At 53.6% G+C, this 50,840-nt stretch carries 41 protein-coding genes, 1 rRNA gene and 1 riboswitch; of the genes, 29 read left to right on the plus strand and 13 right to left on the minus strand.

The annotated features are described in order from the left end of the window. The first annotated feature begins 184 nt into the window (after positions 1-184). From rrf to tsaD, 5 genes are all read left to right on the plus strand, one after another. Positions 185-300 (plus strand): 5S ribosomal RNA (gene rrf / locus BLT01_RS11780). A 292-nt stretch (positions 301-592) separates the two neighbouring features. After that, entirely contained in the window at positions 593-1,045 is a 453-nt protein-coding gene (gene tsaE / locus BLT01_RS11785) for a tRNA (adenosine(37)-N6)-threonylcarbamoyltransferase complex ATPase subunit type 1 TsaE (RefSeq protein WP_092097995.1), read from the plus strand. Continuing rightward, the gene (tsaB, locus tag BLT01_RS11790) at positions 1,042-1,752 is read left to right on the plus strand and encodes a tRNA (adenosine(37)-N6)-threonylcarbamoyltransferase complex dimerization subunit type 1 TsaB (protein ID WP_092097998.1); all 711 of its coding nucleotides are present in this window, start codon (positions 1,042-1,044) and stop codon (positions 1,750-1,752) included. Before tsaE ends, tsaB begins: the two co-directional genes overlap by 4 nt. Continuing rightward, positions 1,749-2,222: a ribosomal protein S18-alanine N-acetyltransferase gene (gene rimI / locus BLT01_RS11795; protein WP_092098001.1), complete on the plus strand. Its 474-nt coding sequence runs from the start codon at positions 1,749-1,751 to the stop codon at positions 2,220-2,222. The genes tsaB and rimI overlap by 4 nt, the downstream gene beginning before the upstream one ends. Next, positions 2,215-3,237, plus strand: a complete 1,023-nt coding sequence (gene tsaD, locus BLT01_RS11800) for a tRNA (adenosine(37)-N6)-threonylcarbamoyltransferase complex transferase subunit TsaD (protein WP_092098085.1) — start codon at positions 2,215-2,217, stop codon at positions 3,235-3,237. Before rimI ends, tsaD begins: the two co-directional genes overlap by 8 nt. 330 nt (positions 3,238-3,567) lie before the next feature. Here the strand turns inward: tsaD and BLT01_RS11805 are convergent, their stop codons facing one another. After that, a complete protein-coding gene (locus BLT01_RS11805) occupies positions 3,568-5,505 on the minus strand; it encodes an ABC-F family ATP-binding cassette domain-containing protein (RefSeq protein WP_092098003.1) in 1,938 nt (645 codons plus the stop codon). Between the two features lie 131 nt (positions 5,506-5,636). On the opposite strand from BLT01_RS11805, the gene BLT01_RS11810 reads away from it, so the two are divergent. The 3 genes from BLT01_RS11810 (at position 5,637) to tatC (ending at position 7,376) form a co-directional block, all read left to right on the plus strand. Beyond that, entirely contained in the window at positions 5,637-6,293 is a 657-nt protein-coding gene (locus BLT01_RS11810; protein WP_092098005.1) for a redox-sensing transcriptional repressor Rex, read from the plus strand. A gap of 61 nt (positions 6,294-6,354) precedes the next feature. Continuing rightward, positions 6,355-6,546, plus strand: a complete 192-nt coding sequence (gene tatA / locus BLT01_RS11815) for a twin-arginine translocase TatA/TatE family subunit (RefSeq protein WP_092098007.1) — start codon at positions 6,355-6,357, stop codon at positions 6,544-6,546. Positions 6,547-6,572: 26 nt separating this feature from the next. Next, positions 6,573-7,376: a twin-arginine translocase subunit TatC gene (gene tatC / locus BLT01_RS11820; RefSeq protein WP_092098009.1), complete on the plus strand. Its 804-nt coding sequence runs from the start codon at positions 6,573-6,575 to the stop codon at positions 7,374-7,376. Positions 7,377-7,497: 121 nt separating this feature from the next. Here the strand turns inward: tatC and BLT01_RS11825 are convergent, their stop codons facing one another. Beyond that, entirely contained in the window at positions 7,498-8,223 is a 726-nt protein-coding gene (locus BLT01_RS11825; RefSeq protein ID WP_092098011.1) for a CPBP family intramembrane glutamic endopeptidase, read from the minus strand. A 199-nt stretch (positions 8,224-8,422) separates the two neighbouring features. On the opposite strand from BLT01_RS11825, the gene groES reads away from it, so the two are divergent. Then, positions 8,423-8,707, plus strand: coding sequence for a co-chaperone GroES (groES, locus tag BLT01_RS11830; RefSeq protein ID WP_092098013.1), 285 nt, complete (start codon positions 8,423-8,425; stop codon positions 8,705-8,707). A gap of 58 nt (positions 8,708-8,765) precedes the next feature. After that, positions 8,766-10,397, plus strand: a complete 1,632-nt coding sequence (gene groL / locus BLT01_RS11835; RefSeq protein ID WP_092098015.1) for a chaperonin GroEL — start codon at positions 8,766-8,768, stop codon at positions 10,395-10,397. 338 nt (positions 10,398-10,735) lie between these two features. On the opposite strand, the gene BLT01_RS11840 is transcribed toward groL, so the two are convergent. Next, complete coding sequence (locus BLT01_RS11840) at positions 10,736-11,491, minus strand: SurA N-terminal domain-containing protein (RefSeq protein ID WP_092098017.1); 756 nt, start codon at positions 11,489-11,491, stop codon at positions 10,736-10,738. 365 nt (positions 11,492-11,856) lie between these two features. On the opposite strand from BLT01_RS11840, the gene BLT01_RS11845 reads away from it, so the two are divergent. The 3 genes from BLT01_RS11845 (at position 11,857) to BLT01_RS11855 (ending at position 18,652) form a co-directional block, all read left to right on the plus strand. Continuing rightward, complete coding sequence (locus BLT01_RS11845) at positions 11,857-16,032, plus strand: tetratricopeptide repeat protein (RefSeq protein WP_092098019.1); 4,176 nt, start codon at positions 11,857-11,859, stop codon at positions 16,030-16,032. Between the two features lie 387 nt (positions 16,033-16,419). Further along, positions 16,420-17,970, plus strand: a complete 1,551-nt coding sequence (locus BLT01_RS11850) for a 4-hydroxyphenylacetate 3-hydroxylase family protein (protein ID WP_092098022.1) — start codon at positions 16,420-16,422, stop codon at positions 17,968-17,970. Between the two features lie 196 nt (positions 17,971-18,166). Then, the gene (locus BLT01_RS11855; RefSeq protein ID WP_092098024.1) at positions 18,167-18,652 is read left to right on the plus strand and encodes a peptide-methionine (S)-S-oxide reductase; all 486 of its coding nucleotides are present in this window, start codon (positions 18,167-18,169) and stop codon (positions 18,650-18,652) included. Between the two features lie 29 nt (positions 18,653-18,681). Here the strand turns inward: BLT01_RS11855 and BLT01_RS11860 are convergent, their stop codons facing one another. Together BLT01_RS11860 and hpaB are read right to left on the minus strand one after the other, a co-directional pair. Beyond that, complete coding sequence (locus BLT01_RS11860; RefSeq protein ID WP_092098027.1) at positions 18,682-19,173, minus strand: hypothetical protein; 492 nt, start codon at positions 19,171-19,173, stop codon at positions 18,682-18,684. Then, the gene (gene hpaB, locus BLT01_RS11865; protein ID WP_092098030.1) at positions 19,170-20,621 is read right to left on the minus strand and encodes a 4-hydroxyphenylacetate 3-monooxygenase, oxygenase component; all 1,452 of its coding nucleotides are present in this window, start codon (positions 20,619-20,621) and stop codon (positions 19,170-19,172) included. The genes BLT01_RS11860 and hpaB overlap by 4 nt, the downstream gene beginning before the upstream one ends. Before the next feature lie 270 nt (positions 20,622-20,891). On the opposite strand from hpaB, the gene BLT01_RS11870 reads away from it, so the two are divergent. Continuing rightward, the gene (locus BLT01_RS11870; protein ID WP_092098032.1) at positions 20,892-21,944 is read left to right on the plus strand and encodes a YkvI family membrane protein; all 1,053 of its coding nucleotides are present in this window, start codon (positions 20,892-20,894) and stop codon (positions 21,942-21,944) included. Positions 21,945-22,196: 252 nt separating this feature from the next. Here the strand turns inward: BLT01_RS11870 and BLT01_RS11875 are convergent, their stop codons facing one another. Further along, positions 22,197-22,913 carry a 3-ketoacyl-ACP reductase gene (locus tag BLT01_RS11875; protein WP_092098034.1) on the minus strand — a complete coding sequence of 239 codons (717 nt, stop codon included), beginning with the start codon at positions 22,911-22,913 and terminating at the stop codon, positions 22,197-22,199. A gap of 500 nt (positions 22,914-23,413) precedes the next feature. Between BLT01_RS11875 and ahpC the strand changes: the two genes are divergently transcribed. From ahpC to BLT01_RS11895, 4 genes are all read left to right on the plus strand, one after another. Beyond that, on the plus strand, positions 23,414-23,983 hold the full coding sequence (gene ahpC / locus BLT01_RS11880; protein ID WP_092098037.1) for an alkyl hydroperoxide reductase subunit C: 570 nt from the start codon (positions 23,414-23,416) through the stop codon (positions 23,981-23,983). Between the two features lie 11 nt (positions 23,984-23,994). Further along, positions 23,995-25,545 carry an alkyl hydroperoxide reductase subunit F gene (ahpF, locus tag BLT01_RS11885; protein WP_092098039.1) on the plus strand — a complete coding sequence of 517 codons (1,551 nt, stop codon included), beginning with the start codon at positions 23,995-23,997 and terminating at the stop codon, positions 25,543-25,545. A 207-nt stretch (positions 25,546-25,752) separates the two neighbouring features. Beyond that, positions 25,753-28,152: a DUF2339 domain-containing protein gene (locus BLT01_RS11890; RefSeq protein WP_092098042.1), complete on the plus strand. Its 2,400-nt coding sequence runs from the start codon at positions 25,753-25,755 to the stop codon at positions 28,150-28,152. Between the two features lie 327 nt (positions 28,153-28,479). Then, positions 28,480-29,181, plus strand: a complete 702-nt coding sequence (locus BLT01_RS11895; RefSeq protein WP_092098045.1) for an SDR family oxidoreductase — start codon at positions 28,480-28,482, stop codon at positions 29,179-29,181. 194 nt (positions 29,182-29,375) lie between these two features. Here the strand turns inward: BLT01_RS11895 and BLT01_RS11900 are convergent, their stop codons facing one another. Continuing rightward, a complete protein-coding gene (locus BLT01_RS11900; protein ID WP_092098047.1) occupies positions 29,376-30,674 on the minus strand; it encodes an MFS transporter in 1,299 nt (432 codons plus the stop codon). A 205-nt stretch (positions 30,675-30,879) separates the two neighbouring features. On the opposite strand from BLT01_RS11900, the gene BLT01_RS11905 reads away from it, so the two are divergent. The 9 genes from BLT01_RS11905 (at position 30,880) to gltS (BLT01_RS11940) (ending at position 40,746) form a co-directional block, all read left to right on the plus strand. Continuing rightward, positions 30,880-31,395, plus strand: a complete 516-nt coding sequence (locus tag BLT01_RS11905; RefSeq protein WP_092098050.1) for a hypothetical protein — start codon at positions 30,880-30,882, stop codon at positions 31,393-31,395. 15 nt (positions 31,396-31,410) lie between these two features. Continuing rightward, positions 31,411-32,400 carry an MBL fold metallo-hydrolase gene (locus BLT01_RS11910; RefSeq protein WP_092098052.1) on the plus strand — a complete coding sequence of 330 codons (990 nt, stop codon included), beginning with the start codon at positions 31,411-31,413 and terminating at the stop codon, positions 32,398-32,400. A 299-nt stretch (positions 32,401-32,699) separates the two neighbouring features. Further along, positions 32,700-34,355 carry a catalase gene (locus BLT01_RS11915; RefSeq protein ID WP_176765139.1) on the plus strand — a complete coding sequence of 552 codons (1,656 nt, stop codon included), beginning with the start codon at positions 32,700-32,702 and terminating at the stop codon, positions 34,353-34,355. A 119-nt stretch (positions 34,356-34,474) separates the two neighbouring features. Then, the gene (locus BLT01_RS11920) at positions 34,475-35,062 is read left to right on the plus strand and encodes a class I SAM-dependent methyltransferase (protein ID WP_176765140.1); all 588 of its coding nucleotides are present in this window, start codon (positions 34,475-34,477) and stop codon (positions 35,060-35,062) included. Between the two features lie 70 nt (positions 35,063-35,132). Beyond that, positions 35,133-35,238: riboswitch (SAM riboswitch) on the plus strand. 161 nt (positions 35,239-35,399) lie between these two features. Continuing rightward, on the plus strand, positions 35,400-36,776 hold the full coding sequence (locus tag BLT01_RS11925) for an LLM class flavin-dependent oxidoreductase (protein ID WP_092098059.1): 1,377 nt from the start codon (positions 35,400-35,402) through the stop codon (positions 36,774-36,776). Positions 36,777-36,802: 26 nt separating this feature from the next. Beyond that, a complete protein-coding gene (locus BLT01_RS11930) occupies positions 36,803-38,305 on the plus strand; it encodes a sodium:solute symporter family protein (protein ID WP_092098062.1) in 1,503 nt (500 codons plus the stop codon). Between the two features lie 12 nt (positions 38,306-38,317). Further along, on the plus strand, positions 38,318-38,452 hold the full coding sequence (locus BLT01_RS15520; protein ID WP_260470070.1) for a hypothetical protein: 135 nt from the start codon (positions 38,318-38,320) through the stop codon (positions 38,450-38,452). Position 38,453: 1 nt separating this feature from the next. Next, complete coding sequence (locus BLT01_RS11935; RefSeq protein WP_092098065.1) at positions 38,454-39,122, plus strand: carboxymuconolactone decarboxylase family protein; 669 nt, start codon at positions 38,454-38,456, stop codon at positions 39,120-39,122. A 436-nt stretch (positions 39,123-39,558) separates the two neighbouring features. Then, positions 39,559-40,746 (plus strand): sodium/glutamate symporter, encoded by a 1,188-nt coding sequence (gene gltS / locus BLT01_RS11940; protein ID WP_092098067.1) that lies wholly within the window; start codon positions 39,559-39,561, stop codon positions 40,744-40,746. 66 nt (positions 40,747-40,812) lie between these two features. On the opposite strand, the gene BLT01_RS11945 is transcribed toward gltS (BLT01_RS11940), so the two are convergent. Continuing rightward, complete coding sequence (locus BLT01_RS11945; protein WP_092098069.1) at positions 40,813-41,715, minus strand: LysR family transcriptional regulator; 903 nt, start codon at positions 41,713-41,715, stop codon at positions 40,813-40,815. 118 nt (positions 41,716-41,833) lie between these two features. Between BLT01_RS11945 and hutG the strand changes: the two genes are divergently transcribed. Both hutG and gltS (BLT01_RS11955) read left to right on the plus strand, forming a co-directional pair. Continuing rightward, a complete protein-coding gene (gene hutG / locus BLT01_RS11950) occupies positions 41,834-42,772 on the plus strand; it encodes a formimidoylglutamase (RefSeq protein WP_092098071.1) in 939 nt (312 codons plus the stop codon). A gap of 2 nt (positions 42,773-42,774) precedes the next feature. After that, positions 42,775-43,959 (plus strand): sodium/glutamate symporter, encoded by a 1,185-nt coding sequence (gene gltS, locus BLT01_RS11955; RefSeq protein ID WP_092098074.1) that lies wholly within the window; start codon positions 42,775-42,777, stop codon positions 43,957-43,959. 183 nt (positions 43,960-44,142) lie between these two features. Here gltS (BLT01_RS11955) and BLT01_RS11960 read toward each other — a convergent pair whose 3' ends face one another. The 5 genes from BLT01_RS11960 to BLT01_RS11980 all read right to left on the minus strand — a co-directional run bounded on the left by BLT01_RS11960 (position 44,143) and on the right by BLT01_RS11980 (position 50,559). Further along, positions 44,143-46,071 carry a GTP-binding protein gene (locus tag BLT01_RS11960; RefSeq protein WP_092098076.1) on the minus strand — a complete coding sequence of 643 codons (1,929 nt, stop codon included), beginning with the start codon at positions 46,069-46,071 and terminating at the stop codon, positions 44,143-44,145. Between the two features lie 52 nt (positions 46,072-46,123). Beyond that, positions 46,124-47,203, minus strand: a complete 1,080-nt coding sequence (locus BLT01_RS11965; protein WP_092098078.1) for a DUF871 domain-containing protein — start codon at positions 47,201-47,203, stop codon at positions 46,124-46,126. Positions 47,204-47,299: 96 nt separating this feature from the next. Then, complete coding sequence (locus tag BLT01_RS11970) at positions 47,300-48,664, minus strand: PTS transporter subunit EIIC (protein ID WP_092098080.1); 1,365 nt, start codon at positions 48,662-48,664, stop codon at positions 47,300-47,302. A 15-nt stretch (positions 48,665-48,679) separates the two neighbouring features. Next, entirely contained in the window at positions 48,680-49,567 is an 888-nt protein-coding gene (gene murQ, locus BLT01_RS11975) for an N-acetylmuramic acid 6-phosphate etherase (protein WP_092098087.1), read from the minus strand. 143 nt (positions 49,568-49,710) lie between these two features. Then, positions 49,711-50,559: a MurR/RpiR family transcriptional regulator gene (locus tag BLT01_RS11980; protein ID WP_092098082.1), complete on the minus strand. Its 849-nt coding sequence runs from the start codon at positions 50,557-50,559 to the stop codon at positions 49,711-49,713. Positions 50,560-50,840 lie beyond the last annotated feature (281 nt).

Here is a 50,840-nt window from a genome sequence, read left to right on the forward strand (position 1 = left end):
AGTGCCGAAGCGGCCTGAACAGCTGCGACAGGCATAAGACGAACGGCGACGCGGGTCCTGACCCGCATAGCTGGACGGCTTATGACCCGAGCAGTTGGCCGCTGAGGCCGGACCATGGCACGTGAAAAGATTTCGGTACTATACAATGTCTCGTTTATCCGGTTTTGAGCGAACAAGCTCAAGGTCCAGTGATGAAGGCGAAGAGGTCACACCCGTTCCCATCCCGAACACGGAAGTTAAGCTCTTCAGCGCCGATGGTAGTCGGGGGCTTCCCCCTGCAAGAGTAGGACGTCGCTGGGCACAAAGCCGTCTCCTGATGGAGGCGGTTTTTTTGTGCGGAAAAATGGGGCATATTCTATTCCGCCGAGTGTTAAGAAAGGACGCCTGAGTGTTAAGAAAAGCCCCTTGAGTGTTAAGCAAACCCGCACGAGTGTTAAGACGCAGCGCCCCAACCATAATCCCTCTCTCCCGCCGGAAAATCCTCCGCTGCTCGATGTTCCTGCTCCGCTGTTTTTGCAAAACACTACAATTTACCGGCTTTATCCTTTAAACTTGGGAAAGCAAAGGCTACAGAAGATGGAGTGACCAGATCATGAATCATACAATCGATGTCCAGTCACAGGCAGAGACCGCCAGGCTGGCCGAGAAATTGGCTTCTTTGCTTGAAGGCGGAGAGGTGATTACGCTGGAAGGGGACCTCGGGGCGGGGAAGACGACCTTTACCCAAGCGCTGGCAAAAGGGCTTGGCATCAAACGGACTGTCAGCAGCCCGACGTTCACCATCCTGAAGCAGTACGAAGGCCGGCTGCCGCTGAACCATTTCGATGTGTACCGGCTGGCGGACAGCGGGGAGGACCTTGGCTGGGATGAACTTTTTTACGGGAACGCGGTCAGCGTCGTGGAATGGGCACAGTATATCGAAGAAGAACTGCCCGAGGAGCGGCTGGACATTCAAATCCGGCGACTTGATGAGGAAGGCCGGCGGTTTTCGTTTGTCCCGCACGGCCTCCGTTATGAATCGGTGATGAAGGAGCTTATGCGATGATCTGGCTTGGATTGGATACGGCGAATGCGCCCTTGTCGGTTGCCCTCGTCAGGGACGGGGAGCTGCTTGCGGAATTGAATTCGGCCATGGGGCTGAACCATTCGGAAGGTGCGATGCCTGCCGTGGAGCAACTGCTGAAGAGAGCCGGCCTCCGCCCGGCTGATATCGATGCCATTGCGGTTTCTGAAGGGCCCGGTTCTTATACGGGTGTCCGGATTGGCGTGACAATCGCAAAGACCCTTGCATGGACGCTGGACAAGCCGCTTGTCGGTGTATCGAGCTTGCGTGTGCTCGCCTCGAACATTTTCACTTATGGTGTCACGATCTGTCCCCTGATTGATGCAAGGAGGGGCAATGTATATGCCGGGCTTTACCGGAGAAGACATGAAGACGGCACGCTCGACTGCCTTCTGGAAGACCGTCACATGGCGTTGTCCGATCTTCTCGGCCAACTAAAGAAAGAAGGCAATCCGGTCGTCTTCGTAGGTGAAGGTGCCAGAAAAAATGAAGAGGCTTTGAAACAAGCGCTCGGGGAGCTCGGCAGGCGCGCGCACTTTACCCAAGACATCCCGAGGGCTTCCCTGCTCATCACTGAAGCCCAGAAGGCGGAGCCTGAAGCCGTTCATGCCTTTGCTCCCGAATACCGCCGAATCACCGAGGCCGAGGCCAACTGGCAGAAGGCGAACAGGGAGGCCGGGGAGAAATGAGCGGCAGCACCTCACCGGTCATCGGTTTCCGGCAAATGCAGATCATGGATGTGCCGGCGGTCTACCGGGTGGAGACGGATGCGTTCAGCTCGCCATGGACCATGGAAGCATTCGAGCAGGAAATGTTGCAGAATGAGTATGCGTATTACCTGCTTGCCCTGGACGGTGAGGAGATTGTCGGGTATTGCGGCGCCTGGCTGATCCTCGATGAATGCCATATCACCAACGTCGCTGTGCTGACGGCTTACCGGGGACACGGGATCGGCGAGGCTCTGATGCGGGAAGTGATGAGGCGCACAGCCGGCAAAGGCGCACGCGTGATGACGCTTGAAGTGCGGGTATCCAATGATCCGGCACTCGGGCTCTACCGCAAACTGGGCTTTAAAGAGGGCGGCATCCGCCGCAGGTATTATACGGACAATGGCGAAGATGCCCTTGTCATGTGGACGGAGCTGAATGAAGATGAATGATATCCATATTCTCGGCATCGAGACGAGTTGTGACGAGACGGCGGCATCGGTCGTGAAAAACGGCCGCGAGATCCTTTCGAATGTCGTCGCATCGCAAATCGAGAGCCAGAAACGGTTCGGCGGCGTCGTGCCGGAAGTGGCGTCCCGTCTCCATGTCGAGCAGATTACACTCGTGATTGAAGAAGCGATGGAGCAGGCGGGCCTCCGGCCGGAAGATCTGGATGCGGTTGCCGTGACGGAAGGGCCGGGGCTTGTCGGAGCGCTTCTGATCGGTGTCAATGCCGCAAAGGCGTTTGCGTTTGCACATGGGCTGCCGCTTATCGGGGTCCATCATATCGCCGGCCATGTGTATGCCAACCGGCTGGACGGCGGGATGGAGTTTCCCCTTGTGGCCCTGATCATTTCCGGCGGGCATACAGAACTGGTTTATATGGAGCGTGATGGCCAATTCGAGCTGATCGGCGAAACGCGGGATGACGCAGCGGGAGAGGCGTACGACAAAGTCGCCCGCGTGCTTGGCCTGCCTTATCCGGGCGGCCCGCATATCGACCGGCTTGCGCATGAAGCGGAAGTTGCCGTCGAGTTCCCGCGTGCGCGTCTTGAGGAAGGTTCGTATGACTTCAGCTTCAGCGGGCTCAAGTCGGCGGTCATCAACCACGTCCACAATGCCCGGCAGAAGGGGCAGGAGGTCGGCACCGCAAGTGTGGCTGCCGGCTTCCAGGAAAGCGTCATCGACGTCGTCGTCGAGAAGACGGTCCGCGCAGCCAAAGAAAAAGGCGTTCGCCAGGTTATTGCGGCTGGCGGCGTATCGGCCAACAAGGGGCTTCGCGCAGCACTGGGGGAGGCATTGGAGAAACAAGGGATCCGTTTTTCCGTCCCGCCGCTTCATTTGTGCACGGATAATGCCGCGATGATTGCGGCTGCCGGCACCTCGATGTTCGAGGCCGGCATCCGGAGCGACATGTCGTTGAACGGCCGGCCGGGGATGGAATTGCTGTCCTGGTCGGCGGAATAAATCAAGAGAAATGGAGAGTCCGGTCTGCCGGACTCTCCTTCTTTTCGCCAGAAAGCGTCAGGTTCTGTCAAGAGGGAACATTTGTACTTATGCACATTTGTTGATAACTTGTTGATAAGTGTGTGATTTCCCTGTTAGTTATCCGCTGTTATTCACAGTTCGGTGTGTAAAACTCCGAAAAAAGCTGTGGACGAAGTGGGTAACTCTGTGAATATCCCGATATACCGGCATTTTCGCTGTTTATAAATCTGTGGAAATTCCAAGAGATCTGTTGGAAATAATAACTGCCGCAGAAAAGGATCTGCGGCAGTGCCTACGGATAGGCTGAGTTTATGCTTCGTCCAGTTCCATCTGCAGTTCCAGCCAGCGTTCCATGCACGCTTCATGCATGACAGATGCCCTGTCGAGCTGTTCCTGGATTTCCTGAAGCTTCACATGGTCGTCTGCATGTTCAGGTTGGTTCAGCTCTTCTTCCAGGCGCTTGGTCTCCGCTTCAAGCGCCGCCATTTCTTCCTCGGCCTCGGCAAGTGCACGGCGGATGCGGCGTTCTTCGCGCTGCGCTTCCCGGTCCAGCGGAGCATTGGCCTTTTTGGCCGGAGCGGCAGGGCGGACCGCCTGCTGTTCGTTGGCGATTTCCGCCAGCAGCTCTTCCTGTTCCCGCTTTTTCTCGACATAGTAATCGTAATCTCCGAGGAACTCTTCTGCGCCTTCGGGAGACAGCTCGATCACCTTTGTCGCGATCCGGTTGATGAAATACCGGTCGTGGGAGACGAAGAGGAGCGTACCCGGATAGTCGAGCAGCGCGTTCTCGAGAACTTCCTTGCTGTCAAGATCCAGGTGGTTCGTCGGCTCGTCGAGGACGAGCGTGTTGGATTTCTCGAGCACCAGCTTTGCGAGCGCCAGGCGCGCCTTCTCACCGCCTGAAAGCGTGCTGACAGGCTTTGTCACGTCGTCTCCGGTAAAGAGGAAGCGGCCGAGCAGGGTGCGGATATCCTTTTCGTTCATGGTCGGCCAGTCGTTCCAGATTTCCTCGAGGACAGTGCCGTTCCCGGTGAGCTCCGCCTGTTCCTGGTCGTAGAAGCCGAATTCGACATTCGTGCCGAGGCCGATCGTTCCGGCAAGCTTCGGGAGCCGGCCGGTCAGCGTTTTCAGCAATGTGGATTTGCCGACGCCGTTCGGGCCGATAAAGGCGATGCGGTCTTCCCGGTAGACCCGGAAATCAAGCTGCCTGGAGACGGGTTCCTCCCGGTAGCCGATCGCGAGGTCACGGACGGCCATGACATCATTGCCGCTTTTCCTGCCGATATGGAAAGTGAACGCAGCTGACTTTTCGTCACCCTCAGGTGCGTCCATCCAGTCGGTTTTCTCAAGCACTTTCCTCCGGCTCTGCGCCATCTTCGTCGTGGACGCCCGGGCGATGTTTTTCTGGATGAACGCCTCGAGTTTCGCTTTTTCGTCCATCTGCTTCTCATACATCTTCCGGTCGCGCTCATAGTTTTTGGCTTTCTGCTCGAGGTAGGCGCTGTAATTGCCGATGTACTTCGCCACTTTCCGCCGGGAGACCTCGTAGACGATCGTCACGACCTGGTCGAGGAAATAGCGGTCGTGGGAGACGATGAGAATCGCCCCTTCATAGCCCTGCAGATATTTCTCGAGCCAGCTGAGCGTTTCGATGTCCAGGTGGTTGGTCGGCTCATCGAGGATGAGGAGGCCGGGCTTCGACAGCAGGAGCCGGGCGAGCGCGAGCCGTGTCCGCTGGCCGCCGGAAAGGGTCCGGATCGGTTTGTTGTAGTCTTCCGTATAAAACCGCATGCCGTGAAGGACGGAGCGGGTCTCGGATTCGTACTGGTAGCCGCCGGTTTCAGCGAAGCGGTGCTGCAGCGCGTCGTAGGCATCCATCACTTTCTTGTACTCGGTTTCGTCGCCGTAGACGGACGGGTCGGCCATTTTCTGCTCGAGCGAGCGGAGTTCCCTTTCCATGGCGAAAAGCGGTTCGAACACGGTCATCATTTCTTCCCAGATCGTGCGCTCCGAATCAAGCCCGCTATGCTGGTCAAGATAGCCGATCCGCACGTCTTTCGGGATGATGATGTCGCCCTCGTCGCGGCCCATCTCGCCGGTGATGATCTTAAGCAGCGTCGATTTGCCGGCGCCGTTTCGGCCGACGAGCGCCACACGGTCTCTGTGCTGCACTTCCAATTTAACGCCGGAGAGGATTTCCTCCCCGGCGAATGATTTCGTCACGTTGTTCACTTGAAGGACGATCATAGTCTACACCCCTATTCTTCTACAGTTTACTGGATAGGGGGCAGCCCGCGCAACGGCGCGACTTTACAGGAATCACGGGCTCAGGTAAGATGGTAACGGCTCACGCACGGACGGTTTTGATGGAGGCTATCATGAAAGATGAAATTCAACGGGTCCCGCAGGCGACCTCAAAGCGTCTGCCGCTGTACTACCGATTTATCCAGAAGCTTGCCAACGAAGGGAAGGAGCGCGTCTCTTCCCAGGAACTGAGCGAGGCGATGAAGATCGACTCCGCCACGATCCGGAGGGATTTCTCCTATTTCGGAGCGCTCGGGAAGAAGGGCTACGGCTACGATGTCCGCCGGCTGCTGGAATTCTTCCGGAAGACGCTCGATCAGGATGAGGCGGTCAATATCGCGCTTGTAGGCGTCGGAAGCCTCGGCAATGCATTTCTGAAATATAATTTCGAGAAAAACCATAACACCCGGATTGTGGTGGCATTCGATCCCAATGCGGACGAGGAAGGGACGATGTCAAACGGCATCCCGATCTTCCTGCCCGAGCGGCTGGAGGAAAAGCTGCCGGGCTTCGGCGTCCAGATGGCTGTCCTTACCGTCCCGGCACGCGCCGCACAGGACATGACCGACCGCCTGGCAGCGCTCGGCGTCAAAGGCATCCTGAACTTCGCCCCGGTACGCCTGAACGTTCCCGACGGAATCCGTGTCCACTCGATCGATCTGTCTGTCGAGATGCAGGCGCTTATCTACGCCATCCGGAACGACGAAAAGAATTCACAAACATCCGTTTGATTAATTGGAGTTTGGTGTCATTTTGGTGTAGAATTGAACTATTAACAAGGGAGGTGCCGTCATGTCACCAGGTCCATTGAGTCTGATCATCATCGCCATCGTCGCACTCATCATCTTCGGGCCGAAAAAGCTTCCTGAGTTCGGCAAAGCGATCGGTTCGTCGCTCCGTGAATTCAAGAATGCCACGAAAGGCCTTGTGGACGACGACGACGACAGCACGAAGAAAGCTGCCGACCAGAAAGACGCCAAGTGATGGCGCCCCGTTAGGACGTTATCGTTATGAATGAAAAGCAACTTTCGATTATTGAGCATATAGAAGAATTGAGAAAACGGCTGATGATCATCGTCGTTTTCTTCTTGTTTGCGGTGGTGGCAGGATTTTTCCTGGCTCCTCCGGTCATCCAGTTCCTGCAGAGCAGCGATGAGGCGGAACAGTTCACGCTGAATGCTTTCAACGTGGCCGACCCGATGATCATTTATCTGAAGGTGATCGTCTTCGTCGGGTTCGTTCTCGTCTCGCCGGTGATCCTGTATCAGCTCTGGGCGTTTATCGCGCCGGGGCTGTCGCCGACGGAGCGGCGGGTGACCCTCAGCTACATCCCGTACGCCTTTCTCCTGTTTCTTGCCGGGATCAGCTTTTCGTACTTTATCCTGTTCCCGTACGTCATTTCATTTATGACAAGTCTGTCGGATACTTTGGCGATCCAGCAGACGATCGGAATCAACGAATACTTTAATTTCCTGTTCCAGATCACGGTGCCGTTCGGGATCGTCTTCCAACTGCCGGTCGTGCTTTTGTTCCTGTCACGGCTCGGCATCCTGAATCCGGAGGTTCTCGTGAAGTTCAGGAAGTACAGTTATTTTGTTCTCTTTGTACTCGCGGCCTTTATCACGCCGCCCGACCTGTTCTCGCACCTGTTCACAACGGTGCCGCTCATCATCCTGTACGAGATCAGCGTCAGCATTTCCCGTGTCGGCTACCGGAAGTTCCTGAAGGCCGAGGAAAAGCGCCTGGAGGAAGAAAGGGAAGCGGAGCGGGAACGCATCCTCAAAGAACAGCAAGAACGCCTCAATGCGGACTGACCGCATGAGGCGTTTTTTGTGTGAGGGGAGGCCAAGCGGTACGCCGGACCCGATCCTCCGGTCATTTCGAGGACTCCCAAAATAAAAGCCGCATTCCCCGCGCGGGAATGCGGCTTTGCACTCACTGCATATTTGCTATGCGCTCCATCTGGTCGATAAACTCCTGGATCTTGTCGATGTTCAGCTGGACCGCCATGACGAATCCATTCAGAAGCATATGCGCGATGATCGATGTGATCAGACGCTTTGTCACATGGTAAAGGAATGCGAAGATGAATCCGGATGCGGCATACAGAAGAATGTGCGTAAAGTCCAAATGCACCGCCGCAAATACCAGCGAGCTTACCGCAGCCGCAACAAAGAAGTTCGTCCGGTCGACGAGTCCGCCAAATATGATCCGGCGGAAGATGAATTCCTCCAGAATCGGGGCGAACAGCACGACTGCGACAATGGCGACGGGTGCCATGTCGGCAACCGACACGAGGGCCGCCGTGTTGTCGGAGCCGGGCTCGATGCCGAGCGCCTGCTCGATCATCCCGGCGGCACCCTGGCCGAACAGCACCATGAAGAATCCCGCAATCCCGAGGACGATGGCCACCCACAGAGGGGACCGCTTGCCTTTGGGCGTCTTGAAATAGTGCTTGTCCCTGCCGGAGAGGAGCAGTGCCGCAATGGTCGTGATGCCAAATGCGATGAACATCCACCAGCCGGAAGCGGCAAGATAGGCCTCCTGAGGGGTACGGCCGTCAGATACGAACGGAATCACGAGCGGCAATCCGACTACGGCGGACAGCTGGGCGATGATGTAGATGATGAAAATCCATAAGGAAGTATGTGATTTTTTCACGTGGAGAATCCTTTCCTGAAGCTTATCCTTCTCTCCCGATTGTAGAGGGTATGAAGGGAAAGTTCAAAGCGGAAACTTTTAGACTTTCCGCTTGCAAAATGGAAGGGGATTCATTATGATAAGAATTGTGTTAGCACTCCCCAACATTGAGTGCTAACAAACGACAAATAACGACATCAGATTGAGGAGGGTGTTTCACGTGTTGAAACCACTGGGCGATCGAATCATCATCGAATTGATCGAAGCTGAAGAAACGACTTCGAGCGGAATCGTACTTCCTGACTCCGCGAAGGAAAAGCCTCAGGAAGGCAAGGTCATCGCAGTCGGCACCGGCCGTTACCTCGACAACGGCACGAAAGTCGGGCTTGAAGTTAAAGAAGGCGACCGGATCATCTTCTCAAAATATGCCGGCACTGAAGTGAAATACGAAGGGGAAGAGTACCTCATTCTCCGTGAAAACGACGTATTGGCCATCCTCGGCTGAGCCGGGCTTGGATGAAACTCTTTAATAAACGAGAATTATTTCAGGAGGGACTTATCTGATGGCAAAAGAAATCAAGTTCAACGAAGATGCACGCAGCCTGATGCTCAAGGGCGTCGACAAACTGGCTGACGCAGTTAAAGTCACACTCGGGCCTAAAGGCCGCAACGTAGTACTCGAAAAAAAATTCGGCTCGCCGCTGATCACAAACGACGGCGTGACGATCGCAAAAGAGATCGAACTCGAAGATCCGTATGAAAACATGGGCGCGAAGCTCGTTTCCGAAGTGGCTTCGAAAACGAACGACATCGCAGGTGACGGTACGACGACGGCTACGGTCCTCGCTCAGGCGATGATCCGCGAAGGCCTCAAAAACGTCACGGCGGGCGCGAACCCGGTCGGCATCCGCAAGGGGATCGAAAAAGCGGTTGAGACGGCGGTTGCAGAACTCAAGAACATCTCGACTGAAATCGAAGGCAAGGATTCGATCGCACAAGTTGCAGCGATCTCTTCCGGCGACGATGAAGTCGGCGAACTGATTGCTGAAGCGATGGAGCGTGTCGGCAACGACGGCGTCATCACAATCGAAGAATCCAAAGGCTTCACGACCGAACTCGATGTCGTGGAAGGAATGCAGTTCGACCGCGGATACGCATCCCCTTACATGATCTCCGACTCCGACAAGATGGAAGCGGTTCTCGAGAACCCGTACATCCTGATCACGGACAAGAAAATCTCGAACATCCAGGAAATCCTGCCTGTGCTCGAGCAGGTTGTCCAGCAGGGCAAGCCTCTTCTTCTCATCTCCGAAGACGTGGAAGGCGAAGCGCTTGCGACACTCGTCGTCAACAAGCTCCGCGGCACGTTCAACGCAGTTGCAGTCAAGGCGCCTGGCTTCGGCGACCGCCGCAAGGCAATGCTCGAAGACATCGCGATCCTTACCGGCGGCCAGGTGATCACGGAAGACCTCGGCCTCGACCTGAAGTCGGCTGACGTGACCCAGCTCGGCCGCGCAGCGAAAGTCGTCGTCACAAAAGACAACACGACCATCGTTGAAGGCGCAGGAGAGGCTGCGAACATCGAAGCGCGCGTCAACCAGATCCGTGCGCAACTGGAAGAAACCACTTCCGAGTTCGACAAGGAAAAACTCCAGGAGCGCCTTGCGAAGCTCGCAGGCGGCGTAGCGGTCATCAAGGTCGGTGCTGCAACAGAAACCGAACTGAAAGAACGCAAACTCCGCATCGAAGACGCCCTGAACGCGACACGCGCAGCGGTCGAAGAAGGCATCGTCTCCGGCGGCGGTACGGCACTCGTCAACGTCTACAACAAAGTGGGCGAGCTCCAGGAAGGCGTTGAAGGCGACGTGGCAACAGGCGTCAAGATCGTTCTCCGCGCACTTGAAGAGCCGGTACGCCAGATCGCAACGAACGCAGGCCTCGAAGGCTCCATCGTCGTTGACCGCCTGAAGCGTGAAGAAGTCGGCATCGGCTTCAACGCTGCAGACGGCACATGGGTCAACATGACCGAAGCCGGCATCGTCGACCCGACGAAGGTGACGCGTTCCGCACTCCAGAACGCTGCATCCGTCGCAGCCCTCTTCCTCACAACGGAAGCAGTCGTCGCAGACATCCCGGAACCTGCAGCAGCAGGCGGCGGTATGCCTGACATGGGCGGCATGGGCGGCATGATGTAATAACCATTTTTAAAAACAAAGCGCCAACTCCGGTTTTACAGGAGTTGGCGCTTTTTGCAACTCGTGATATTCACAACAGAGGGTGAGGACCTGATAGATATGTTAATGAAAGCATTGGAAGAGGGGCAAAGCATGAATTCAAATGTTTATATAGAAAGTCTATAAAATTTCATTACGGATGCGTGCTTAGGACCTTTCGGTAGCAGGACATCTATGAATGGTTTCCATGGCGTTGATCTTTGGAATCCCGGGCTAGCTGGTCCGTCTGTCCGGCCACAACTATGCTAGTAATATGAAAAGAGGCCAACCAGGAGGTTGACCTCTTTTTGTATGATCTTTTATATCTTAATATCGATCTTCGCATTTTCCTTCAGCTTATCAACCTGCTGGACAAGTTGTTGCTGCTGTTTTTGCTGTTGAAGGGATTGTTCGATTTGCGGTTTCATTTCTTCTAGCTTTGGTACTTCTTGATTCGCAGCCTTGCCTTGCTCCGCGAATTGATCATAGGTTTGTTTGATTTCTTCATCGGTGATGTCACCTGCCGGCAATTCTTTCTCAACGTACTGTTGAAGTTGAATGTCTTCGGCTATTTGAGCCTTAAGTGATTTCATGTTCATGCCGGATTGTTCAAGGGCCGCTTCAAATTCTTTTTCTGTCTTGAATTGGGCTTTCACTTCGTCCAGCCGCTTGTTGATATCGTCCTTTGATGCCTCATAGCCTTTTTTATCCGCCTCTTGCAGGAGAAGTGTTTGTCCGACCAAGCTTTCGATCGTTTGGTTTTTTATTTGCTCTGCCGCTTCTTTAGAAGTGGGGTCTTGTCCCATTTGCTGCATCTGTCCCTGGGAAGCTGCCAAAGCGCTATTGTATTGGTTTCCTAGAATGTTTTGATCGTTCACTGTGGCAACGGTTTTCTTTTCATCGACCTGCTGTGCTTCCAATTTCTTTTGCATGTCTTCCATTTGTTCCTGCTGCGCGGTTTCATCTGTTTTCGTTTGATCTTCATTTTTAGCTTGATCGTTTTCTTCATTTCCTCCGCATGCCGCCAGAACTACAGCCAAAAAGCTGGTCATTAATATAGTGGTGAATTTTCTCATGAATAACGATCCCCTTCCATTAGAGAAGTTTCTCATCTAGTCGCATTATAAAGTAACGCTTACGAAAAAAAAGGCTTTTAGGCGATTCTTAATTCAATTGTAAAAGGATTGAAATCCACATTACAGTCAGGGGCCTGTTTATGGAAACCATCCGTTTTCTTAAAAAACGATGGAAGATTCCGTTAGTTCATTATATATTTACTTATAGAAGGTGAGCAGGAGAAGTATGGAGTCTCACGTAGCCGAAGTTATACGCAACCGGCTGACAGAGTATGATACACGGCCGGGAGTTCCTGCACTCCTTGCCAATCAGATGATAATGGCGTCTATAGTCAAACAAATGACAGATACCCCGAGGAGACCATATGGACACGAAGAGAATGATTGAATTGCTGGAGCGGCATCAATATCAGGAGGCCATACCCCTTTTTGCGCAAGCGTTCCAAGACCTTGAATCCATCAGACTGTCAACCATCCGAACATTCCTTGACCAGCCCGAGGAAACGATCGCTGAGCTTCTGGTGATCATGGACACTGCACTGATGGGGCAGTGGGGCAGAATCGCTGCACGTTACAGTTACCGGAAGCTGAAGACGCCGAATGCGCTCATCTGGTATTGCCAGGAGTTAATCGATGAACACGAACTGGTCGAAGCGGAAACTCTTTTGAAAAAGCTGGAGACGAGTGACCTGCCCGGCAAAACTGCGGAAAAACTGTATTCCACGATGGCAGGCCTGCTGGTCCGGATGCGACGATTCAATGAGGCGGCTCACTACTTGGAGAAATACGCCGAACTGACATCGGAGCCCATCTCGATCGAGCGGGCTTTTTATCATCTCCATCGGGGGGACTGGACGGAGGCCGTTCAGCTTCTGGAAGAAGGGAAACAGGACAAGAAAAACGGGAATATGGCCTATGTCATCCTTGCGCAGCATTACAGTGTGCGGGGGGATTTGGAGCAGGCCGATCGGGTCGTTGAAGAAGGCCTGAACACGTATCCGGGCTTCCCGAAGCTGCTGGCGGAAAAAGTCAGGATTCTTTACGCCCGGGAGGAATGGTCCCCGATGAGGGAGATCATCAACATGCTCAATGAGATCTCGCCCTATCACGATTACCGCAATCTTTTCGGATATTACGAAGCCGTCAGTCTGTATGAAGAACGCAAGTGGGGAGAACTTGAACAGCTTCTCGCTATCCGTCCGGAGATCCGGAAACAATCGCCTTTCAAGAAGTTCAGCCGCCATAAAGCCCACGCTTCAAAAAAGCTGGCTTACCGGCAAGTTGTCCAGCACTTTAACTACTGTCTGCCGGCCAGTGCCGAAATGCTCCTCAGTATGTTCTCCACTGAAATCAGCCAGGACGAAATTGCCGAAGCCGTTTTTGAAACGAACGGTTCAAGTGTCTCCAAAGTCATCCGGTTTTTCAGGAAGAAAGGGTTCCACAGTGTCCTTTTCCATGGAAGTGAAGAACGCTTTAAGAAACTGATTGATTCCGGGGCAGGTGTTTTGATCACCATTGACTATCCGGTTGAATCCCATGTCCAGCTCCTCACCGGATATGACGATCATCTTGAAGTATTTACCGTGCAGGATCCGAATTTCCGCGAGTTGCTGGCTGTGGGTTATGACGAGCTGGACAAGGAATTCGGAAACAACCATGCGTTGTCATTGGCGGTTGTGCCTGCAGGGGAAAAAAACAAGCTCGATTTTCTGGGCGGAAAGGAGCACGAAATTGCCGGCAGGATGCTGCTTCTTACAGAAAACTGTGACCAGCCGCTGCGGCCTGAAGACACTGAATGGATCATAGCGCATCGGGAAAATCCGATTGTTGCGATCTACAGCGTCAAATACCTTTCGGGCATGATTGATGAAAACACGCTGGACGGCATGATTCAAGTTGTCCATCAAGCGGTCCCAGATCCTGTTTACCGGAGTCTGATCATTGCACTGGCCTTTGTCCAGGCCAATAAGGAAGAGATGGCGGGAAAAGCGCTGGACGGTTTGGCAGGCGTCTCGCAAAATCCGACCTACTGGTATCTGCAGGGGAGAGTCAGTGCTGATCAAGGGGAGTTTCAACAAGCTGCCGTGGAGTTCCGCAGGGCGGCCGAACTGGAACCGACGGATTACACGCTCTGGTCCTATCAGGCCATCTCCGTTTCCCATGCCGGCGATTTTCCTGAAGGGCTGCGGCTTTCCGGGATTGCCCTTGATATGAACGGGGATGATGACTTTGTACTGGTCAATCACGGCTTGATCCTGTTTGATGCAGGACGGCATGAGGAAGCCAGGCGGTATTTGGCTAAAGCCCTCCGGAATAAAAAAGAAAGCGCCCATATCTGGTATGAAAGAGCCAATTGCGATATCCGGCTTGAGAGGTTCCATCAAGCCGAAAGAGGTTTCAACGTTGCCATTTCCCTGAAGCCGGACTACCCTGAACCTTACCGGGAACTCGCTCGGATGTATGAAGTACATGAAGGTGCGGAAGCCGCCGAAGCAGTCCTCAGAAAAGGCCTGGCAGCAACAGGAGATTCGTATCTTCTGCTCATGGAATTGGGGGAGCTTGGCGAACGTTCAAAGAAGATTGAACTGGCCCGGTGTTGTTATACGAAAGCATCGGAAATGGACCCTGAAGAGCCGCAGGCTTGGATGGGCCTGGCATCGCTCGGAATGGAAGAAGGAAACCTCAATGAATTCTTTGTGACCATGAACAGGCTGAAGGAACGTTTCGGCGAACGTCCCGACTTCTTGATTAATGGAGGAAAGTTGATCTGGGAAGCTGCGGGACAGTCGGAGGATCAGGAGAAATACATGGAGCAGGGGCTATCTTTCATGGAAAAAGGCATCCGGATGGCCGGAACGAATCTTGGAGAGGCGCTTGAAATCTATGGCGATCTGATTCAGAACTCCCCTTATTGCAGGAGGGGGATCCGGTTCCTTGAAGGCCAGTTGAGCGGGAAAGAGGACAATCGCCTGTATCTTCTCTATGCAGGCATCCTCCATGGGGAAAGGGGCAATTACGGAAAGGCGACGAACGACCTGAACAAGGCACTGAAACTCAAAGAGGACACCCTGACCCTGTACAGTCTCGGGGACATCCATTTCAGGATGGAAGATTATGAACAGGCAACCGGCTACTTTAAGCGGGCTCTCGAGATTGAACCTGCCTGCGAGCAGGCCTTGCTGGGCATGGCCTCCGTTGCCAGCCAGTCGGAAAACCGGCAAGAAGAGCTTCATTATTTATTGGAAGCGTTCCATGTCAATCCCTATTCCATTCCGATGGAAGCGACCGCCGAACTGATGGATCACGAACAGCTTAAACAGTTCCTGGATCAGATTCAAAACCTGAATAGGAAAAAGTTCGATAAAGCCTTCCTGTATGATAGTATGGCGATCATTTACGGGAAACTCGGCCAATTGGATCAGGAAGGAAAGCATCTGGCCAAGGCATTGGAAGCTTCACCCGAAATGCCGCAACTGCTCCATCATCAGGCAAAGTTCCTGTTCAGGAAGGGAGAGCAAAAGCAGGCCCGGAAGCTTCTCATGGAGTTAATCGGAAGTCATGTCGACCAGCGGGAATTGTACGAAACGCTTATTGAATTCTACGGAAAATCCGCCCGGCTCAAAAATCAGATCGGGTCACTGAAGCTTTCAAAACAGGAGAAAAGCATCGCTTACATGAATAGTGCCGCCGCTTTTGAAAAAGTGGCCCTCCCGATGCTGGGCGAGCAGTCCGGCGAAGGAAAACAAGGCGTCTTCACAAAGTGGATCGGGGCTACAAAAACCACTCTGCAGTTGGGCTTCTTGATCGACCTTTATGAAACCGCCATTAAGATGGACCGGGATAATCTGGAGGCCGCCGCCTGGTTTGCAGACTTTTATATGGCGGTCTTCCTGGTCGGCGACGCCATCAAGGTCCTTGAGGATGCACTTGCCCACCGTTGGGATGACGACCTTGCCTATAAGCTTGTTTTGTTGTATATCCATGAGCAGGAGACATTCAGTGAGAAGAAGCGGGAGCGGCATCTGTCGAAGGCGCAGTCTCTATTGGATAAGCTGCAAAGCCGTTATAAAGAACCGGACTATTTATTCCAGCTTGGGTTCTCCTCGTTGCTGCAGGAAAATTACCCAAAGGCTGAAGAAGCTTTTCTTGAATGCTTAAAGCTGGATCCTGAAACCGGGAATATCCACTTTTTCCTCGGTAAAGTATATGCGGAAATGGAGCAATATCCGAAAGCGGAGCAGGAGCTGAAGCAGGCCATTGAGTTGGCTCCGGGAGACCCGGATGCATGGAATGAGCTCGGAATCGTGTATCGGCTACAGGGAAAGACCGACGAAGCACTGGAATGTGCCGATCAGGCGGTTGCCATTCAGCCGGACGATCTGTTTGTCCAATACAACCGGGCTTGTTATCTCGCGGTGCTTGGACGTTTCGAAGAGTCGTCCCGGCAGCTAAAACAGGTTTTCGAACGGGACGAAGATGGGTACTTCCAGGAGCTCTCTTCCGAAGACGAAGATCTGGAACCGTTAAAAAGTGTGTTATGACGTTCTTATCACTGGTCCTGGCGGCGCTGCTTTTCCGTCTGCCATGAATGCGGACCATTTGAGAAAGCTCCTGCCTATGCGGCAATTAGATGACTCCGGTACTGAGCCGGGGTCATCTTTTTTTAGGTTTCATTGAAATCGGCGGTTGCTGAACTCGTAAATGTACCAGCTGCTTGAGCACATCGAAGGTGTGACATCTGATCTGTCACATGGAGGACCACAAACCCCCGAACCGGGACTTTTTTCAAAAATGTCCGTCGTTCGGGGGTCCGTTCATCATCAGATACCAGGCCTTATTACTAGTTAAATCCGCCCCACTACCCATTGACGATGATAATCATTATCAGTTAAAGTGATGGTGTTCATTAGTATGAGGGGGTTTTAAGAATGGTAGTGGGTCAGAAGGAAACAGTGAAAGCACCGCTGACGGGCGCAGAATATCTGGAAAGTTTGAAAGACGGCAGAGAAGTTTGGCTTCATGGAGAAAAAGTTGATGATGTGACCACTCATCCGGCATTCCGCAACAGTGCCCGTTCTATTGCAAGGTTATATGATGCCCTGCATGATCCGAAGTACAAAGATATTTTGACGAGAGAAACCGACACCGGAAGTGGCGGATATACACAGCGCTTTTTTCAACTGGACAAAAGTCCGGCCGAATTGCTGAAAACCAGAGATGCAATCGCCGAATGGTCCAGACTTACTTATGGACAAATGGGCAGATCACCGGATTACAAAGCTTCATTTTTAGCAACCTTGGGCGCAAACCCTGAGTATTACGGGGAATATGCAGACAATGCGAGAAGATGGTACAAAGAAGCGCAAGAAAAAAACTGGTTTTTCAACCATGCGATTGTCAATCCGCCGGTTGACCGGGACAAGCCGATGGATGAAGTGAGTGATGTATTTGTTCATAAAGTGGGCGAAACGGATGAAGGGATTTTAGTCAGCGGTGCAAAGATGGTTGCAACGGGTTCGGCACTTACAAACTATAACTTTATCGCAAATAACGGGACAGTCCCGATTCCAAGTGAAGAGTTTGCGCTTGTGTTTATTGCGGATATGTCCACACCGGGCATTAAACTCATCAGCCGTCCATCGTATGAATTTAACGCGGCAGTTACAGGAAGCCCATTCGACTATCCGCTTAGCAGCCGATTTGACGAGAATGATACGGTTATTGTGTTTGATCGTGCGCTGATTCCATGGGAGAACCTCCTCATTAATGGGGATATTGAGAAGGCGAATAGCTTTTTCTCTGAAAGTGGATTCCTTCACCGCTTTACTTTTCACGGAGTGACGCGACTGGCCGTTAAACTTGATTTCATATCAGGCTTATTGATCAAAGCGTTAAAAGCAAATGGTACGGATAAATTCCGCGGAGTACAGGCAAATATCGGAGAAGTGATTGCGTATCGAAATATGTTCTGGGCGATGAGTGACGCGATGGCCTTAAATCCGAATGAAGGTGCAAAAGGCACAGTTTTGCCTAATCTTGACTATGGACTTTCCTATCGGGTATTCATGTCGGATGGCTGGCCGAGAGTGAAAGACATCATTGAAAAGATCGTAGCAGGAAGTCTGATCGTCCATCCTTCCAGTACAAACGATTTCAATCATCCGGAACTGCGTCCTTACATTGATAAATTGTATCGGGGTTCAAATAATATTGATGCAGTAGAGAAAATCAAAGTGATTAAATTGCTATGGGATGCAATAGGGACGGAATTTGGCGGCCGCCATGAATTGTACGAACGAAATTATGCAGGAAATAACGAAAGTATTCGTTTGGAGAACTTGTTTATGGCTCAAGCAACTGGACAAGCGGAAGATTTCGAGAAATTCGCCCAAGAATGTATGGACGATTACGACCTGGCGGGCTGGGTGAATCCAACTTGGATCAATCCTGGTGATGTCAGTGTCACATTAAAGAAATAAAGCATGGTATCCATTGCCGCCAACCCATGTATTGCGTAACAAAGCAGGGGAAGTCCCCGGCGCATAGGGCTCATGAGGCTTCTCAGTTGTTGTGCCAACGACTGGGAGGCTTCTTTTTTGGCGTTTCTGCTATAATCGAAGGTGAGTGGAGTCGGACTTTTCAAAACACTCGTTCCTGCAGAAGGAGGGGGACCACATGGAAATCATCTATTTCGCAGGCGGATGTCTATGGGGCGTGCTGGCTTTTATCAAAACCTTGCCTGGAGTGAAGTTTACGGAAGCGGGAAGGGCCAATGGGACAAGCCATACACTGGATGGCGAGTACGATGGGTATGCCGAGTGTGTGAAAACAGGATTTGATCCGGCGGAGGTTACCGTCAGAGAACTGATGGGGTATTTCTTTGAAATCATCGATCCGTACAGCCTGAATCGACAAGGACAGGATGTAGGGGAGAAATACAGAACAGGCGTGTACAGTGAACAGGAAAAGCATCTGAAGGAAGCAAAAGCATTCCTCGGTGAACGGAGTGATTCCGGCCGCATCGTTGTCGAAGTGCTGCCCCTGACCAACTATGTGAGAAGTGCAGAAGAACACCAGGATCGGCTGGCCAGATATCCGGGCGATTATTGCCATATCCCTGGTGAAATCTTATGCCGATATGTAAAAGAACCCCCCCGGTGACCAGAAATGGTGACCAAGGGAGCTTGAAATTAAGAAGTGAAACACAGCACGATAATCCGGTATGGAACAGTCTGGGCAGGGATGCTACGGGTTGTCGGACCGTAATGGACAATCAGATCCTGATTTCCCGGGTATCTCGAAAAAGGCTGACCGTTGGTTAAAAGGATTTGGGTGTCGGGGGACAAATTTAGTTTAAGTTCGCCATCGCTGCTCACCAATTGGTTGTCGAAGTGGTCCACTTTGATATTCTGGTCGGGTTTATCCTTCACAAAGACCATCGCCTGGTATTGAGGAGGATAGATGAGGATCACCGGCAAATCCCCATTAAAATAGCCGGTCACCCGGTCTCCCACACGGATGATTTCATGATCCACGAAATAAGTGGAGGGGGTCACCACGAAATTGACGATGGACCCCCTGCCATTTTCGACTGTGAATAATTTGTAGCAACCTCTATTAAAGCCGGGATTAAAATCACTGATCGCCGTGACCGTTCCGTGAAACGAATAGAAGTTCGTCATTCAGCGCCTCCAAGCCCCAGAAACTCACCGGCTGCATCTGCATACGGCGCCTTAGGATAGTCCCAATAAAACTGACTTGCGAGCCGGACCGGGTCACCGAAAAAGTACCGTTCGTATTGTGTTTCCCTGGTCCCGAATGAACTCATCGTCAGGTCCCAGGCCAATCGGAACACTTTGACCCGGTCTTCTGCTGACTTTGTGGCACCTTGGAGGTACTGGTCCAGATCCTTTCTGATAGGCGAGTGAAATGCGTTTTCGGTCGGCAGCGTGATCATTCCGCTGGCACCCATGATCTGAATGATTTCCGCGAAACGGGGATACAGTTTCGGGAACGTCAAACTCGCCACATTCAGCGGGATCACATTGGGCCGCATCACCCCGTACTTGTCGGGGGCGGCGCCATTTTCCGCTTTCTCCAAAAGCGCCCTCATCGTTTCCAGGCCAACCATGATCTCGGCCATTTTCTCCTGGATATGCGGATAGTCACTGATTTTGATGGTTTCAACCAGTAACTGTGCCACGCCCAAGAGGAATTCGGTTTTGACAATCTGTCTCGTGATGACCTGATGTTTGGCGAATGCATGAAAGGAACTTTGTGTGATGAATTCTTCCGCAACTTCACCATTGTTAAAATAAAATACCCGATCCCATGGAACCAGTACGTTGTCGAACGCGACAATGGTATCCATTTCCTCAAAGCGCGAACTCAAAGGGTGATCAAAACGGGACATGCCTCCCATGAAGGTGTCGCGGCAAAGGAATCTCAATCCCTCTGTATTGGAGGGAATGGAGAACGCAAACGCCTCATCTTCATTAAATAAAAATCTGCCGACACTTACAACGAGCACTTCATCGGTCAGTCCGCCCTGCGTTGCAAGCAATCGCGCCCCTTTAACAACGATACCGTCATCCTTCACGTTAACAACTTTCAACGCAATGGGCTCTTTGCTGCTTTCGATATAAATTTGGGAGCGGTTTACCTGGGGGCTGATAAACGTATGAGTAAACGACAAGTCCTTTTCTCTGGCAAGTTTATAAAACGCAGTCAGGTTTTCCGGAAAGCAGTTTTCCTTTCCTTCCAGAAAACTCGAGGAAGAAGCAAAACTCATCAGGACAGTGTTCAGGTAATCCGGGCTTCTTCCCATCATTCCGTGTGTCTGTTTGGCCCACAGTGCCGTCGCTTTCCGCTTCTTGATTAACTCTTCCAGGCTTTTTGGCTGCATATACGACAGACCGATGCGGTTGCCGGTGTCGGGCGACAGGAAGGTCATGTCATTCTGGAATTCGGGATTAAGCTGCAAATCGTACAGTGCGGCTTTTTCACGAAGAATTCCTTTAAATACAGGGTGCTCAGAAATGGGCCCTTCCACTTTCTTGCCATCAAACCAAACTTCATTATTCAGTTGATCAATCCTATGCGTGTACGTTTTGCCGTCAATTGCTCCCACACATTCACTTCCTTCGGCATTCTGATTTTATGTAGCCGGCCCATGCACATTGTTCAGCAGCAAGGAAGGGAAATCGCTTGGTTTTATGGTATGCAGGCAATCGTCACGATGATAACGGCTGCTTTTAGCATTACAAAAAGTGGAAGACAACATTAAGATTGTGAGAATTGAACTATTTGATTGTCGCTGTGTATTGTTAAACTGAATATAGGAAATCTGCCAAATGGCCGGATTGTACATAAATACACCAAGAAAAATGGGGATTTCACCATGTTGAGGATTCTGAAAATCGCCGGCGCGTTTGTCGGTGTCATCGTGGGTGCAGGGTTTGCATCCGGACAAGAAGTATTGCAGTACTTTACCAGCTTTGGGTACAAGGGGACCCTTGCCGCAGTGCTCGCAACCGCACTGTTCGCTTATCTCGGAATGGTCTTGACGAGCATCGGGAGCAAACTGAAAGCGGAATCGCACAAAACCGCGATCTACAAGATCAGCGGACGCTACCTTGGCGTCATCGTCGATGCCATTATCATCTTCACGCTATTCGGAGTCGGTGTCGTGATGATTGCCGGAGCGGGCTCCACGCTCAATCAGCAGTTCGGGCTCCCCGTATTCATGGGAAGCCTGGTCATGACGGTTCTCGTCGCACTGGCGATGATGATGAAGGTCGATAAAGTAATCGGCGTCATCGCAAGCATCACGCCGTTTCTCTTGATCTTCATCATCATCATATCGGTGTACAGCCTGAGCACCATGGACACATCGTTTGCCGCACTCAATCCGATCGCGGAAAGCCAGGAAAAGTCGTTTCCAAACTGGTTGGTCTCCGCCATCAATTACGTTTCCTTTAACATCGCAGTCGGGGCGGGGATGGCGCTGGTGACAGGCGGATCCGAAAAGAACCCGCGCATTGCAGGCATCGGCGGCCTGATCGGCGGGCTCGCCATCGGAGTCATGATCATCCTGTCCCATCTGGCGATTTTCGCCGAGATCGAAACTGTGACATCGTATGACCTTCCATTGTTGAAGATTGTGGAAGACATTTCGCCGGTTCTCGCAGTCTTCATGGCCATCGTGCTGTTCGGAATGGTATTCAACACGGCGCTCGGCATGTTCTACGGGTTTGTCGCCAGATTCTTTGAGATGGAGACGAAAAAAGCCCATATCGCCACAATCATCACATTGGTCATCGGATTTGTCCTGAGCTTCGTCGGCTTTACGACATTGGTCGCCAAGTTCTATTCCCTCATCGGCTACCTGGGCCTGTTCCTGATCGTTGCGCTGATCTATGCGCCGTTCAAGTTGAAGCGGGAAATGAAATAAACCATACAAAAAACCTCCTCAGTGACTGGGGAGGTTTTATTGATGTTAGGGCAATTTATGATCTGTCGTCTATATGTTTGCCGATTCGGCATATTCCGAAGAACGTTACAAAACACGCAAGAACCCGATTGTGAAGGAAGTCGTGATCAAGAATCGTGTCGAGCTTTATCAAAAAGGCAATCCCCTTATTAAGATGAATAAGCCCCCCCTGGCAACTGCTCGCAGTTGCCAGGGGGGCTGTTGTTGTTTCTGTTACGGGTTAGTCGACCAGAGTCCGGCATGTTTCAGCACGACACGAGGGTGAAGTTTCAGCTGTGCCACCATGAGCTCTGCAAGGTCTTCCGGCTGCATGACTTTTTCCGGGTTGCCGTCGGTCAGGTTGAGTTCGACCGCCATGTCTGTAGCAACTGTGCTCGGTGTCAGTGTAGTCACACGGATGTTTTTCTTACGGACTTCCAGCATCAGCGACTCGCTCATGCCGATGACGGCTGCTTTCGAAGCCGAATAGGCACTCGTTACCGGCGCACCTTTCTGGCCGGCTGTGGAGGAGATGTTGATGATATCGCCGGTGTTTCGCTCCAGCATTTCCGGGAGTACGGCGCGTGTGGTGTAGTAGACGCCTTTTACATTGACATCAATGATCTCGGTCCATTCCTCAGGAGCCAGGTCCATGAATCCGCCAAACTTCGAGATGCCGGCGTTGTTGACAAGAATATCAATTGGGCCGAGTTCACCACGGATCGATTCGACCGCAGCTGTAACGGACTCTAGATCCGAGATATCAGCCGCGGCAAATGCGACCTTTACATCGAATCCTTTTAATTCTTCTGCCACCTTCTGAAGATTTTCTGGTGTGCGGCCGACCAGGCCGACATGGATGCCTTCTTTTGCAAAAGCGATGGCGGTTGCACGGCCGATTCCACGGCCGGCACCTGTAATCAGTGCCACTTTATTTGAGATTGTCTGCATGATGTTGCTCCTCTCCAAGGTTAATGAGAACAACTTAAAGTGTACGTTAACGGGCGATTGTCTTGGTAGCTAAACGCTTTTATGTGTATTGGACCAAGGTAACCCTTAAGATAAAGATCCACTTAACTTCTTAGACATCGCTTTAAGAACTTTCAGTGAACATCCGGCCCGCTGCATAAAATAGGATGTATAATAGAAGAGAACAGGGACAAACTAATGAAAAAATATTGTGTATATCGAGAAAGTTAAGGTGTGCGATTTGAAATAGGCCTGTTTTTACATGTGCAACCCAACGTTCTCGCAAAAGCAAAATCCCTTAATTTCGTCCGGAAAATGAATATTTGATGTCTTTCGGCGAGACGGTGGCATATCTGTTGACTTAACCGCAGGTCTATATAATAATGAATATGTGATTAGAATAATTATAGTTAAGTAGGGCAAGTTGAAATTCGTGAGGCCTGAACGACTATAAACACATCTAAAATAGGAGGAATATAACTATGTCTCTCATCGGCAAAACAATCGAACCATTCAAAGCAAGCGCGTATCATGCGGGTACAGGCGAATTCATCGAGGTAACAGACGAAAGCATGAAGGGCAAGTGGAGCATCGTTTGCTTCTACCCGGCTGACTTCACATTCGTATGCCCGACTGAACTGAGCGACCTGCAAAAAGAGTATGCGACACTGAAAGAACTGGACACTGAAGTTTACTCTGTTTCGACGGACACTCACTTCACGCACAAAGCATGGCACGATCACTCCGAAGCGATCAGCACGCTGGAGTACATCATGATCGGTGACCCTTCCCAGAAGATTGCCCGCAGCTTCGACGTGCTGGATGAAGAAGAAGGCCTCGCACAGCGCGGCACGTTCATCATCGACCCGGATGGCGTCGTGCAGGCAGCTGAGATCAACGCTGACGGCATCGGCCGTGACGCGAGCACGCTTGTGAACAAGATCAAAGCGGCTCAATACGTCCGCAACAACCCGGGCGAAGTCTGCCCTGCAAAATGGCAGGAAGGCGAAGAAACACTGAAGCCAAGCCTTGACCTCGTAGGTAAGATTTAAGGAGAGATAATATGGCATTAGATGCACAGATCAAACAGCAGCTGGCCCAATATCTCGAACTGATGGAGGGCGACGTGGTCCTCAAGGTCAGCGCCGGATCCGACAAGGCGTCCCAGGAAATGACAGCTCTGACCGATGAACTGGCAGCGATGTCTTCCCGAATCAAAGTGGAACAGGCTGAGCTGGATCGTACGCCGAGCTTTACCGTGGATCGTCCCGGAGAAGAAACCGGCATCGTCTTTGCCGGCACGCCGCTTGGCCACGAATTCACTTCCCTCGTCCTTGCCCTTCTACAGGTAAGCGGGCGCGCGCCGAAAGTGGATGAGAAAGTGGTCAAGCAAGTGAAGAACCTCAAAGATGAGCTTCACTTCGTGTCCTACATCAGCCTGACTTGCCAGAACTGCCCTGAAGTGGTGCAGGCACTCAACACGATGAGTGTCCTGAACCCGAACATCACCCACACGATGGTGGACGGAGCGGTGTTCAAGGAAGAAGTCGAGAGCAAGAACATCATGGCTGTACCGACCGTTTACCTGAACGGCGAGCCGTTCACGAACGGACGCAAGACGATCGAAGAAATCCTTGCAGAGCTTGGAAGCACCGAAGACGCTTCCGAATTCGAGAACAAAGAGCCGTTTGATGTCCTCGTTGTCGGCGGCGGCCCTGCAGGCGCGAGCGCGGCAATCTACGCGGCGCGCAAGGGCATCCGTACGGGCATCGTTGCCGAGCGATTTGGCGGACAGATCCTGGACACGGCAGCGATCGAGAACTTCATCAGCGTGAAGCGTACCGAAGGGCCGAAACTCGCGGCGAACCTTGAAGAGCACGTCAAGGAATATAACGTCGACGTGATGAACCTTCAGCGCGCAAAACGCCTTGAGAAAAAGGAACTCATCGAGATCGAGCTGGAAAACGGTGCGGTCCTGAAAAGCAAGTCCGTGATTCTCGCGACAGGCGCGCGCTGGCGCAATATCGGCGTGCCTGGCGAAGCGGAATTCCGGAACAAAGGCGTGGCTTACTGCCCGCACTGTGACGGCCCGCTGTTCGAAGGCAAAGACGTGGCTGTCGTCGGCGGAGGCAACTCCGGAATCGAGGCGGCAATCGACCTCGCGGGCATCACAAACCATGTGACGGTCCTCGAGTTCGGTTCCGAGCTGAGAGCGGACTCCGTCCTTCAGGAACGCCTTTACAGCCTGCCGAACGTCACGGTCGTGAAAAACGCCCAGACGACGGAAATCACAGGCACGGATAAGGTGGACGGCATCACCTACATCGACCGGGAAACCGGCGAAGAAAAGCATGTTGAACTGGCGGGCGTCTTTGTCCAGATCGGCCTCGTGCCGAATACGGACTGGCTCGGCGACTCGGTCGAACGCAACAAGGCCGGCGAGATTGTGGTCGACAAGCGCGGCGCGACGAACGTTCCTGGCGTATTCGCGGCGGGAGACTGCTCGGACAGCGCGTTCAAGCAGATCATCATCTCGATGGGCGCGGGTGCCACCGCATCCCTGAGCGCGTTCGATTACATCGTCCGCAGCCAGGTCGAGACTGCAAAAGCATAAATGGAAGGGAGCAGGGGGGACCTGCTCCCTTTTTTATATACAAACCCAGATATCCCGCGGCTGCCGTCTGTCTGACGGCGCCGCGGATATTTGATTGTTAGCTTGGCGGTTTTCGGGATTTTTCGGTAGAGTCATAGAAGGTTACGGAAAAATCGAAACCATTCCAATCGATGAACGTATAGATGGTACAGAAAGGGGGGATCCCCCGTGAGTGAGGAAATCAATGAAATTCTGAAACGTCTCTCCGGCATGGAAGAAGAAATGCGGGCGATGAGACGGGAAATGCAGTCTTTAAAAGCCGGGGAAGGCGATGACCCGCCGAAAAGTGTTCCGGAAGGCCTGGATGAGGAGGAAATTCGAGAAGCGGTTCCTGAACAGGCAGTGGAACCTGCGGCGGCGGAACCATCTCCGGCAACACCGGCAGACGATGATCCTGCGCCGGAAAAACCGGAAGAAGTTCCAGAGGCCGCCGCCCATCCGCCGTCCCTGTCGGAAATGATGGCGAGCATCGGGCTCAGCAGCGCGAAGGGCTCTGAAGGTGAACCGGTTCATGCGCAGAAAGCCGAGCCGGAGCGGTCTGAAGAGCCGGCAACCGGAGAACTGGGACAACCGGAACCGCGCGAGACGCCGGAAAAGCCGGCAGGCACCTACGGCTGGCTGCGGCAACCGGGTGAAGAAAGCCGGGAGCGGCCGGACCGGGAAGAGCGCATGCCGGTTCCACCACCGCCGAAACCGGTGTTCAAGGAACAAAAGCCGTTCGACTTCGAGCGGCAGTTTGCCGTCTGGCTGCCGAGGGTGTTCATGGTCATCCTGCTGCTCGGCGTGCTCTGGGGGCTTAAAGTCAGCTTTGATATGGGCTGGATCACCGAGGGGGTCAGGGTGGTCCTCGGCTATCTGGCATCCGTGCTGCTCGGTTACCTCGGCTACCGCTCCATCCGGGACGCGCGTCGCGGTTTCGGCCTGACTCTCTGGGGCGGGACAATCGCCCTCGGAATCCTGACGACGTTCGCAGCAAACCAGTTGTACGGCTATTTGCCGCTCATACCGGCATTCCTCATCGGCATTGCCTATATTGCGGCAGGCATCTACGCTTCCATCCGGACCCGATCGGAAACGCTCACCGTATTCACCGCGATCGCGGGTTTCCTTCTTCCCTTTTTATTGGAAGGGGAAGGGGCGTCTGCGGTCATGTTCTGTTCGTATGTCCTGATTTTGTTCCTGTCTTTGTTTGTTGTATCGATTCGGAGCCGTCACCGGGTGACATTCTACGCCCTGTTCCTTCTCTTTAATGTGACGCTCTATATGTATCTGCTCCTGGACGGCGTGCGTGGCGGGCATGAGAATCTGATTGCGGCGACCGCGCTGATCCAGCACCTGGCGCTGTTGTTCTTCTATCTGAGGGGGAGCATTCCGCGGTTCCTGTTCACGGAGGTGCTGCTGTATGTCAACTTCGTGTTCGGCCTCATGTGGATCCTGCTGTTTGATGAACCGCTCCTGCAGACGGCCTACGGCGTTTTGGCGGTTCTCTACGCGGCACTGGCCGTCTATGCCTATTTGCTGAAGGATTCTGCACTCCAGGACATCCTGTCGACCATGGCCGTGGCGGCATCCGCCGTCTTTATCCTCAGCTTCCGGATGGATGAACCGGCCTTCAAGCTGATGCTCATCTTCGTGGTCGGAGCGGCCGGCATCTGGGCGGGTCTCCGATCCGGCGCGATGCGGACGCTTGCGGTGTCAGGCGGGCTGTATGCATTCGGAGCGTTGTCCGCTTTCTCGTTCGGCTGGTTCCACGAGATTTTCTCCGCGGAACATGCCGTATGGCTCATGTTTATCGGGACCCTGATGCTGGTTTACGCTGCGTTTTACCAGCATCCGCCCGCCCGGGTCAAGACCCCGCAGATCGATGCTGCACTGATCGCGGGACAAATCGTTGTCCTGGTTTATCTGTTCCGGCTGTCGGGTGCCCTTCTCCGGGATATGGATCTCGCATTCGGGCCGGAGTCGCACCTCCGGATCGGAATCCTGGGCCTGCTGGCATTCGGCAGCACATTCCTGCGGCGGAGCCCGCACGGCCGATATGTCGCCATCGCCGGAATGGCGGAGTTCTATGTGCTGGGCATCCTCCTGTTATTCCTGCCGATGACCGGCTGGCAGGGAGGCGGCTACTGGCTCAGCCTGATCGTCAGCCTGCTGTTCGCGGCAGGAGTGACCGATCTGCTCGTCAAAGCGATCCGCGGGCGGAAGGTCTCCAATAATGGGCCGGAAGTGCCTGCAATTGCGTTCCTGCTCCAGATTTTCTATTTCTTCCTGATGAACAAATGGCTCTTCTCTGGCGTCAGGGAATTTGGCTGGGAACATGAGACAGTGCTTTTCATCCATACTTTCCTCCTCTTCCTGTTCGCGTTCATTTCGATCTCAGTGGGCGGGAAACAGGATTGGAAAGCGGTTCGGATTGCAGGGTTCGTCCTGCTGGCCATCTGCTTCCTGAAACTTTTCATCGTTGACCTGGCTTCCGTTTCGGTCGTCATCCGCGCCATCCTCTTCACCGCGGTCGGCGCGGCGGGCCTCGTCTATTCGAGAACCTTGCAGAAAGAGGATGGGGAATAACGAGAATGATCCGGGGCTGTCCGGAAAGTCAGTGACGCCCCTTTGCTTCCGGAGAGATCCGGAAGTTTTTTTATTTGGCCGTAGGCCGGTTTCGTCATTCACTTCAATGGTTTCGTCATTCGCTTGCCGGGTTTCGTCATTGGAGGCGCCGGCCCGGGCGAATGCCGAAACCGGAGGGACGAATGACGAGACCAAGCCCGCGAATGCCGAAACCAAGCCCACAAATGACGAAACCGCCGAATCCTCTGCCGGCCCCACATTATCCCCGGCCAGACTGTCTAACCATCGCCACCTCGGGTATAAGATGAGGAAGAGGGAGGCATCAGTATGGAATACTTGAACGGAAAAACAGCAATCGTGACGGGAGCAAGCAGCGGGATCGGGAAGGCGATTGCCAGGCGGCTTGCTAAAGAGGGGATGAATGTCGTGCTGGCGGCGAGAAGTGCCGAAAAGCTGGCGGACGTGGAAGAGGCGATCAACAGCGGCGGGAGCGGGGAAGCAATTGCGGTCCCTACGGACATGGCCGACCAGTCAAGTGTCAGGGCACTTGTCCAACAGGCCAAAGAGGCGTACAGTGCGGTCGATATCCTCGTCAATAATGCCGGACAGATGCTTGCAGGGACGGTTCGTTCCGGAAAAACGGACGAATGGGACAGCATGATCGACGTCAACATCAAGGGCGTCCTGTACGGTGTGGATGCCGTCCTGCCGGAGATGATCCGGCGGGGGTCCGGGCATATCCTGAACATCGACTCCGTCTCGGGCCACGAAGTGACAAAGACGAGTACCGTGTACAGCGCGACCAAGTTCGCTGTCCGGGCAATCTCGATGGGACTTGAAAAGGAACTGGCCCGCACCGGCGTACGCGTGACCAACATCTCACCGGGCATGGTCGATACCCCGCTGATGGGATCCAGAAGCGTCGACCGGAAAATTCTCGATCCGGAAAACATTGCGGATGCCATTGTCTACGCACTCGCCCAGCCGGCCCACGTCAACGTGAACGAAATCACCATACGGCCGGTCTGAATGTCGATGGAAATGCAGGTCAGTGGCTGTCCGAAAGCGGATAGTCATTGCAGCATTTAGAAAACGGCACGGACGCCGGGAGACACCTGCGGGAAAAGCCGGGCCCGAGATCCGCTTCACGCGGAGCTCGAACCCCGGCCCGCGGTGAGCGACCAGAATCCGTGCCGTTTGCTATTCACTTATTTGCGCAATGCTCACACGGGAACGCTTCCCGGAGCGGGCTGATCGACTTTCGGAGTATCGGCGTCGCCGCCCGATTGGAAAATGGCGCCTTTGCGGAATGTGAGCGTCGCGATGGCAGCCACATAGACAATGCCCAGTCCGGCCAACATGTAGATCACTTGCGTATAGGAACCGGAAAATGCCTCGACGAGGAAGCCGATGGAGAGCGGTGCGACGAATCCGGCAAACTGTCCGCCGAACTGGACCATGCCAACCGCCGAACCGCCGACGGCGTCAGGCAGTTTTTTCATCGGCAGCGTGGTGACAAGCACGATGCCGGTGCCGGTAAAGATCGGCAGAAGGGATTGGTAAGCTACGAATAGAGTGATATTCGGTGCATTGAACATAAGATAAACGAACAACGTCAGCCCTGCGCCGCACAGCATTCCGAGCAGCTTTTCTCGTCCGGCAAACACTTTGTCCACCAGATAGCCGGCAAGAAGGACGAAAACGATACTGCTGGCGGCCGGGATCATCTGCAGCATGCCGAGTGACATGAGGTCAAGCCCGCGTACCTGGACCAGGTAGGTGGGAAGCCAGGAAGCCGTCCCCCAGTTGATGCAATAGACAGCAAAGGAAGCGATCAGAAGGCTCCACATCATCGGGGTGCGGAAAAGCTGGCGGACCGAGACGTTCTGGGCTCCTTCATTGACTGCGCTTTCATTCGTTGGCGAAGCGGAATCGTCTTCGTAGGGAACAAGATTGGGTTTAAGGAATTTGTAGAAGAGGATGCCCACGACGACACCGACAGCCCCAAAGATCAGAAACATTTGCCGCCATCCGATACTCACCATCATCGACGTCGCGACGATCGGCGTCACGACACCCGCAAAGGCGGCGGCTGTCATCAGGATCGACATGGAGCGGGAGCGGCTTTTCACCGGGAAGGAGTCGTTGATCATTTTGGCGCTCGCCGGGATAAATCCGCCTTCCCCGAGCCCGAATACAAAGCGGATCGCCACAAGGACAGACAGCGACCAGGCGACCGCGGTCAAACCGGTGAAAATCGACCAGGCGATAATACAGCCGACAAGGGTGTACCGGGCGCCGAACCGGTCTGCCAGCCAGCCGCCCGGCATTTGCATGATGGCATATCCGAGGAAGAAAGAACTGAGAATCAGGCCGGTGGAGGATGCGCTGAGCTGGAGGTCTTCTGACATGGGCAACACAGCGTAATTGATGAAGAACCTGTCGAGATTGGCCAGTGTATACCCGATGAACAAGATGAAAAGAATGGAGCGGCGGTTGCTTGCAATCTTTTGTTGCTGCATCTCATCCCTGCTTTCCGTTTTATTATTCTGAATAGTATCTACATCGGTTGTTCCGTGCAATAGGGGTTCTTCTACAAATTCAGCTTTTAAAATGTCTGTCTTTCTATCGGTTTGTTCGGCGGAACAACCGGTTCTGAATTATTGAACTGTTCTTTGCGTTTCCGTAAGATGGAAGGTAATACATCCGAGGAAGGAGGCGGCCGTCATGTCGGATCCGACCATTTTTGAAAACCTCAAGGTCGCTTTTGAAAATCATTTTTACAACCTGGACAATCTGGACGGCAGAATCCTGATCACGGGACGGTCGGACCTCATGGACCTTGCTGATTTGTCACGGACGCTCGTCGTCCGGTTTGTCCGGACTGACCGGACGGAAGTTCCTGTGGAAGTGGAGTTGTGCGCATCCGCGCGCGATCTAGCCGGTGAAATTCTCGAGGTGGAGGAAGCCGAGCCTGGAGTGACGCTCCGGGTGCGGTTCGACAAGCCGGTCACTGACCCTGCGAAACAGTGCGAACGGATTGGCGCCATGCTTGCAGATCTGTGGGAACGCGACATCCGGCTCACCCAGACACTGAGCTTCGACTACCCGCAAGGAGACAAGGGGTGGACCAACCGGGTGGAGGCGGAGTTCAACACCCGACTTGACGAAGAACACATGGGGTCCATCAGAGAATTTGCCGAATCAGTGATGATTGCAGCAGAGAAGATGGCCGCGATTTAGCAAGAGGGGAAGGGAGTGGGGACATTGGCGGAAGCCATCAGACAACAGGCCTATACCATTTATCCGATTATCCAGCCGGCGGATTATCCGTCTTTAAAAACGATTAACTTCTACCTGATCCAAAGGGAAGGCGGTCTTGCCCTGATTGATGCGGGAGTGGACAGTGATTCCTGTATGGGGCGCCTTGAAGACACCTTAAAACAGGCAGGTGCTGACATCCGTGACCTGGATGCCATTTTACTGACGCACCATCATGAGGACCATGCGGGACTCGTACCACGCCTTTTGGAGATCAAAGATATACCGGTTTATGCCCATCGGGACGCGGTTCCAAGACTGAAGATGGACCGGAACTTCTTGGAGATGCGGCTTGAGTTTTTCATGCGGCTTTATCGGGAAATGGGGTGTGGAGAGATGGGGGCGGAACGCTTTGCCCGGCTTGAACAGACATTGCGGAAAGCGCCGCAGCATGCACTTCAAGCTGAGATCAACGAAATTGGCGAGGGAGATCAGATATTCGGCTTCGAAGTGATCGAGACGCCCGGCCACTCGCCGGACAGCATCACCTTCCTGGATGCAGCAGGACGGACGGCATTTACGGGGGATGTGCTGATCAGCGGTTCCTCCGTCAATGCGATCATCGATCCTACGCCCAACGGCAGCCGGCTCCCATCAGTGAGCCAGCAGCGCCGGTCTCTCGAAAGGCTGGCCGGTCTTGGTGCAGACATTCTCTACACGGGTCATCATGAGCCGATCCGCATCATCACCGGACTTGTCAGCGACCGGATTTCCAGGATGGAGCGGAAATGCGAAAAGCTATTGAAGCTGATCGGGAGCGGCATTTCGGTTCCTGCCCGGATTACCGAAGCTTATTACCGTGACCTGTACAGGACACAGTTTCCGCTCGTCATGTCAGAGATCATCGGGCACCTCGACTATCTCGAGGAACAGGGAAAAGTCACAAAAACGATGAGTGATGGGGTGTGGCACTATCAAAACGCATGACAAGTAAGCCGATGGTGCTCTCATTTACGAACATCAATTCTCAATTCGAGTAATTACATACGGTATAGAGGCCATGGTGGACCTTATATGGGAGAATGTGCAGCAACAATCTGAAGGGGAGACAATCCTTTGTCCGACTCAAATTGTTTGCAAGTTTGCCGGAGGTTCATTATACTTGGTTTTGAAGTTGTTTAGAATGATTATAGAAAGAAACTCATTCTAAAAAGAGATCCCATACTACTTTTAAAACATTCAGATAAGTGGTAGTATAAGGGTAGCGAAACCACAAGGAGGTTTTCATGTTGGCGGAAGACAAAAAGAGGAATGGTTCAAACGAGCAAACCGGGCGCGAGGCGATCACGACTCGACAGGGACATCCTGTAATCGACAACCAGAACATCAAAACGCTCGGCAACCGCGGTCCTGCGATGATGGAGAACTACCACTTCATCGAGAAAATGTCTCACTTTGACCGGGAAGAGGTCCCGGAGCGCGTCGTCCATGCGCGCGGTACGGGCGCATTCGGTTACTTTGAGACATATGGCAAAGTCGGTGACGATCCGGTCGAGAAGTACACGCGCGCGAAAGTATTCCAGGGTGCGGGCAAAAAGACGCCTGTCCTCGTCCGCTTCTCCACGGTAGCAGGCGCGAAGGACACGCCTGAAACAGACCGTGATCCGCGTGGCTTTGCGGTGAAATTCTATACCGAAGACGGCAACTGGGACCTCGTCGGAAACAACCTGAAAATCTTCTTTATCCGCGATGCCATGAAGTTCCCTGACATGATCCATGCCTTCAAGGCAGACCCGGCGTCGAACGTCCCGGATCCGCGCCGCATGTTCGACTTTGTATCCCGCTCGCCTGAAGCCACACATATGATCACATTCCTGTTTTCCCCGTGGGGACGTCCCGCGACATACCGCCACATGCAGGGATCCGGCGTCAACACCTACAAGTGGGTCAACGACAAGGGCGAAGCGGTCCTCGTCAAGTACCACTGGGAGCCGAAGCAGGGCATCCGCAACCTGACGACAAAAGAAGCGATGGAAATCCAGGGGAAAAACCATTCCCATGCCACACAGGATCTTTATGAAGCAATCGAGCGCGGCGAATTCCCTGAGTGGGAGCTCTACGTGCAGATCATGGAAGATGGATACCACCCAGAGCTCGACTTCGATCCGCTTGATGACACGAAACTCTGGCCGGAGGATCAGTTCCCATGGTTGCCTGTCGGCAAAATGGTCCTGAACGAAAACCCGACAGACTTCCACTCGCAAATCGAGCAGGCCGGATTCGGTACCGGTGTCCTCGTCGACGGAATGGACTTTTCCGACGACAAGATGCTCCAGGGCCGGACGTTCTCGTACTCCGATACACAGCGTTACCGGATCGGCGCGAACTATCTCCAGCTCCCGGTCAACGCACCGAAGGCGAAAGTCCGCACCAACCAGCACCGCGGCCAGATGAGCATGCGCACGCCGGAAGAAGCGGGCGGCAACCCGCACGTCAACTACGAGCCGTCCATGATCGGCGGCCTGCAGGAAGCCGACAAGTCCGAACGTACGCCCCACAACCCTGAATATAGCGGCAAGGTCATGAGCGAGCCGATCGACCGCCCGAACAACTACGGGCAGGCCGGCGAAACCTACCGTGCGTTTGACGAGTGGGAACGGGAGGAACTCATCTCCAACCTGTCTGATGTGCTTGCAATCTGCGACAAGCGCATCCAGGATGCGATGATCCACCACTTCACACAGGCGGACGAAGACTATGGCCGCCGCGTGAAGGAAGGCATCGAAGCGAAGATGAAGGAACTTGAAGAAAAAGGTGACGACAACCGCATCCCTGGCCAGGAAGCCAGCATCAAGTCGAAATACGGCGAAGGCGGCACGACTGCCCAGAACGAAGCGGTCGATGAAGCCGCCGAAAAAGGCCACGAAGCAGACCCATACTGATTTCCTGGATAGGCTGTCCACCATTCAGGCAATGCAGCGCAACGCGATGTTCCCAGACGGGAACATCGCTTTTTAAAATGGTGTTGTTCCGGGTAGGGAAGAGAGAAGGAGGGTGCAGGATGGCATGGTTTGCGAATTTTTATGAGCCGATGATCCGGCCGCTTGAAGCGGCGGTTTTCAGGAAGATCAGGAAAGAGATAGCTGGACGGGCAGAAGGACACGTTCTGGAAGCCGGCTCGGGAACAGGGCTCGACTTTGCCCATTACATACATGCGACACACGTGGCCGCCATCGAGCCGGATGAGGAAATGGCCAAACAGTCACTGGGGAAAATCAGAGAGGCTCCTGTGCCGATCACGTTATATGCCGCTTCGGCGGAAGCCCTGCCTTTTCCGGATCATTCATTCGATGCGGTTGTCGCGACTCTCGTCTTCTGCACCATTCCTGATCCGAAACTGGCATTTCAGGAACTCGGAAGGACAGCAAAGCCTGGAGCGCGGCTCTTTTTATTCGAGCATGTGGAAATGCCGGGCCGCCGGATGGCCAACCTGCAGCGGACGATGACGCCCGCCTGGTCGAAAGTGGCCGGAGGCTGCCGCCTGGATTGCAGGTCCGTTGCCATGGCTGAACAAGCCGGATTCCGGATGATCCGATCACGGTCATTTGCCCGCGGACTGTTTGTCGTCGCTGAATTTATAAATGACTGAACATTTCATGTTGACAGACTACGTAGGTGCCGTTAAGCTTAGAGTAATCTTACTAATTGAATAAACATTGACCTTATCAAGAGCCGGGGGAGGAATCTGGTCCTACGATCCCGCAGCAACCGTTACAGATGTAACAAGGTGCTCATTCCAGCAAGCGCATGCTTGAAAGATGAGGGTGGAATAGATGAAATCGCCTCTTCCCCCTCGGGAAGGGGCGATTTGCATGTCGGGTTCAAAACCGGCGGTTGCACAAGGAAGCCGGGAATCGGCAACCTCTATTCCGACTAATCTGATTAAGGAAGTTAGTAAGGAAGGACATGAAAGGGGAGATTTCTTAATGGGGAAGAAAAAGCACATCCACTTAAATGGTTTTGTTCAAAACTCTCCGTCACCGCATTCGACGGGGCTGTGGAAGCATGAAAAAGACCTAGGGACGAAGCACAATCGGCTGAGTTACTGGACGGAAACAGCCAAAGTATTGGAACGCGGAAAATTCGATGCGGTCTTTATCGCGGACGTGCTGGGAACCTATTCGGTATACGGGGACAGCCATGAGGCCGCGGTCCGCCATGCCGTTCAATTGCCAGCCCATGACCCGCTGCTGATGATCTCAGCCATGGCCCAGGTGACCGAACACATCGGCTTTGCACCGACAGTTTCTACAACCTATGCCCACCCTTATGCATTGGCGCGACAGCTTTCAACGCTGGATCACCTGACGGAAGGCCGTCTCGGTTGGAATGTCGTCACTTCCTATCTGGAAAGCGAAGCGGTCAATCTCGGGCTGTCAGGCCGTCTCCCGAAAAATCAGCGCTACGACCGTGCGGATGAATTTTTGGAGGTGGTGTACAAACTCTGGGAGCATAGTTGGGAAGATGATGCGGTGGTTTATGACAGAGAAGGGGACACATTTGCCGATCCTTCCAGCGTTCATCCGATTCGGCATCACGGTGAATTCTTTGATGTCCCGGGAATCCATCTGACCGAACCTTCCCCTCAGCGGACACCGGTGCTGTTTCAAGCGGGGGCCTCACCGCGGGGGCGGGATTTTGCGGCCAAGCACGCAGAGGCGGTGTTCACGAAGGGACATTCCCTGCAGGCGCTGAAGGATTACTCCGCGGATTTGCGGAAACGCACTGCCGCTTTTGGCAGGAAGCCGCATGACATCCGGATTTTCCCGATGATCCTGCCGATTGTCGGTTCCACGGAGGAAGAAGCACACGCCAAATACGCGGACCTGAAAAATCATGTGAGCTATGAAGGGACCGCTGCACTTCTTTCCGGCCACACAGGGATCGACTTTTCGAAATACGATCCGGACCAGTACATCGAGGATATCGAGACGGATGCAGTGCAGGGGAATCTGGACATGTACACGAAAGACCCGGACAAGAAGTGGACGTTGCGGGAGGCGATCCTGAACCATGGCCTCGGAAACGGAACCGCCAAATTGATCGGGACTCCTGAACAGATTGCGGACCGTATCGAAGAATGGGCAACCGTGGGCGATGCAGACGGCTTTAATATCGCACAAAGCTATTCACTGGAGACATTCCGGGAGTTTGTGGATCATGTCGTTCCGGAGTTGCAGAAACGGGGGATCTACCGGACGGAATATGAGGGAAAGACGCTGCGGGAAAATCTCTTCGGCACAGATTCGCCGCGCCTTCCTGACAGCCACCCTGCAAAACAGCTTTCTGTATTGGTGAAGTAAAAGCCGGAAAGGGAAGGGGGGACGACATGGATACGGTCAAACTGTTTACTTGGATCGGCTTTGCTGTATTTCTGGTGATCATGCTGATTCTCGGTTACATCGGAACGAAGAAAACGAAAAACATCCGGGACTTCGCGATTGGAGGAGGAAATCTCGGACCCGTCGTCCTGGGGCTGTCTTTCGCTGCGACCTACCTGAGTGCCGCGACTTTCCTCGGTTATCCGGGCTGGTCACACGAGTGGGGGCTGACCAATCTTTGGCTGGCATTGGCCATGATCGGAGGGGGCGCGATCGGGGTTTTGATGGTCGCCAAAAAGATCCGCTTGCTGAATGAAGAGCAGAAATCCCTTTCCTTGCCGGATTGGCTGGGGGATTACTACAAGAGTGACCTGCTGCGGGTGGGGACCGGCCTGATTTTACTGTTCAACGTCTTCTACATTGCTGCCCAGTTTGTGGCGGGAGCCAGAATCTTTGAATACTTACTGGGGATGGATTATCGCACCGGGCTGATCCTGATCACCGTCATTGTGGTGCTGTATGTTTTCGGCGGCGGAGCGTTTGCGGATATTTACACGGATGCCGTCCAAGTGATCCTGATGGCGATTGCGGGGATTGCTATATTCATATCCGGTATCGTGATTTTTTGGAAAAACGGCATCTCGGCCACGTTTGCCGGAATCGCCGACAATCTGGCCGCACAGGATGCGAACCTGGTGGCCGTCTTTAATCCTGATTCCGCTCACTTCTATTCAATCGGCGCAGTAATCGGAGCGATCTGCATCCAATGGGCGTTTGCTTCCGCTCCACATCTCTTTAATAAAGTATTGGGACTGAAAAATGAAAAAGATTTGGGGAAAATGATTTTGACTTACGTCATCACCGCTTCGCTTTGTGTGTTGGTCCTTTTTGGAGGGTTATACAGCAGAGTGGCGCTGGGATCCGCAGATGTGGTAGCGGATTTGGCTTTGATGGAGTATGTGGCTTGGGCATTTCCGGCTATCGTAGTCGCGATGTTCGGAGTTGTGATCCTGGCTGCAGCAATGTCAACGACCGATGGGTTGTTCGTATCCATATCCACGGTGTTTGCAAACGATTTATTCCTGAAATTCCTTGTCAGGCGGGGGCATGTCCGCGTCGATGAGGAAAAGGCGGAGAAGATCGCCTTGCAGATCAGCAGGCTGACTGTTCCGGTTGTGGGGATCATTGCCCTTCTCATTGTCATGAAACCGCCTGTTTATATGGGGGACATTATGTGGATCGGCATTTCCGGTGTCGCGGCAGGGACATTGGGCCCGATACTTTATGCGGTTTACGGTAGGCGGAAGGCTTCTGCCAGGGCAGCCGAGGGCTCGATGATTATCGGGCTCGTTGCTTATCTGATCCTGTATTTCGGCGGCCTGATCCCGAGTACAATGACTGCCGGCGCAGTGGCAACCGGAATCGGGATTGCAACGATGGCCATACTGGCCAATGTCCTGGCGACAGAGAACAAAAAGATTCGGCTGGCCGACGCTGAACAAGGACGATGAGGGGGAAGAGGCATGTTTGTCAATGAAATGCTGACTGTCTGGCTTTACGGTTCTGTCATCACGTATATCATCGTCGGATTTGCATTGTGGAAATGGTATTTCAAAGAAAATCACTCAGTTGGAAAAAAAGAAAAAGGGAGAGTTTAAGATGGCGGCTACCACCAAAACAGACAGCCTGTATAAAAAGGAATACTTCGGACGAATCGCTGAACTGAAAAAATACGCGCCGGAAGCATTTGAAGCGTTCTTCAAGTTCAATGACCGGGCATTGGCGGAAGGAAAACTAACCGTAAGATTAAAAGAACTGATTGCGGTTGCCGTGGCCCACATCACCGGTTGCCCGTATTGCATCGACCTGCATGTCACCAATGCCAAAAAGAATCATTCTTCCAAGGAAGAAGTGGCGGAAGCCATCTTTGTCGCGACCGCACTAAAGGCGGGCTCCGCTCTTGCCCACGGCGTGAACGGGCTGAATGCCTACGACAACAGCGGGGACGGGGAGTTCTATAAGGCTTCCTACTTCAATCGCCTGCCGGAGTTCGCCGAGTTGGACAAAGCATCCTTTAAAACGTTCGCGGATTTTGACGGCACTGCCCTTAAAGCGGGGAAGTTGAGCGCGAAAGAAAAGGAACTGATCGCCGTTGCTGCTGCACATACCACCGGTTGCGCCTACTGCATCGACCTTCACACGAAAAACGCTAAAAAGGCCGGCGCAGGCCTTGAAGAGGTTGCCGAGGCGATTTTCGTAGCGGTTGCGCTAAAAGCGGGTTCTGCAATCGCGCATAGTGTGAATGCATTGAACGCTTACGACCATTAATCAAGAATTTCAAAGACGGTTCCGTATCCTTTTTTGTAGGATGCGGAACCGTCTCTTTTTCTTTCCGCCCCTTGAAGATACTGGCGGATTCACTTTTTGGAATAGTACGGAATTATGGTTTTCTATTGCAATCATTTAGCAGAACTGATTATACTTTAAAACAGTGAATCGCTAAAGAAACGACCCTTTGACAATTACGAAAGCGATTCCATGGATTTCCGGAAGATTGCACATCGGAATGTTTTTGTTTTTGTACAGGGTTGATGAAGCAAGCAAGGGGTAAAACACACATACATGAAAACGTGTTCAGCCGTTTTGAAAACGTTTTGATCGTTGCGGTTGTCTGGACCGCTTTACGGTCCGCGGGGGGGCGATCTCTGATCGGATGCGGACGGGTCCGGAAACCGTATCATTTTTTTGCGAAAGGTGACGAAATATGATTGAGATTAACCAGATTACAACATTGTTCCTGGCAGTGGCCCTCTACCTGTTGGGAATGGCTCTCGTTAACCGGATCGGCTTCCTGGACCGGTTCCTCATTCCGGCGCCGGTCGTCGGCGGCCTGATTTTCGCCATCCTGGCATATATTCTGCAATCGACGGGCGTTGTGGAGATTGCTTTGGATACCTCCCTGCAGTCGCTCTTCATGATCGCGTTCTTTACGACGGTCGGACTGGGCGCCAGTATGAAACTGATCAAGCTTGGCGGGAAACTGCTCATCATTTACCTGATCTTCTGCGGGATTCTTATCTTCATGCAGAATGTCATCGGTGTCTCGCTTTCCAAAGTGTTCGGTATCGACCCGCTTCTTGGAGTCATGAGCGGTGCGGTCTCGATGAGCGGCGGCCATGGCGGCGCGGCCGCTTACGGCCAGACGATCGAAGAGTTGGGCGTTTCTTCCGCAGTTACGATTGGTATGGCCGCAGCTACTCTCGGCCTGATTTTCGGTAGCTTGTCAGGCGGTCCGACGGCAAGATACCTTATTAAAAAGCATGACTTGAAGCCGGCTCAAGGGAAAGTCGAAGAGTACGTCGAAGACGAGGAAAAGCCGGTCACCGAGCGCTCGTTCATGATCCAGATCGCGCTGATCACCCTATCGATGGCGGGCGGAACCATGATTGGGGAACTGTTTTCCGAGGCGACAGGATTTGTCCTGCCGGCTTATATCGGAGCGATGTTCGTTGCCGTCATTGTCAGGAACCTTGTTGACCGAACGCTTCCCGGCACTGTCAATATGAAGGAGATCAACCTGATCGGCGAGATCTCGCTGGCGATCTTCCTATCGATGGCTCTGATGAGCATCAAGATTTGGGAAGTTGCCGGACTGGCACTGCCGCTTCTCGGAATCGTTCTTGTTCAGGTATTGTTTGTCGTCCTGTTTGCCATTTTCGTAGTCTTCCGTTTCCTCGGCAAGGACTATGATGCGGCTGTCATGATCTCCGGTATGCTCGGCCACGGGCTGGGTGCCACGCCAAACGCGATGGCGAACATGGGAGCGACCGTCAACAAGTTCGGCCCGTCCCGCACCGCATTCCTGGTTGTGCCGATTGTCGGAGGTTTCCTGCAAGATGTCATATTTAGCGCGCCGATCATCATCACGACCATCAATATGTTTGCGCCTTAAAAGATTCAATCTAAAAACCTTTCAGCCGGAGCAACTTCGGGCTGAAAGGTTTTTTGTGTCCGCATACTAACAGGCAGGGGGTGAGGAAGAGCGGAATCGCCCGATCACCAGATCGAAAAAGTTTAAAACGGATTCCGGGAAATGCCTGGTTGTCACATAACAAAAATAAACGGTGCGCTTCAGATGATCATCGTTGATCAGCCGGCAGGACAATGTTGGGGGAAGGTCTCCGGATAAATAGTTTTCGGGCAGCAGGGCGATGCCCATTTTTTGCTCGACCAGTTTCTTTGCCATTTCAAATCGTTCAATCTGGAACTGGATATCGGGTTTGACTCCGGCCGAGCTAAAAGCGGATATAATCTGATTGCGCGTCCTGAATGAAGGCATGCCAAGTACAAGCGGGAACTTGCACAAATCAGCCAGCCGGATGGACTCCCCCTGACTTAATGGGTGATCCCGCGGAAAGACGGCCACGAATCTTTCTTCATAGAGAGGAACTGCCTGAACCTGGTCATTGACCAGTTCCTGATTGGTCACCGCTGCATGCACATCATAGCGCAACAGGGCATCCAGCACCGTTTCATTATACAAAGTATCCATGACGGTGAATGTATTATTGGGGTAGGTTTCCCTATGAACCGCCATCAGGGCGGTGAACCATTTATGGGCAGATTCAATCATTCCGATCCGGATTTCTGCCCGGTCCCCATTGATGTTTTCCCGGATTTCTTCGTTCAGCATCTTCACCTGCTGGAGAATGGCGGCGGACCGTTCATACAGCAAACTGCCGGTATCCGTCAGGCGGAATTCACGGGTGGTCCGTTCCAGCAGCGGAGCACCAAGCTCCCTTTCCAGATTCTGAATCGACTTGCTGAGTGAGGGCTGCGAGATGTGCAGGGCTGCTGCCGCTTTTGAAAAGCTCCCCTGGCTGACAACTTTGATAAAGTACTCCATCTGTCTGAGATCCATTTTTCCCCTCCATCCGATTTATAGTTTGAGGTTATAGTTTTATTGAAAAGCGGTATTTGGATTTATAATTCAATCTTATTATACTGAAAACAGTTCTCGTTTTGGAGGGATGGTTAAAATGTTTAAAGAAAGCGATTTCAATATATGGTCTGGCCGGACCGACAGTGATACAAACCATGAAAGTTTCCGGTATCACCAGGTCATCCGGCCTGCATCAGAACTTAAAGACGCTCACATGCCGGTGACGCTGATCGGCTTCGAGTGTGATGAAGGGGTCAGGCGCAATAAGGGCCGGTTGGGTGCCCGAAAGGCTCCCGATGAGATCAGAAAACAACTTGCCGGCATGCCTTGGAGAGCCGGCGATCATGACCTGTTTGATGCAGGAACGGTTTCCTGTGTAGGGGAAGAGCTGGAAGCTGCCCAAACAGAACTTGGAGAACAGCTGGCGGGAATACTGGATGCAGGATCACATGCCGTCATTATGGGCGGGGGGCATGAAACGTTATACGGGCATTATCTTGGCATCCGCAAGCATGCGGGTGAAGATGCAGTGATCGGCATGGTAAACATCGACGCCCATTTCGATCTCCGCGAATATGACGAGCAGCCATCATCCGGGACGATGTTCAAACAGATTCTTGATCACGACCCCAACGCCAAGTATTTTGTCTGCGGCATCCAAGAGTATGGGAATACAACGGAACTGTTTAGCCGCGCGGAACAGTTGGGCGTCACTTATATGATGGAAGAAGAGACTGCACCGGAAACTTGCCGGAAGCCGCTTGACGAATTTATGGAAAGCTGTGACGTGGTTCTGCTCACTTTGTGCATGGATGTCATCAGCGCTGCGGATGCTCCGGGGGTCAGCGCGCCTTCCGTTTTTGGCCTGCATCCCAAAACCGTCAGGGCGTTGATCCGGTCTGTCTGCGCGCATCCCAAGACGACAAGCTTTAATCTATCCGAAGTCAATCCTGACCTTGACGAGGGAGGCCGGACAGTCCGGCTTGGCGCATCTTTTGTCAATGAAGCAGTGATGGCATTTAAGAAAGGTGAATGAATATGATTGAAATCAACCAGATCACCACTCTGTTTCTTGCAGTGCTTCTTTTCCTCATCGGAACGGCACTTGTTAACCGGATCGGATTCCTGAACCGGTTTCTCATTCCGGCGCCGGTCGTGGGCGGATTGATCTTTGCCATCTTGGCGTTTGTATTCAAATCAGCAGGGATTGTTGAGATTGTTTTGGATACGTCGCTGCAAACCCTGTTTATGGTGGCCTTTTTCACGACGGTCGGCCTCGGTGCGAGCTTCAAGCTCATCAAACTCGGGGGCAAGCTTCTGATTATTTACTGGGTTGTGTGCGGTGTGATGGCACTCATGCAAAATGTGATCGGCATCTCGTTTGCCCGTCTGTTCGGAATCGAACCGCTTTTGGGCGTCATGGCGGGAACGGTTTCAATGTCCGGCGGTCATGGCGGGGCGGCGGCATACGGCCAGACCATTGAACAGCTCGGAATCACTTCAGCCCTAACCATCGGGATGGCTGCCGCCACTCTCGGCCTGATTTTCGGAAGTCTGTCCGGTGGTCCGGTTGCCCGGTATCTGATCAACAAACACGACCTGAAGCCTGCATCGGGAAAGGTTGAAGAATACACCGGGGAGGATGAAAAGCCGATCAGGGAGCGCTCCTTTATGATCCAGATCGGGATGATCACGCTCGCGATGGCCGGCGGGACATATATCGGCGAACTCTTTACGAATGCGACGGGCTTTGTGTTGCCGTCTTATGTCGGTGCGATGTTCATGGCTGTGATCATCCGGAACCTGGCGGACCGATTCGTGCCGGGAACGATCAACATGAGGGAAATCGATTTGATCGGCAATGCCTCACTCGCCATTTTCCTGTCGATGGCACTGATGAGCATCAAGCTCTGGGAAATCGTCGGCCTTGCGCTGCCGCTGCTGGGGATCGTGCTTGTCCAAGTCACCTTTATCGTCCTGTTTTCCGTATTCGTGCTTTTCCGCCTGCTCGGCAAGGACTATGATGCGGCGGTCATGATTTCAGGATTCCTCGGACACGGACTGGGGGCAACGCCAAATGCGATGGCGAATATGTCCGCCACAGTCAGCAAGTATGGCCCTTCCCGAACGGCCTTCCTCATTGTTCCGATTGTCGGAGCTTTCCTGATTGATGTATTCTCCGCTCCGATTATCATTACCACGATTAACCTGTTGGCACCGTGATGAAGATCCCGGACTTTTCAGTTCGGGTCAGACTGTAGACAAACTGGATGACTCTTTTGTCTATTGGGGTAAATCCAATACGATCGGTAACCGGCAAATAGTCCCGTTTGGCCGAAGCGATGAGATCAGGAAAGCCGCCCGGCAGAAAAGTCTGCGGGCGGCTTCTTGTATGGACAACCCGATCTATAGGAGGTGCATCGCCGCTTCCGCTTCATGCCAGGGAACGGAATAGCCTTTGCCCCTTGCGCAGAAGACCGATGATGAGGAATAGTCGGGGTCGGCCTCTTTGTCATAGCCGATCCGCGCCTTGACTTGCTCCGGATTGTGGCAAGCTTCGTAGCCGCCGGAGCGAAGGGAAATGGCGCCTTTTCCGTTGGTGAAAGAAGCGAATATAGACGGATAGTCCATGAATGTGGAAACCGGGACACGCGCATCGATCCGCGTGGCTTCTCCGTCGGTATCCGGGTTCCCGAACTGTCCGTGCGCTTTCCGGATGTCGTTCAGTACACGGCCCATCAGTTCGGTCGCCACTTTGATCTTCACATCGTACACCGGCTCGAGCAGGATCGTTTCCGCTTTCTCAAGGCCTTGCCGGAGGGCGCGGAGGGACGCTTCCCTGAAATCTCCGCCGGATGTGTATTCATTGTGCGCGCGTCCGGTGATCAGGGTGATTTCCAGGTCCGTGAGCGGTGATCCCGTCAGCAGGCCGCGGTGCGGTTTCCCGGTGAGCACCTGACCGACGAGGTTTTGGTAGCCTGGGGCAAGTTCATTCGGATGGCAGTCGCTCTTGAATGTAATGCCCGATCCGCATTCTGCAGGGCTGATCGCCAGATGGACTTCCGCATAGTGGCGGAGCGGTTCAAAATGACCGTAGCCCCTGACCGCGGAGCGGACCGTTTCTTTATAGAGGATCGACGGTTCTCCGAATGTGATGATCTCTCGAAATCGGTCGGAAACGACTTCTTTCAACACGTCCAACTGGATGAGGCCCATGACATGGACGCGAATCTCCCTGGCATGCTCTTCCCATGTGACGGAGAGTGAAGGATCTTCCGCGTCCAGCTGCATGAAATGGGCAAGCATATCTTTCGGATGGATGGAGTCGCCAAAATGGACGGCAGCCGACAGGGAAGGGGTGAGCGAAAAGGCGGCCCGTCCTGTTTCGGCTCCGAGCGGCTCGCCGGCCTTGATGCCGGAAAGCCCCATGACCGCCACCAGTTCGCCCGTGTTCGCCGTATCCTGGACGGTGTACTTGTGTCCGCTGTATTTCCGGATCTGCGTGACTTTCCGGGGTTCACCTGCAATCCGGACTTCATCCCGGACTGACAGGCGGCCGCCGGTCATCTTCAGGAAGGTGATTCGCTGGCCGCCTTCGTCATGGCGGATTTTATAGACCCGGGCTGCAAATGGCCCGTCCTCATCCAGGCGGTTCCCGCCGGAAAGCCGGTCCAGCCATGTGAAGAATTCGGTGACGCCGACGTCCTTTAGCGCCGAGCCGCTGCCGGCGGGGAAGATCCGCCCTGATGCCGTCATACGGCGCATGGCCCGGATCCACATTTCCTCATCGAAGCCTTCCTCGAAGTAATGTTCAAGAAGGGTTTCATCACGCTCCGCCATCCACTCGATGACATCAGGAGTCAGCCCGTCATCCAGGAGAACCGCATCTTCGGACAGGGATTTCCGGATCTCGCGCAGGGCAGCTTCCCGGTCCGCACCTTCCCGGTCGTTTTTGTTGATGAAGATGAATGTCGGGACACGGTTTTTCCGGAGCAGGTCCCATACTGTCTCGGTATGGCCCTCGACGCCATCCGCCGCACTGACCACGAGGATGGCCGCATCCATCACACGGATCGCCCGCTCCATTTCCGGGGAGAAATCGATGTGGCCCGGCGTGTCGATCAGCGTATACTCAGTCCCGTTGTGGCGGAACACGGCCTGGTCGGCGAAGACGGTGATTCCCCGGTTTTTCTCGATTCCATGGCCGTCAAGAAAGGCATCTTTGTGGTCGACCCGCCCCCGGGTACGGATTGCTTTCATATGAAAGAGCAGCTGCTCGGAGAAAGTCGTTTTTCCGGCATCCACATGGGCGAGGATGCCGATTGTTTTATACATATCCATTCCTTCTTCCTGGCCGGATTCTGCTCAATAGTATAGCAGACTCTCCTCAGGCTTGCGGTCCGCCTTCCATTCGGATGCGGAATGCATCCCCGCCTTTGACATGCCGGAGAACCGGCAGGTCGTCTCCGATTACCCGCCCGATGACATTCACTTTTTCATCCCCGGGCAGATCTCGCTTGGTGATCTGAAGCTCTCCCTCATACCGTCCGTACCGGTAATTGTCGATGGTGACGGAACCGGCAGGCCGCGCCGCCGTGTTGGCGGGTTCGACCGGCCGCTTCCCGGCATTGCCGTACAGCCGGGACTCTGCGGAGCGGATCACATCACGCGCCGCATCCTGCCGGTTTGTATGCTCCGGAACGGGCAGGGCATCGGCTGCATCCGGGAAAGCCGGTACGGCATGGATCAGGTAGACACCCTCCGCATGGCTGCTGAACTGTTCAAGCGAGCGTTCACTTAATGAGGGATCGCCGATATAGATGTGGTCCGTACACCCGCTGTTCAGGAGATCGAGATAAGCGGAAAAGGACGTGCGTTCCCTGTGGTCTTCCAGTGTGGGAAGCCCTTTGAAGAGGGGGCCCCGCCGTTCACCGTCGCCGGGAACGAATGCCATGACTTTCAGCCCTTCGCTCTTCAGCCAACGGTTTCGCTCCCGGAAATCCTCCAGACCAAGCCCGGTTTCAGGTCTCGGATAGAAATTGTGCCATGCTTCGGCCGAAGAAAGGCGGAGCCCGCAATTCTTCAGCCTTCGGAGGCTTTCCCCGGTGAGTGTGCTGGCATTCAGGACGACCGTCATCCGCTGTGAAAGGGCGGCTGTTTCTACTTCACTGATGCCATAGTCCACCCGTAGCCCGGTCACTCCCCAGTCAAGCAGGCGGTCGGCCGTCCTGAAAGTGAGGCCGAGATGGCCGAGCGAGGCAGGGGAGATGTCTGCGGTCAGTTCCATTCCATAGGTTGCGGCGAGTTTGCCAAGTGCCCGGAGCCGGCCGGCATGTTGTTCAGGGTCCTCTTCCGGAATATGCAGGGAAGTGAAGATTCCGCGGAAACCGGCCGCCCGCATCTTTCGGATGTACGCTTCCTGTTTTTCGGAATTGGTGTCGTTCAGGTACACAGAGATTCCTAACATAAACAGCTTCCTTTCTATATGGAACTCAAGAAAACAAAAGCAGGGGGAGAGGCCCGATGGCGGACGTTCTCCCCCTGCTTCTATGGGTGGATCGGATCAGAAGCCTTCGTCCATTTCCTTCCTGAAGCCGAAGAAATACGTGAAGATGAATCCGGCTGTATAGGTGATGACAAGTCCGAAGAAATACATCAGGTACTTGTTTTCCACGATCAGCGGAATGAGGGACAGCCCCGACACCCCGATGCCGCTCGCCGCCGTATGCATGATTGCCTGGTAAGCGCCACCGACGGCAGCACCCATGCAGGCAGTGATGAACGGCCGGCCGAGCGGGAGCGTCACCCCGTACAAGAGCGGTTCCCCGATGCCGAGGAAGCCTGCCGGAAGGCCGCCCTTGATGACGTTCTTCAGGCGCTGGTTCCGGGACTTCACGAAGATGGCGATTGATGCGCCGACCTGGCCGGCACCTGCCATTGCCAGGATCGGGAGCAGGGACGTCGCATTCATGGAGTTGATCAGCTCCATATGGATCGGAGTGAGTCCGTGGTGAAGGCCAAGCATGACGAGCGGCAGGAAGAATCCGGCGAGCAGTCCGCCCGCAACGGGACCGCCGACTTCCAGAATGGCGTGGATGCCCCTTGTGATGCCGTCAGACAAGACGCCTGCGACCGGCATGACCGCCACGATCGTCAGCAGCCCGACGGATAAAACCGTAAGGAGCGGCGTAACGATGATGTCCACGGCGTTCGGGATGAACCGTCTATAAAAGCGCTCAAAGACGACCATCAGCCAGGCGGCGAACATGGCGCCAAACAGACCGCCGCGGCCGGGAAGCAAGTTTTCGCCGAACAGGACAATATCCGCGAGTCCGGGATGAATGGTGATGATTCCCGCAATCGCCCCGAGCACCGGCGTTCCCCCGAATTCTTTTGCGGTGTTCCAGCCGACGACAATCGCCAGGTAACCGAAGATGCTTCCGCCGAGGAGCGTGAGGATCTGAATCCAGGTTTCAGTTTCTTCTACTCCTGTGTTCTTCGCAAAACCGGCAATCCCGTTGATGATCCCGGAAGCGACCAGCCCGGGAATGAGGGGGATGAAGATGCTTCCGATTTTTCTGAGCAAGTTTTTGACAGGCGTGTTATTTTTCTTTTTCAGTTCCGCCTTTTTCAGGCTGACCGCATCATCTTCACCGGCATCTACGGTTTCTCCCATCCGTATGCCGGTCATTTTCGTGATGTGGTCGGACACTTTGTTCACGGTGCCCGGGCCGACGACGACCTGAAGCGTTTCGTCCTCGATGACCCCCATGACGCCGTCCACACTTTTCAGTGCCTGGATATCAGCCTTGCTGTCATCTTTCAGATCCAGCCGGACACGGGTCATACAGTGGGTGAAGGAACGGATGTTGCCGCCGCCGCCGATATGGTCCAGGATCCCCCTTGCGAGCTTTTCTTCTTTTTTCATCATTTCCCCTCCAGATCATCTCTGAGTTTCTCTGATAAACCCCTTCGCTTCTTTCAAGCGCGCATTCGCTTCCTCGAGCGGACAGCCGAGAAGAAGCATCACGATGGCCGGCTTGACCTGTTCACCGGCTTTTTCGTAGGCTTCCTCCGCCGTTTCAAAGTCCACGCCGGCTGCTTCCATGATGATCTGTTTGGCGCGCCTGACCAGCTTTTCATTGGTCGGCTGCACGTCGACCATCAGGTTGCCGTAGACTTTACCGATTCCTGTCATGGCGATGGTGGAAATCATGTTCAGCACCAGCTTCTGGGCAGTTCCGGCTTTCAGGCGGGTCGAGCCGGTGATGACTTCCGGCCCGGTCACGACTTCGATGGCCACGTCGGCGATGCGTCCGATTTCGGAGCCTTCGTTGTTGCTGAGGGCCACGGTTTTCGCACCCGATTCCTTTGCCCGGCCAAGCACCCCGATGACGTAAGGGGTGCGGCCGCTTGCGGCGATTCCGACGACGACATCATCCGGGCCGACAGACAGGGAAGCGATGTCATCGGCGCCCTGTTCCGCATCGTCCTCGGCTCCTTCGATCGCCGTCGTGATCGCTTGTTCACCGCCTGCGATCAGACCGCGGACCATGCCGGGTTCCACGCCGAATGTCGGCGGGCATTCGGACGCATCGAGAATGCCGAGCCTGCCGCTTGTGCCGGCACCGGCATAAATCAGGCGGCCGCCTTTTTGAAAGGCTTGGATCACAAGTCTGACAGCGTTTTCAATTGAACCGATCTCTTTCCGGATGGCTTCCGGAATCCCGGCATCCTCTTCGACCATGAGCAGCAGGCGCTCCCTGACCGGCAGCGTATCGATGTTCATGCTCTTCGGATTCCTTGCCTCTGTCGTGAGTTTTTCCAGCATGTCTTCACCTACTGTTATGAAATTATGTTTCATGAATTCATTCTATTAAAAAGAAATTAATTGTCAATATGTAGAATATTTTTTCTTTGGATGTCAAAAAAATCCCGGCAGGAAAAGCCTGATGGCCAATGCCTAGCCGGTGATTATCTGCGGAGGCGGAGGACTTCGTTCCGGGCCTCATGATACTGATCGATGACGGATTCGCCGATTGCGTGAAAAAGGCTGAGGTAAAGGGCGTCGATGAGGGTCAGCTGGGTCATCCTTGAGGAGATGCTGCCGATCCGGTGGTCCTGTTCTACGACCGGGGTGCACAGCCGGATATCCGCTTCCCTGTAGAGCGGAGATTTGTCCAGGTTGGTGATGGCGATGACCGTGGCCCCTTTGGATTTTGCGAAGCGCGCAAGCTCCAGCACGTCTTTGGTTTTTCCGGAGTTGCTGATCGCAAAAAACACGGAATGCTTGTCCAGGTAGGGGATCGCCGACAGCATGAAGTGGAAGTCATGATGGCTCTGGCATGGATATCCGAGCTTTGTGAATTTATAATAGGCGTCTGTTGCGGCCGTAGCCGATCCGCCCACGCCGTAGAACAGGAGCCGGTCCGCGTCCTTCAGAACACTGACGGCTTTTTCGAATTCCTTGCGGTCGAGGGAGGAGGGGATCGCCTCGATGGCCGACTTGTTGACGTGGGTGACTTTCCGGAACAGATCGTACGGCGCGTCCTGATGATGGAGAATATCGAAATCCGTCAGATTCATGCCGGTAAGCGTCAGGTCCTTGACGAGTTCCAGCTTAAAGGACTTGAAGCTGCCGATGCCGATCGATTTGCAGAAGCGGACGACACTCGATTCGCTGACGCCGCTGTTTTTGGACAGATCCCGAGTCGTCATGTTGGGCACCAGGTCGGGATGCTTCAGGATGTATTCCCCGATGGCCCGTTCGGCGCCGGACAGGCTCGGGAGGCTTTGTTCAATGCGGTTAAGTAGTGAACTCATGGTCGGTACCTTCCTTGTTCTGGACTGGCCCGCCGGCCGGATATCGCGGGCGGGCGTGATTGCGTCCAGTATATCAGACAGCGGGCGACCCGCCTCTGTTAAAATGAATGAGGAAGCGGAGAGCCCCCATGTTCGCGTGCGAATCCCAAAAGTTTGCGTACGAAAAAAGGGGTGCCTCCCGTGTTCGCGTACGAATCCCGGAAGTTTGCGTACGAAAAAAGGGGTGCCTCCCGTGTTTGCGTACGAATCCCGGAAGTTTGTGTACGAAAAAAGGGGTGCCT

The organism is Bhargavaea beijingensis, from assembly GCF_900101985.1.
In the GTDB taxonomy this organism is placed as follows: Bacteria; Bacillota; Bacilli; order Bacillales_A; family Planococcaceae; genus Bhargavaea; species Bhargavaea beijingensis.

What these genes read in the sequence shown, in the direction of transcription:
- tsaE (WP_092097995.1), top strand. Translation starts at nt 593, where the DNA reads ATGAATCATACAATCGATGTCCAGTCACAGGCAGAGACCGCCAGGCTG.
- tsaB (WP_092097998.1), top strand. Translation starts at nt 1,042, where the DNA reads ATGATCTGGCTTGGATTGGATACGGCGAATGCGCCCTTGTCGGTTGCC.
- rimI (WP_092098001.1), top strand. Translation starts at nt 1,749, where the DNA reads ATGAGCGGCAGCACCTCACCGGTCATCGGTTTCCGGCAAATGCAGATC.
- tsaD (WP_092098085.1), top strand. Translation starts at nt 2,215, where the DNA reads ATGAATGATATCCATATTCTCGGCATCGAGACGAGTTGTGACGAGACG.
- BLT01_RS11805 (WP_092098003.1), bottom strand. Translation starts at nt 5,505, where the DNA reads ATGATCGTCCTTCAAGTGAACAACGTGACGAAATCATTCGCCGGGGAG.
- BLT01_RS11810 (WP_092098005.1), top strand. Translation starts at nt 5,637, where the DNA reads ATGAAAGATGAAATTCAACGGGTCCCGCAGGCGACCTCAAAGCGTCTG.
- tatA (WP_092098007.1), top strand. Translation starts at nt 6,355, where the DNA reads ATGTCACCAGGTCCATTGAGTCTGATCATCATCGCCATCGTCGCACTC.
- tatC (WP_092098009.1), top strand. Translation starts at nt 6,573, where the DNA reads ATGAATGAAAAGCAACTTTCGATTATTGAGCATATAGAAGAATTGAGA.
- groL (WP_092098015.1), top strand. Translation starts at nt 8,766, where the DNA reads ATGGCAAAAGAAATCAAGTTCAACGAAGATGCACGCAGCCTGATGCTC.
- BLT01_RS11840 (WP_092098017.1), bottom strand. Translation starts at nt 11,491, where the DNA reads ATGAGAAAATTCACCACTATATTAATGACCAGCTTTTTGGCTGTAGTT.
- BLT01_RS11845 (WP_092098019.1), top strand. Translation starts at nt 11,857, where the DNA reads ATGGACACGAAGAGAATGATTGAATTGCTGGAGCGGCATCAATATCAG.
- BLT01_RS11850 (WP_092098022.1), top strand. Translation starts at nt 16,420, where the DNA reads ATGGTAGTGGGTCAGAAGGAAACAGTGAAAGCACCGCTGACGGGCGCA.
- BLT01_RS11855 (WP_092098024.1), top strand. Translation starts at nt 18,167, where the DNA reads ATGGAAATCATCTATTTCGCAGGCGGATGTCTATGGGGCGTGCTGGCT.
- BLT01_RS11860 (WP_092098027.1), bottom strand. Translation starts at nt 19,173, where the DNA reads ATGACGAACTTCTATTCGTTTCACGGAACGGTCACGGCGATCAGTGAT.
- BLT01_RS11870 (WP_092098032.1), top strand. Translation starts at nt 20,892, where the DNA reads ATGTTGAGGATTCTGAAAATCGCCGGCGCGTTTGTCGGTGTCATCGTG.
- BLT01_RS11875 (WP_092098034.1), bottom strand. Translation starts at nt 22,913, where the DNA reads ATGCAGACAATCTCAAATAAAGTGGCACTGATTACAGGTGCCGGCCGT.
- ahpC (WP_092098037.1), top strand. Translation starts at nt 23,414, where the DNA reads ATGTCTCTCATCGGCAAAACAATCGAACCATTCAAAGCAAGCGCGTAT.
- ahpF (WP_092098039.1), top strand. Translation starts at nt 23,995, where the DNA reads ATGGCATTAGATGCACAGATCAAACAGCAGCTGGCCCAATATCTCGAA.
- BLT01_RS11895 (WP_092098045.1), top strand. Translation starts at nt 28,480, where the DNA reads ATGGAATACTTGAACGGAAAAACAGCAATCGTGACGGGAGCAAGCAGC.
- BLT01_RS11900 (WP_092098047.1), bottom strand. Translation starts at nt 30,674, where the DNA reads ATGCAGCAACAAAAGATTGCAAGCAACCGCCGCTCCATTCTTTTCATC.
- BLT01_RS11905 (WP_092098050.1), top strand. Translation starts at nt 30,880, where the DNA reads ATGTCGGATCCGACCATTTTTGAAAACCTCAAGGTCGCTTTTGAAAAT.
- BLT01_RS11915 (WP_176765139.1), top strand. Translation starts at nt 32,700, where the DNA reads ATGTTGGCGGAAGACAAAAAGAGGAATGGTTCAAACGAGCAAACCGGG.
- BLT01_RS11920 (WP_176765140.1), top strand. Translation starts at nt 34,475, where the DNA reads ATGGCATGGTTTGCGAATTTTTATGAGCCGATGATCCGGCCGCTTGAA.
- BLT01_RS11925 (WP_092098059.1), top strand. Translation starts at nt 35,400, where the DNA reads ATGGGGAAGAAAAAGCACATCCACTTAAATGGTTTTGTTCAAAACTCT.
- BLT01_RS11930 (WP_092098062.1), top strand. Translation starts at nt 36,803, where the DNA reads ATGGATACGGTCAAACTGTTTACTTGGATCGGCTTTGCTGTATTTCTG.
- BLT01_RS15520 (WP_260470070.1), top strand. Translation starts at nt 38,318, where the DNA reads ATGTTTGTCAATGAAATGCTGACTGTCTGGCTTTACGGTTCTGTCATC.
- BLT01_RS11935 (WP_092098065.1), top strand. Translation starts at nt 38,454, where the DNA reads ATGGCGGCTACCACCAAAACAGACAGCCTGTATAAAAAGGAATACTTC.
- gltS (WP_092098067.1), top strand. Translation starts at nt 39,559, where the DNA reads ATGATTGAGATTAACCAGATTACAACATTGTTCCTGGCAGTGGCCCTC.
- BLT01_RS11945 (WP_092098069.1), bottom strand. Translation starts at nt 41,715, where the DNA reads ATGGATCTCAGACAGATGGAGTACTTTATCAAAGTTGTCAGCCAGGGG.
- hutG (WP_092098071.1), top strand. Translation starts at nt 41,834, where the DNA reads ATGTTTAAAGAAAGCGATTTCAATATATGGTCTGGCCGGACCGACAGT.
- gltS (WP_092098074.1), top strand. Translation starts at nt 42,775, where the DNA reads ATGATTGAAATCAACCAGATCACCACTCTGTTTCTTGCAGTGCTTCTT.
- BLT01_RS11960 (WP_092098076.1), bottom strand. Translation starts at nt 46,071, where the DNA reads ATGTATAAAACAATCGGCATCCTCGCCCATGTGGATGCCGGAAAAACG.
- BLT01_RS11965 (WP_092098078.1), bottom strand. Translation starts at nt 47,203, where the DNA reads ATGTTAGGAATCTCTGTGTACCTGAACGACACCAATTCCGAAAAACAG.
- BLT01_RS11970 (WP_092098080.1), bottom strand. Translation starts at nt 48,664, where the DNA reads ATGAAAAAAGAAGAAAAGCTCGCAAGGGGGATCCTGGACCATATCGGC.
- murQ (WP_092098087.1), bottom strand. Translation starts at nt 49,567, where the DNA reads ATGCTGGAAAAACTCACGACAGAGGCAAGGAATCCGAAGAGCATGAAC.
- BLT01_RS11980 (WP_092098082.1), bottom strand. Translation starts at nt 50,559, where the DNA reads ATGAGTTCACTACTTAACCGCATTGAACAAAGCCTCCCGAGCCTGTCC.